This window comes from Pseudomonas sp. Irchel s3h14 (assembly GCF_900187425.1).
Lineage (GTDB): Bacteria > Pseudomonadota > Gammaproteobacteria > Pseudomonadales > Pseudomonadaceae > Aquipseudomonas.
The window spans coordinates 402,849-458,274 of record NZ_FYDJ01000004.1 but is presented as its reverse complement, the minus strand read 5'-3'; the positions used below and the strand labels follow the sequence as shown (position 1 = coordinate 458,274).

At 55.4% G+C, this 55,426-nt stretch carries 59 protein-coding genes and 4 pseudogenes (2 of these 63 only partly in view); 45 read left to right on the top strand and 18 right to left on the bottom strand.

Going from position 1 to position 55,426, the window contains the following annotated elements; translation table 11 throughout:
* From CKW16_RS11355 to CKW16_RS11340, 5 genes are all read left to right on the top strand, one after another.
* Positions 1-705 carry the 3' portion of an ATP-binding protein gene (locus CKW16_RS11355; protein ID WP_095128492.1) on the top strand. Its footprint begins 252 nt before the window's first position, so only the last 705 of its 957 coding nucleotides appear in the window; its start codon lies off the left edge, out of view; the stop codon is at positions 703-705.
* A 422-nt stretch (positions 706-1,127) separates the two neighbouring features.
* Complete coding sequence (locus tag CKW16_RS31790; RefSeq protein WP_141232728.1) at positions 1,128-2,045, top strand: hypothetical protein; 918 nt, start codon at positions 1,128-1,130, stop codon at positions 2,043-2,045.
* A gap of 177 nt (positions 2,046-2,222) precedes the next feature.
* Positions 2,223-3,092 (top strand): DNA-binding protein, encoded by an 870-nt coding sequence (locus tag CKW16_RS11350; protein WP_095128491.1) that lies wholly within the window; start codon positions 2,223-2,225, stop codon positions 3,090-3,092.
* A 280-nt stretch (positions 3,093-3,372) separates the two neighbouring features.
* Positions 3,373-4,005: a hypothetical protein gene (locus tag CKW16_RS32545; protein ID WP_256580474.1), complete on the top strand. Its 633-nt coding sequence runs from the start codon at positions 3,373-3,375 to the stop codon at positions 4,003-4,005.
* A gap of 193 nt (positions 4,006-4,198) precedes the next feature.
* Positions 4,199-4,600 (top strand): GFA family protein, encoded by a 402-nt coding sequence (locus CKW16_RS11340; protein ID WP_095128490.1) that lies wholly within the window; start codon positions 4,199-4,201, stop codon positions 4,598-4,600.
* Between the two features lie 335 nt (positions 4,601-4,935).
* Here CKW16_RS11340 and CKW16_RS11335 read toward each other — a convergent pair whose 3' ends face one another.
* Positions 4,936-5,166: a hypothetical protein gene (locus CKW16_RS11335; RefSeq protein WP_095128489.1), complete on the bottom strand. Its 231-nt coding sequence runs from the start codon at positions 5,164-5,166 to the stop codon at positions 4,936-4,938.
* A 174-nt stretch (positions 5,167-5,340) separates the two neighbouring features.
* On the opposite strand from CKW16_RS11335, the gene CKW16_RS11330 reads away from it, so the two are divergent.
* The gene (locus CKW16_RS11330) at positions 5,341-7,002 is read left to right on the top strand and encodes a SulP family inorganic anion transporter (RefSeq protein WP_095128488.1); all 1,662 of its coding nucleotides are present in this window, start codon (positions 5,341-5,343) and stop codon (positions 7,000-7,002) included.
* A gap of 21 nt (positions 7,003-7,023) precedes the next feature.
* On the opposite strand, the gene CKW16_RS11325 is transcribed toward CKW16_RS11330, so the two are convergent.
* A complete protein-coding gene (locus CKW16_RS11325) occupies positions 7,024-7,212 on the bottom strand; it encodes a ribbon-helix-helix protein, CopG family (protein WP_095077032.1) in 189 nt (62 codons plus the stop codon).
* A 647-nt stretch (positions 7,213-7,859) separates the two neighbouring features.
* On the opposite strand from CKW16_RS11325, the gene CKW16_RS11320 reads away from it, so the two are divergent.
* The 5 genes from CKW16_RS11320 (at position 7,860) to CKW16_RS11300 (ending at position 13,216) form a co-directional block, all read left to right on the top strand.
* A complete protein-coding gene (locus CKW16_RS11320) occupies positions 7,860-9,152 on the top strand; it encodes an LssY C-terminal domain-containing protein (protein ID WP_095128487.1) in 1,293 nt (430 codons plus the stop codon).
* Positions 9,153-9,391: 239 nt separating this feature from the next.
* Entirely contained in the window at positions 9,392-10,429 is a 1,038-nt protein-coding gene (locus tag CKW16_RS11315; RefSeq protein ID WP_218244061.1) for an LssY C-terminal domain-containing protein, read from the top strand.
* Positions 10,416-11,567, top strand: a complete 1,152-nt coding sequence (locus tag CKW16_RS11310; RefSeq protein WP_218244060.1) for a hypothetical protein — start codon at positions 10,416-10,418, stop codon at positions 11,565-11,567. The genes CKW16_RS11315 and CKW16_RS11310 overlap by 14 nt, the downstream gene beginning before the upstream one ends.
* A gap of 189 nt (positions 11,568-11,756) precedes the next feature.
* Positions 11,757-12,107 (top strand): helix-turn-helix transcriptional regulator, encoded by a 351-nt coding sequence (locus CKW16_RS11305; RefSeq protein WP_095128485.1) that lies wholly within the window; start codon positions 11,757-11,759, stop codon positions 12,105-12,107.
* 38 nt (positions 12,108-12,145) lie between these two features.
* Positions 12,146-13,216 carry an NAD(P)/FAD-dependent oxidoreductase gene (locus tag CKW16_RS11300; RefSeq protein WP_095128484.1) on the top strand — a complete coding sequence of 357 codons (1,071 nt, stop codon included), beginning with the start codon at positions 12,146-12,148 and terminating at the stop codon, positions 13,214-13,216.
* A 53-nt stretch (positions 13,217-13,269) separates the two neighbouring features.
* Here CKW16_RS11300 and CKW16_RS11295 read toward each other — a convergent pair whose 3' ends face one another.
* Positions 13,270-14,415, bottom strand: coding sequence for an MFS transporter (locus CKW16_RS11295; RefSeq protein WP_095128511.1), 1,146 nt, complete (start codon positions 14,413-14,415; stop codon positions 13,270-13,272).
* Positions 14,416-14,609: 194 nt separating this feature from the next.
* On the opposite strand from CKW16_RS11295, the gene CKW16_RS11290 reads away from it, so the two are divergent.
* The 11 genes from CKW16_RS11290 (at position 14,610) to arsJ (ending at position 23,251) form a co-directional block, all read left to right on the top strand.
* On the top strand, positions 14,610-15,107 hold the full coding sequence (locus tag CKW16_RS11290; RefSeq protein ID WP_095128483.1) for a MarR family winged helix-turn-helix transcriptional regulator: 498 nt from the start codon (positions 14,610-14,612) through the stop codon (positions 15,105-15,107).
* Between the two features lie 65 nt (positions 15,108-15,172).
* Positions 15,173-15,676 (top strand): arsinothricin resistance N-acetyltransferase ArsN1 family A, encoded by a 504-nt coding sequence (locus CKW16_RS11285; RefSeq protein WP_095128482.1) that lies wholly within the window; start codon positions 15,173-15,175, stop codon positions 15,674-15,676.
* A gap of 14 nt (positions 15,677-15,690) precedes the next feature.
* Positions 15,691-17,046, top strand: a complete 1,356-nt coding sequence (locus CKW16_RS11280; protein WP_095128481.1) for an NAD(P)-binding domain-containing protein — start codon at positions 15,691-15,693, stop codon at positions 17,044-17,046.
* Positions 17,047-17,375: 329 nt separating this feature from the next.
* A complete protein-coding gene (locus CKW16_RS32540; RefSeq protein ID WP_256580473.1) occupies positions 17,376-17,789 on the top strand; it encodes an arsenate reductase ArsC in 414 nt (137 codons plus the stop codon).
* Positions 17,790-17,798: 9 nt separating this feature from the next.
* Positions 17,799-18,170: a metalloregulator ArsR/SmtB family transcription factor gene (locus CKW16_RS32535; RefSeq protein ID WP_010455862.1), complete on the top strand. Its 372-nt coding sequence runs from the start codon at positions 17,799-17,801 to the stop codon at positions 18,168-18,170.
* Positions 18,171-18,197: 27 nt separating this feature from the next.
* On the top strand, positions 18,198-18,668 hold the full coding sequence (locus CKW16_RS11270) for an arsenate reductase ArsC (RefSeq protein ID WP_095128480.1): 471 nt from the start codon (positions 18,198-18,200) through the stop codon (positions 18,666-18,668).
* Positions 18,669-18,685: 17 nt separating this feature from the next.
* Positions 18,686-19,759 carry an ACR3 family arsenite efflux transporter gene (gene arsB, locus CKW16_RS11265; protein ID WP_095128479.1) on the top strand — a complete coding sequence of 358 codons (1,074 nt, stop codon included), beginning with the start codon at positions 18,686-18,688 and terminating at the stop codon, positions 19,757-19,759.
* A complete protein-coding gene (gene arsH / locus CKW16_RS11260) occupies positions 19,752-20,468 on the top strand; it encodes an arsenical resistance protein ArsH (protein ID WP_095128478.1) in 717 nt (238 codons plus the stop codon). The genes arsB and arsH overlap by 8 nt, the downstream gene beginning before the upstream one ends.
* Positions 20,469-20,480: 12 nt before the next feature.
* Positions 20,481-20,993 (top strand): cyclin-dependent kinase inhibitor 3 family protein, encoded by a 513-nt coding sequence (locus CKW16_RS11255; RefSeq protein WP_095128477.1) that lies wholly within the window; start codon positions 20,481-20,483, stop codon positions 20,991-20,993.
* 23 nt (positions 20,994-21,016) lie between these two features.
* A complete protein-coding gene (locus CKW16_RS11250; RefSeq protein ID WP_095128476.1) occupies positions 21,017-22,021 on the top strand; it encodes an ArsJ-associated glyceraldehyde-3-phosphate dehydrogenase in 1,005 nt (334 codons plus the stop codon).
* Between the two features lie 9 nt (positions 22,022-22,030).
* Positions 22,031-23,251 carry an organoarsenical effux MFS transporter ArsJ gene (arsJ, locus tag CKW16_RS11245; protein WP_095128475.1) on the top strand — a complete coding sequence of 407 codons (1,221 nt, stop codon included), beginning with the start codon at positions 22,031-22,033 and terminating at the stop codon, positions 23,249-23,251.
* Positions 23,252-23,456: 205 nt separating this feature from the next.
* Here the strand turns inward: arsJ and CKW16_RS11240 are convergent, their stop codons facing one another.
* Entirely contained in the window at positions 23,457-24,488 is a 1,032-nt protein-coding gene (locus CKW16_RS11240) for an IS110 family transposase (RefSeq protein ID WP_095128474.1), read from the bottom strand.
* Positions 24,489-24,687: 199 nt separating this feature from the next.
* Here CKW16_RS11240 and CKW16_RS11235 point away from each other — a divergent pair, with 199 nt between their 5' ends.
* The 3 genes from CKW16_RS11235 to CKW16_RS11225 all read left to right on the top strand — a co-directional run bounded on the left by CKW16_RS11235 (position 24,688) and on the right by CKW16_RS11225 (position 27,553).
* Positions 24,688-25,929, top strand: a complete 1,242-nt coding sequence (locus tag CKW16_RS11235) for a hypothetical protein (RefSeq protein WP_141232727.1) — start codon at positions 24,688-24,690, stop codon at positions 25,927-25,929.
* 304 nt (positions 25,930-26,233) lie between these two features.
* Positions 26,234-26,788: a YdeI/OmpD-associated family protein gene (locus tag CKW16_RS11230; protein ID WP_095128472.1), complete on the top strand. Its 555-nt coding sequence runs from the start codon at positions 26,234-26,236 to the stop codon at positions 26,786-26,788.
* 132 nt (positions 26,789-26,920) lie between these two features.
* A complete protein-coding gene (locus CKW16_RS11225) occupies positions 26,921-27,553 on the top strand; it encodes a hypothetical protein (protein WP_218244059.1) in 633 nt (210 codons plus the stop codon).
* 298 nt (positions 27,554-27,851) lie between these two features.
* On the opposite strand, the pseudogene CKW16_RS32530 reads toward CKW16_RS11225, so the two are convergent.
* Positions 27,852-28,136 (bottom strand): annotated as a pseudogene (locus CKW16_RS32530) (hypothetical protein); the annotation flags it as partial.
* A gap of 330 nt (positions 28,137-28,466) precedes the next feature.
* Between CKW16_RS32530 and CKW16_RS11215 the strand changes: the two are divergent.
* From CKW16_RS11215 to CKW16_RS11180, 8 genes are all read left to right on the top strand, one after another.
* Positions 28,467-28,862 carry a hypothetical protein gene (locus tag CKW16_RS11215; RefSeq protein ID WP_095128470.1) on the top strand — a complete coding sequence of 132 codons (396 nt, stop codon included), beginning with the start codon at positions 28,467-28,469 and terminating at the stop codon, positions 28,860-28,862.
* Between the two features lie 105 nt (positions 28,863-28,967).
* A complete protein-coding gene (locus CKW16_RS11210; protein WP_095128469.1) occupies positions 28,968-29,375 on the top strand; it encodes a hypothetical protein in 408 nt (135 codons plus the stop codon).
* 165 nt (positions 29,376-29,540) lie between these two features.
* On the top strand, positions 29,541-29,777 hold the full coding sequence (locus tag CKW16_RS11205; RefSeq protein WP_095128468.1) for a DUF2933 domain-containing protein: 237 nt from the start codon (positions 29,541-29,543) through the stop codon (positions 29,775-29,777).
* A complete protein-coding gene (locus tag CKW16_RS11200) occupies positions 29,774-30,460 on the top strand; it encodes an isoprenylcysteine carboxylmethyltransferase family protein (RefSeq protein ID WP_095128467.1) in 687 nt (228 codons plus the stop codon). The genes CKW16_RS11205 and CKW16_RS11200 overlap by 4 nt, the downstream gene beginning before the upstream one ends.
* Positions 30,457-30,726 carry a DUF5676 family membrane protein gene (locus tag CKW16_RS11195; protein ID WP_095128466.1) on the top strand — a complete coding sequence of 90 codons (270 nt, stop codon included), beginning with the start codon at positions 30,457-30,459 and terminating at the stop codon, positions 30,724-30,726. The genes CKW16_RS11200 and CKW16_RS11195 overlap by 4 nt, the downstream gene beginning before the upstream one ends.
* A 25-nt stretch (positions 30,727-30,751) precedes the next feature.
* Positions 30,752-32,935, top strand: a complete 2,184-nt coding sequence (locus tag CKW16_RS11190) for a heavy metal translocating P-type ATPase (protein WP_095128465.1) — start codon at positions 30,752-30,754, stop codon at positions 32,933-32,935.
* A complete protein-coding gene (locus CKW16_RS11185; protein WP_038610891.1) occupies positions 32,932-33,150 on the top strand; it encodes a hypothetical protein in 219 nt (72 codons plus the stop codon). Before CKW16_RS11190 ends, CKW16_RS11185 begins: the two co-directional genes overlap by 4 nt.
* 153 nt (positions 33,151-33,303) lie before the next feature.
* Complete coding sequence (locus CKW16_RS11180; RefSeq protein WP_371918018.1) at positions 33,304-33,633, top strand: DUF2933 domain-containing protein; 330 nt, start codon at positions 33,304-33,306, stop codon at positions 33,631-33,633.
* A 126-nt stretch (positions 33,634-33,759) separates the two neighbouring features.
* Here the strand turns inward: CKW16_RS11180 and CKW16_RS11175 are convergent.
* The 7 genes and pseudogenes from CKW16_RS11175 to CKW16_RS11145 form a co-directional block, all read right to left on the bottom strand.
* Positions 33,760-34,350: pseudogene (locus CKW16_RS11175) on the bottom strand (IS66 family transposase); the annotation flags it as partial.
* Positions 34,351-34,466: 116 nt separating this feature from the next.
* On the bottom strand, positions 34,467-35,465 hold the full coding sequence (locus CKW16_RS11170) for a tyrosine-type recombinase/integrase (protein WP_095128463.1): 999 nt from the start codon (positions 35,463-35,465) through the stop codon (positions 34,467-34,469).
* On the bottom strand, positions 35,458-36,402 hold the full coding sequence (locus CKW16_RS11165; RefSeq protein ID WP_095128462.1) for a tyrosine-type recombinase/integrase: 945 nt from the start codon (positions 36,400-36,402) through the stop codon (positions 35,458-35,460). The genes CKW16_RS11170 and CKW16_RS11165 overlap by 8 nt, the downstream gene beginning before the upstream one ends.
* Positions 36,399-37,625 (bottom strand): tyrosine-type recombinase/integrase, encoded by a 1,227-nt coding sequence (locus CKW16_RS11160; RefSeq protein WP_095128461.1) that lies wholly within the window; start codon positions 37,623-37,625, stop codon positions 36,399-36,401. Before CKW16_RS11160 ends, CKW16_RS11165 begins: the two co-directional genes overlap by 4 nt.
* Before the next feature lie 113 nt (positions 37,626-37,738).
* Positions 37,739-38,734: pseudogene (locus CKW16_RS11155) on the bottom strand (IS66 family transposase); the annotation flags it as partial.
* Positions 38,735-38,795: 61 nt separating this feature from the next.
* Positions 38,796-39,131 (bottom strand): IS66 family insertion sequence element accessory protein TnpB, encoded by a 336-nt coding sequence (gene tnpB, locus CKW16_RS32525; RefSeq protein WP_095128460.1) that lies wholly within the window; start codon positions 39,129-39,131, stop codon positions 38,796-38,798.
* Entirely contained in the window at positions 39,128-39,460 is a 333-nt protein-coding gene (locus tag CKW16_RS11145; RefSeq protein WP_256580472.1) for a transposase, read from the bottom strand. Before CKW16_RS11145 ends, tnpB begins: the two co-directional genes overlap by 4 nt.
* A gap of 402 nt (positions 39,461-39,862) precedes the next feature.
* Here CKW16_RS11145 and CKW16_RS11135 point away from each other — a divergent pair, with 402 nt between their 5' ends.
* Positions 39,863-40,081, top strand: coding sequence for a hypothetical protein (locus CKW16_RS11135; protein ID WP_095128458.1), 219 nt, complete (start codon positions 39,863-39,865; stop codon positions 40,079-40,081).
* A gap of 116 nt (positions 40,082-40,197) precedes the next feature.
* Here the strand turns inward: CKW16_RS11135 and CKW16_RS11130 are convergent, their stop codons facing one another.
* Both CKW16_RS11130 and CKW16_RS11125 read right to left on the bottom strand, forming a co-directional pair.
* Positions 40,198-40,818 (bottom strand): tyrosine-type recombinase/integrase, encoded by a 621-nt coding sequence (locus CKW16_RS11130; protein WP_095128457.1) that lies wholly within the window; start codon positions 40,816-40,818, stop codon positions 40,198-40,200.
* Positions 40,819-41,096: 278 nt separating this feature from the next.
* The gene (locus CKW16_RS11125) at positions 41,097-41,639 is read right to left on the bottom strand and encodes a cytochrome b (RefSeq protein WP_095128456.1); all 543 of its coding nucleotides are present in this window, start codon (positions 41,637-41,639) and stop codon (positions 41,097-41,099) included.
* Between the two features lie 198 nt (positions 41,640-41,837).
* On the opposite strand from CKW16_RS11125, the gene CKW16_RS11120 reads away from it, so the two are divergent.
* From CKW16_RS11120 to CKW16_RS11085, 8 genes are all read left to right on the top strand, one after another.
* The gene (locus CKW16_RS11120) at positions 41,838-42,515 is read left to right on the top strand and encodes a thermostable hemolysin (protein WP_095128455.1); all 678 of its coding nucleotides are present in this window, start codon (positions 41,838-41,840) and stop codon (positions 42,513-42,515) included.
* Positions 42,505-43,986, top strand: coding sequence for an AMP-binding protein (locus CKW16_RS11115; RefSeq protein WP_095128454.1), 1,482 nt, complete (start codon positions 42,505-42,507; stop codon positions 43,984-43,986). Before CKW16_RS11120 ends, CKW16_RS11115 begins: the two co-directional genes overlap by 11 nt.
* Positions 43,983-44,657: a TenA family transcriptional regulator gene (locus tag CKW16_RS11110; protein WP_095128453.1), complete on the top strand. Its 675-nt coding sequence runs from the start codon at positions 43,983-43,985 to the stop codon at positions 44,655-44,657. Before CKW16_RS11115 ends, CKW16_RS11110 begins: the two co-directional genes overlap by 4 nt.
* A complete protein-coding gene (locus tag CKW16_RS11105; protein WP_095128452.1) occupies positions 44,644-45,453 on the top strand; it encodes an SDR family oxidoreductase in 810 nt (269 codons plus the stop codon). The genes CKW16_RS11110 and CKW16_RS11105 overlap by 14 nt, the downstream gene beginning before the upstream one ends.
* Positions 45,450-46,094 carry a tetratricopeptide repeat protein gene (locus CKW16_RS11100; RefSeq protein ID WP_095128451.1) on the top strand — a complete coding sequence of 215 codons (645 nt, stop codon included), beginning with the start codon at positions 45,450-45,452 and terminating at the stop codon, positions 46,092-46,094. The genes CKW16_RS11105 and CKW16_RS11100 overlap by 4 nt, the downstream gene beginning before the upstream one ends.
* An 11-nt stretch (positions 46,095-46,105) precedes the next feature.
* Complete coding sequence (locus tag CKW16_RS11095) at positions 46,106-46,768, top strand: response regulator (protein ID WP_095128450.1); 663 nt, start codon at positions 46,106-46,108, stop codon at positions 46,766-46,768.
* Positions 46,765-48,132: an ATP-binding protein gene (locus tag CKW16_RS11090; protein ID WP_095128449.1), complete on the top strand. Its 1,368-nt coding sequence runs from the start codon at positions 46,765-46,767 to the stop codon at positions 48,130-48,132. Before CKW16_RS11095 ends, CKW16_RS11090 begins: the two co-directional genes overlap by 4 nt.
* A 158-nt stretch (positions 48,133-48,290) precedes the next feature.
* Positions 48,291-48,872 (top strand): hypothetical protein, encoded by a 582-nt coding sequence (locus CKW16_RS11085; protein WP_095128448.1) that lies wholly within the window; start codon positions 48,291-48,293, stop codon positions 48,870-48,872.
* Between the two features lie 711 nt (positions 48,873-49,583).
* Here CKW16_RS11085 and CKW16_RS11080 read toward each other — a convergent pair.
* Both CKW16_RS11080 and CKW16_RS11075 read right to left on the bottom strand, forming a co-directional pair.
* Positions 49,584-49,781: a hypothetical protein gene (locus CKW16_RS11080; protein WP_095128447.1), complete on the bottom strand. Its 198-nt coding sequence runs from the start codon at positions 49,779-49,781 to the stop codon at positions 49,584-49,586.
* 122 nt (positions 49,782-49,903) lie between these two features.
* Positions 49,904-50,146, bottom strand: coding sequence for a hypothetical protein (locus CKW16_RS11075; RefSeq protein WP_046031580.1), 243 nt, complete (start codon positions 50,144-50,146; stop codon positions 49,904-49,906).
* Between the two features lie 451 nt (positions 50,147-50,597).
* Between CKW16_RS11075 and CKW16_RS11070 the strand changes: the two genes are divergently transcribed.
* A complete protein-coding gene (locus CKW16_RS11070) occupies positions 50,598-51,098 on the top strand; it encodes a TIR domain-containing protein (RefSeq protein ID WP_046031579.1) in 501 nt (166 codons plus the stop codon).
* Between the two features lie 498 nt (positions 51,099-51,596).
* Here CKW16_RS11070 and CKW16_RS11060 read toward each other — a convergent pair.
* Positions 51,597-51,854 (bottom strand): annotated as a pseudogene (locus CKW16_RS11060) (Mut7-C RNAse domain-containing protein); the annotation flags it as partial.
* Positions 51,855-51,962: 108 nt separating this feature from the next.
* Between CKW16_RS11060 and CKW16_RS11055 the strand changes: the two are divergent.
* Together CKW16_RS11055 and CKW16_RS11050 are read left to right on the top strand one after the other, a co-directional pair.
* Entirely contained in the window at positions 51,963-52,805 is an 843-nt protein-coding gene (locus CKW16_RS11055; RefSeq protein WP_095128445.1) for a MinD/ParA family protein, read from the top strand.
* A gap of 346 nt (positions 52,806-53,151) precedes the next feature.
* On the top strand, positions 53,152-54,582 hold the full coding sequence (locus CKW16_RS11050; RefSeq protein ID WP_095128444.1) for an IS1182 family transposase: 1,431 nt from the start codon (positions 53,152-53,154) through the stop codon (positions 54,580-54,582).
* Between the two features lie 571 nt (positions 54,583-55,153).
* Here the strand turns inward: CKW16_RS11050 and CKW16_RS11045 are convergent.
* Positions 55,154-55,426 carry the 3' portion of a hemerythrin domain-containing protein gene (locus CKW16_RS11045; protein ID WP_095128443.1) on the bottom strand. 186 nt of this gene lie beyond the right edge of the window, so the window shows 273 of its 459 coding nt (coding positions 187-459); the start codon falls outside the window, past its right edge; its stop codon occupies positions 55,154-55,156.

Genomic DNA, 55,426 nt, shown 5'->3' with positions numbered 1-55,426 from the left:
ATAATACATCAACTGATCGAGCAGGAAAGGATACCAGTCAAACCGCGAGATAGTAGTATTGTAAGATTTAATTTATTGGTTGATCGTATAAAAAACAAGATGGAAGAGATGGGCAAAACCCACTTTGTACTAATTATCGATGAGCTGCAGCGTTTTGCAAGCGCAGATTTCTATCAGCTGGCTGATTTGATGAATGTTCTCGATAGCATAGAAATAAAAATGACCGTGGTATCCTTTGCCATGCCGGAGATCGTTGATCTGGTAAATGACCTAAAAAGTGTCGAGCAATTACAAATCATCGCGCGATTCATGAGTGATGTGCGAGATATGTCTGGGGTGAACAGCGAACAAAACCTATTTCAGATCCTGAAGCTCTACGACAGTGATATGGTTTATCCAGCGGGTAGCGGAATTACGTACACTCAAAGCTTTTTTCCTGAGGCTTTCGCGCGTGGCTGGAGGATCAGTTCGATTGCTCCTCAATTTTGGGCGGAAATGAATAAAAAAGCGTCAGGTTGTTACGTTGGCAACCTACCAATGGAACATGTAACCAGAGTCGTGCAATATTTTTTCCTAATGAGATGTATGGTTGATGGACGTGAAAATTCTTATCTTCCTATAACCAACGATGATATTCGGGAGGCTGTGAATGTTAGTGGATTAGAAACTTTCTGTCGGACTGCTTCGATGGGTGCTAAGCAATGAATATATACGTACCAAAACAGATATACCCCTACGAATCCTACATCTCTATTTTTTACAAAATCATGCGGTACAGCTACTTAAGGGGCGACGAACTCCTTAAGGATAGTGGAACCACGTATGGGCAGCATCGAATGCCATTCGTAGTTCCGAACTGGTTGGCTTCGTCAGCAATAGGGGAGAGCGAATCACATATTCCTACGCAGTTCGCACCACCTACGCAAATTTTAAATCCAACAGCAAGCATACGTTTTTGTCCACTATGCATGGATGTAGGATTTCACTCGGTATTCTCGTGTATTAAATTTTATCGCTATTGTTCGGTTCACGACGTTGAGCTTGTAGAAATGTGCCCTGAATGCGTCGATCGTTTCATCGGTAATACTCCCATTGGATCCTACTTTTACGAGCAGGAAATACGTGGAGTGACACAGCACTTTTGTAAAAATTGTAACCTTAGTTGGCCTGATTTAGGTCATCGCTCCAAGTTTAAGGTGGACTGCGCACTTATAGCTAGAGCGCTGGAAATTGGTAACCTAGAAGCGAAATGGTTTCGAGCGTTGATGCGCGGCGTATGCAGTGGCTCGTACCATTGTGCAGATTACTATAGCAATGATGTGACGAGGGAGGCTTTGGTGGTACCTCTTGAGCGGCTCTTGGGTATTCCGTGTCCGGACCGATTGGTTGGTCAGATATTTAGTCATCAACCAGTGCATTGGATAATTCCTGATTCGCCGAATAATGAGCAATATGACTATCTTGAGCTTCATGATTATCAACAAATCCGGATGACGCTTTATGCTTGCTGCGAGGCGCTAGAGGAAAAATATCTTCGTGGTCACCAGGATTGTTTGGCACGTATCAACTCGCTGACGGAGTATGGTGCAACGACTGGGGTTATTTGTAGCTTTTGCTCATGTGCTTTGGCGTACGTGCTAATGCGCTTGAAATTGGCTTGCATTAAGTGGCCTACCATTACAAGTGTTTCAGGTAGAAAATCTGGATTCGATTGCTTTATCCAGCGTGCACCATGCCCATATAGCAGTGCAGACATATCAAAAATCATTACCGCGTGCTATCTAAACTTTCTAGGAGAAATACAGTATTGGATTGAAAAGGGAATTAGCTTTACTATAGAGTTGAATGCTGAGTTTCCTTGGTATAGAGCGGGAAAGCATCAGAGCTTTTTTATAAGGCGAAGCAGCTATCGCTTCCGTAACGCCTGTACGCAGGACTTGGATTATCAGCAGTTGTTTAAATTGACTCGGAGCTCCCGGACGAGCGGATTATCCATACTCTACGATGACAACGAAATCTCCGTTCGCCATGTTTTAACTTTATAGGAGGTCTTAAAATCCGCATGGCGCTTGTCGGAGCGCGTATTGAGCTAGGAGTTTTTCTCGTTTCCGTCTAAACAATCTGGTTTTTTGTATCCGTCTCTTTGATTGAGCCAGGACTAACACGTGGCTCAGAATTGGATAACATTCCATTATCAGACCTAATATAACCGGAGATGAGCCATGGCAGTCGGGGTGCCGGAAAACGAGGTGTTTGCCGCTGCGGATACGGTATTGGCGCGGGGCGAACGGCCGACCGTGGAGCGCGTGCGTCTGGAACTCGGGCGCGGCAGTCCGGCGCGGGTCGGTGGCCTGCTCGATCAGTGGTGGGCGCGCCTGGCCGAGCGTCTGAGCGGCGAGACCCGCCTGCCGGCACTGCCGGCCGAGGTGGCGCAGGCGTTTGTTGCGGTGTGGCAACAGGCGATCCACCTGGCACAGGGCGTCGCCGAACAGGCGCTGGCCGAACAACGACAGATGATAGGCGCGGAGCGCGATCGAGTCGCGGCCGCAGAGGAGCAGGCGCGTCAGGATGCGGCTAAGTTTCGTCAGCACGCGGCGGAGGCCATGGCCGGGCGCGAGGCGACCGAGACGCGGCTGGCCGACCTCGAGTTGCTGCTATCCCAGCGCCAGACGCAGATCGAGGATCTGCAGCAGCAGCGTGAAAGTTGGCTGCACGAGCGCCGCGAAGTTCAGCATCACAACCAGACATTGCAGCAGGATCTGCAGGCGCTGCGGCTCAAGGCCGAACAGGAGCGCGTCGCGCAGGAGAGCTACGTCCGTGGCGTCGAAGATCGCGCGCACCGTGAGGTCGACCGCGCGCGCGAGGAGGGCAAGGCAATGTCGACTCAGCTCAAAGTGTCTGGTCGGCACGTCGAGCAGTTGCAACGGCGGCTGGAGTCGACTCAAAACGAGCTCAGTCAAACTCGGCAATCGGTAGCAGCGCAGCACGCCTGTGCCGAAACTCTGGAGCATCAATTGACGCAGGTACGCAAGGCTCCCGGCGCCAAACGTAAGCCGAGCACCCGAAAACCCAAGCCGAAGAGCGCCCCCTGACAGATTATGGTGCCACTGCGATTAATATCGTGTGATGAGAACCACCCTATATAGAGCAGAGGCCTTCCAGCGATTCCCTCGTCCAAGACACCAAGGTGTCCACGGTCGCACATTTGCAGAGCGCTCCTAGTCAAAGGCAGCATAGATTACTGGCGGTCGCGAAGGGCTCTAATCGACCCATTGCAGCCACTAACCAACGACTTTGCACACTTAAGTTCAGGTATGAATGACTTCACTATGAACAAATGAGCGTCTACGTAAACAAAAGGAAAGACGGGAGATGGAAGATTTTCTGAATAGATCTGATGAACTTCACATAGAGATCCTTCACCTTTTGAAGGGAGTTACTCCATTTCCCGGCACACGGCATGAGGTCGCAATGGTGGCTTGCGGCATGGCGCTGGAACACGCTCTAAGCCTGCGCCTGCTGGTAAGAACTCAATGCTACACGTCAGCTCTAGCGATGATGCGTTTGCAGTATGAAGCCCTTACAAGAGCCGTTTGGCTTCTGTATGCGGCTAAGGATCAGCAGGTCGAAACCCTCGCGGCATCACTCACACTGGAAGTCGAACACAGTGCAAATAAACTCCCGATGTTCTCGCAGATGCTCCATGAGATCGTCGAAAGGGCTCCTCTGCAGGCATCGAGCATGCTAATGAATTTCAAGGATGTGAATTATCACGCCATGAACTCGTTCGTACACAGCGGCATTCACCCTCTGCGCCGACACTCCGAAGGCTATCCACCTGAGCTGATTCAGAGTGGCATCCAGAATAGCAATGGGCTTAACGTCATGACACTCCAGCTTGGAGTGATTCTTACGGGTGACCCGAGCCTATCAGGCACTGTGAGAGCCGTGCAGGAAAAGCACCATCAGGTTTTGCCGGGTCTGATTCCCCACGTCATTGACTGAGACCTATGGCCACTGACGGCACGCGACCCAAACCAGGCAGCCGCACGTGTCGAGGAAATCAGAAGCGATACAGACTGCTTCTGGCCGATTTCTGCCCTTGGCGAGGGGCAGAAAACAGCCAGATGCTGCCGGTCGACCCCGAAGCTGTTCGCGGTTTAAATGGCCGTCTCTTCGTTCTCAGGTGTGCTCCAAAATGACTGACGTCTTCCAGGGCAGCTGCCTTTGCCGCGCCGTCAAATACGAAATCCGGTCACGATCAAAAGCGCTTTCTCACTGCCATCGCGGCCAATGCCGCAAAAGCCATGGAGCTGCATTCGCCAGCTATGGCAGTGTACTGCGTGGCGATCTGCACCTCATCCGAGGCGCCGATGGCATCAAGTCGTACAGATCCTCTGAATCAGTATTGCGCCAGTTCTGCGCCCCGTGCGGCTCTTCGCTGTTCTGGTCAAGAAACCAAGGTGAATACTCCAATTGGATCTCGATAGCGCTGGGCACCCTGGACACTACATTCACCTCGGACAAGCAGAAACACATCGAGGTGGCATCCAAGGCTCCATGGTATGAAATTCAGGACCATTGGCCGCAATTCCAGTGAGCGCTGAGAGTCGATTTCTGCCCGTCACGAAGGACTGTAGTCGACTGCGGATTCAACCGACCGAGGCAGTGTAAAAACTTTTTTCAGCGCGACAGGTACTCAAAACCGGGCTGGAAATCGCGCGTCTTCGCAAAATCCAAATCTGCTGATGTGCCGATAAATTTCAGATTTAACGTAGACGCGCACACTGCAATTTTGGCGAAGCGTTTTTACACACTCTGGACCCAAAGCTGCCTGTCATATCAGGAAGCATACAGACCAAAGAGCTTCGTTTTGATTGGATAGATACTCGATTTTCACTGACATGATCATGTCTCCAAGGCGTAATCCAATGGTTAGAAATGGATTTCAGCGGTCTTGAGGCCCAAGTCTCGAAGCTCGGCGATCAAGTCATCCAGATGTCCGAAAGACTCGACCTCTTCGTTGTCATCAACCAAAAAATAACTCCTCCCCGCGTCCTTCTTGAAGAACACGATCCACTCCTTGGGATTGGTCGGGTTTGCGATCAAGTGGGTGTCAAAGGTTACGCCTTCGGCATGTTTGCTTTTCACCGTTTTGCGATTCATGTCAGTCACCACGCTACACGCGCTCTCGGAAATTTCTATTTGCAGTGCACGCCTGTTCAGCCCATCTGAGTCTTCGCTATCAGCATTCCCTGCGGCACGAGGCAGTGGATAAAGGGTATTTAAATTATCATGGCATGTTAATAGTATGCGCATACATCTATTTTGGAGCTAGCCATGATTGCGGTTGGTGAGGCCTGGAAGGCGGGATTGATGGGGCGTAAACACTGGCTCCGCAATCTGGTGTCTGGCGTGATAGTCGGGGTCGTGGCGCTCCCCCTGGCAATGGCTTTTGCCATTGCATCTGGCGTCAAGCCTGAGCAAGGCATCTACACCGCAATCATCGGCGGCCTGCTGGTTTCGCTCTTTGGGGGGAGCCGCTTACAGATTGCCGGGCCAACAGGTGCGTTCATCGTGATTCTGGCGGGAGTTACGGCCAAGCATGGCGTAGACGGTCTGCAAATCGCCACGATGATGGCGGGCGCCATGTTGTTATTGCTCGGGATTGCCCGGCTTGGTGCAATCATCAAGTTTATCCCCGATCCGGTGATCGTCGGATTCACCGCCGGCATCGGCGTGATCATCTGGGTCGGACAGTGGAAAGACTTTTTCGGTTTACCGGCGATCAGTGGAGAGCACTTCCACGAAAAGCTCTGGCATTTGCTACAGGCGCTCCCGGATCTTCATGTGGCCACCACCCTGCTGGCTGCACTCAGTCTTTTGTTGGTAATCACCGCTTCCAAAATTCCCGGTCTCAAACGGGTGCCTGGCCCGTTGGTCGCAATGGCGGTAGCTATGGCAATACAGTCAACCTTTCATTTCGAGGGGGTAGCCACGATTGGCAGCGCATTTGGTGGCATACCTCAAGGTCTTCCAGCGTTTAGCCTGCCTGAAATCACGCTGTCTCGCGTCATCGATTTGATTGGTCCGGCTTTCACGATCGCCATGCTTGGAGCAATCGAATCGCTTTTGTCCGCAATGGTGGCTGATGGCATGGCGGGCACTAAGCATGATTCCAATCAGGAGCTGATCGGTCAGGGGGTGGCTAATCTGGTCACGCCATTGTTTGGCGGCTTCGCGGCTACCGGAGCCATTGCCCGTACTGCAACCAATATCCGTAATGGCGGCACAAGCCCGCTGGCTGGCATTACGCACGCGGTCACCTTGGTGCTTATTATTCTGTTTCTGGCACCTCTAGCCTCAAACATCCCACTGTGCGCCCTGGCTGCCATTCTTTTCGTGGTCGCGTACAACATGAGCGAGTTGAAACACTTCAAGCGCATGGTCCAGCGAGCCCCGCGCGCAGACGTGTCTATTCTGCTCATCACCTTCAGCCTCACAGTGTTCAGTGACTTGGTGATCGCCGTGAATATCGGCGTCATTCTCGCGATGTTGCACTTCATGCGCCGCATGGCCTCATCCGTGGAGGTGCAGCAGATAGTCGAGCACGAACTTGAAGGAGAGTTGAGGGCGAATGGCCATTCTCACTTGCCGCCAGGGATACTGATTTACACGATTGAAGGGCCACTGTTCTTTGGTGCGGCTGAGACCTTCGAGCGTGTGTTAGCACAGACCCATACCGACCCACGTCTGTTGATTATCCGTCTGAAGCGCGTGCCGTTTATGGATATCACGGGCTTGCAAGTGTTGGAGGAGGTTATTCAGCAGCTGCACAAGCGCAATATCGTGGTGAAACTCTGCGAAGCGAACACGAAGGTGTTCAGCAAGCTCGATAGGGTGGGTATCCTGCAAGAAATTGGCCCGGAGCATTACCACGCCGACTTCAACACCGCGCTGGCTAAAGCTGTCAGGCACGTAGAGGGTACGTCGACCCTCTAGAGACTAACTGCCAGTGTTGGGTTATGACTTGGTACTGGCGGCATGCTTGCTCTTGGTCGAATAGCTGGCGCCGTGAGTGTCCAGATAGTCACGAATCAGTTGGCGGACAACCTGCGAAGACGTCAGGTCTTGTGCTGCACAGAGTTCCTCGAAAGCTTTTTTCTTGACGGGATCAATGAGCACAGTGAGGCGCGCAGTCTTGCTTTCCATGGGGTATTCAATCGCTCAAGTCGCTGGATGTTAATCAAATTGTAATTACCTTGTTCTGTGCTGTCACTGTACAGGCAGCGTGTTGCTCGGTACCTCGACTTTACTCACAAGAAAAGATTGGGTTCTCCCGGTGGAGGATGAGCCGGATCCTGCTTCGACGCAGCACGGATAATCCCCACCCGCGAGGAAAGGCGCAGGTTCGTTCTAAGCTGGCCGCCTGCTTGCAACGGGTCGACTGTGATCAGTCACGAGCGACCGGAAATGGCCGACTGCTGCCTGTCGCGAAGGGCTGCAACCGACCCAGGCTGTGTGAAAACGCCCTAAATACTGTCGGGAGTTTCTTGCATGGCACTGGGAGGTCTCAGCGGTACCCGGCAGCAGCGTGCCGAGAGGGGCGGGGCGGGAAAGGGCAACCATCGACGGCGCTGGAGCCATCGGTGACGTATCACCTGCAGAGGCCGAAGCGGCCTGCAATCGATAGTTCGACTATTCTTCCATGGCGGCGAAACTCACCCCAAAAAGCCTGCGCAATTCCCGGGGCGGTTCCTGATGAAAAGCTGCGACGTAGAAACCAATGTCCGTAGTAGCTACGGATTACGTAGGCGCGCCAGCGAAGATTGGTAAAGCTCAGTTGATGAGGTTACGCGATGCATCGCATGGTGAGACACGTTCTCTCAGCAACGGCCATCGCAGCTGCGCTCGCCGGCTGCGCCTCCCAGCCGCCGCCAACGACGAGCCTTGACTACAAGAGCCGCGCCGTGACGCGCAGCGATGGCGGCTTGCTCGTATCGACCGCCGTACTGTCGGCCGCAGAAAGCGAGGCGGTCTACGGCGTGCCTCTGGCGAATACATCGATACAGCCAGTCTGGATCGAAGTCAAAAATCGGGAAGACCGCCCCTACTATCTGCTTTCACCGGGCCTCGATCCAAATTTCTTCCCTGCATCCGAGGCGGCCGAAGCATTTTTCTCGGGCGTCCCGCAGGACGAGCGGACGGCGCTCGACCGGCACTTTCGTCGGCTGGCCTTCCGCAACCCTGTCGCACCTGGCGCGACAACCTCGGGCTTCGTGTTGACCAATCTCGACGAGGGGTTCAAGTTCGTAAACCTCGATCTGGTGGCAGACGGGCGGGCGAGGCATTTCTCTGTTCTGGCCATCGTGCCGGGCCTGCGCGCCGATTACCACATCAGCGAAGTGTTCAGGCAGGGCATCTATCCACCCGAGGACATTGTGAACTACACGGATGACGCCAGTTTCCAGGCGGCGTTGGAGGCGCTGCCGTGCTGCGTCACCAACGAGGAGGGTTCCAGGAACGGCGATCCGCTGAACCTGGTGATCGTCGGCGGCCTCGATGATGCCTTCCCCGCATTCGCGCGTCGCGGCTGGCGTGGAACCGAGGAAAAGTGGTCGGGGGCGATCATGAAAATGGTTAATTCGGCGCTTGCCGGCGAGCGCTATCCCTATGCGCCGGTGAGCGATCTCTATCTGTTCGGGCGAGCTCAGGACCTTGCCTTGCAAAAGGCGCGTGACAACGTCCACCAGCGCAATCACCTGAGGCTGTGGCTGAGTCCGATGGAATATCACGGCAAGAAGGTGTGGGTCGGACAGATCAGCCGTGATATCGGCAGCCGGTTGACCGTGCATTCTGCGACGCTGACGACGCACAAGATCGACCCTGACGTCGACGAAGCGCGCAGTGCGCTGACACAGGATATGGCGTATTCGGTGACGCTGGCCAAGTTCGGATTTGTGAAGGGTGTGGGGGCTGCGCCCAAGAGCGCGCCGCGCGAGAACCTGACGACCGATCCTTACTACACGGATGGGCTGCGCTGTGTCCTGGTATTCGATCACACGCACACCTCCCTGGCGGAAATCGAATTCTTTCTATCGAAGGGAATCTACGAGAGTGGCGGACAATCACCGGGGCGGGTCAAGCCATGAGTCGCTTGCCGTCGGCGCCACGCGCCAGGGGTACTCTGCGATGTGCAATGCGCTGCTTGTGCACCATGAGTTGTGTAGCGATTCTTGCGCTAGCCGTTGCTTGTTCGACCTGGCAGGCGCCTGCCGATTTCAGTACCTCCGGATTGCGTGAACGTGCGCAGACGGCCACCAGGCACGAGATACGCGTCAGCGCCGCCGTGCTCAGTGCCGAAGACAGGCGGCGCATGCTGGGAGTAGAGTTGGACAAGACGCGCGTGCAGCCTGTGTGGGTCGAAGTCCAGAACCGGACTGCCGATCCGCTCTTGTTGCTGCGGCCGGGAACCGATCCCGATTATTTCTCGCCACTCGAAGTCGCCTGGTCCATGCACGGGACATTCACCCCGGCAGCGAACGTGCGCATCAATGATCACTTAGACCAACTGGGGTTCAAGAATCCCGTCCTGCCAGGCGAAACGAAAGCGGGCGTGCTGTTCATCAACCCGGAGCGCGTTACGCGGCTGCTGAATATCGATCTGCTGCAGAGAAAGACGCTGATCCCGTTCTCCCTCTTCTTGCGGGTGCCGGACGATGCTGGGGAAAAATGGTTTGCCGAAGGCTTGTTCCAGCATCACGGTTCCGAGATCAAGGACTATGACGATCTGGCCGCGTTGCGTTCCGCGTTGGAGCGCCTTCCCTGCTGCGCCGCTGACGCGAACGGCAGGGCGAACGGCGATCCGTTCAATGCGATTCTCGTCGGTGAGTTCGCCGATATTGCCGCCGCATTTGTGCGTCGCGGCTACCGGCGTGCCGCGCACCCCGCAGATGCGGCCGAACGTGTGTTCGGCCGCATGCCCGATGCCGTGGTTCGCAAGCAATCGCAAGCCGGAGCGCCGGCGACTTGGGTGCGTGTGTGGAACACGCCAATGCGCTTCGAGGGTCACTCCGTCTATCTCGCGCAGGTCGCAAGACCGACCGGCGGACGCTTTGCACCGCGCGAGTCGGAAAACCTCGTCTTGCATGAGGATGTCGATGAGGCGAGAAATCTCCTGATCCAGGACATGATGTATTCGGCCGGTCTGGACAAGCTCGGGTTCGTCACCGGCGTCGGTCCCGCGTCCCAGGCACAATCGCGAACGACGTTCAGCGGCGCCCATTACTTCAGCGACGGTCTGCGTGCGGTCATGTTCTTTGCGACGCGGCCGCTCAGCCTGTCGCAGGTGCAGATGCTCGATTGGGAACCGTATCTGGACTGGCGCGAATCGCCTGCACGCAAGGAGGTCGACGATGCCCGCAAGTGACCTGTTCGGCAGGCCGGATGACTCGGCCGGCCGTTTGTGCGGTGCCCACCCATTGTTGTGCAGCGCTGGCATGGCATGGCTGATGATCGCTGGCTGCCTTGCGCTCACCGCCTGCGCACCCGCGCCGCTGATTGCCTACTCGACGGACACTCCGCCGCTTGTGCTGGTCCCTGCGTCGCAGGCCGGCGTGCAGGACCAGCGGGCGCGCTTTCGCGAGATTTTCTGCTCGATCCTCGACACGCGAGGAAGCGACCTGCCCGATAGCCGCCCTTGCGAGGAGGCACTGACGCGCGTCGGTAGCGAACCGGGTGGCACTGGCAAACCCGTCGATCTCGGTCAATCGAAACGCCGTCTGATCGGCGCTGTGGTGGCCGGCGTCGGCTACGAATGCTTCGAGCAATGGCTGCAAGCGCCCGGCAGCGTAGCGATTCATCTCCGCCAGTTCGGATATGACCTGGTGCAGATCAAGGTCGACGCCTTATCGAGCTCCGCAAACAACGCTCGGCAAATACGCGACGCGATCATGGCGATGCCAGCCGAAGCCGGACCGCCGCGCCTCGTCCTGATCGGTTATTCGAAGGGCGCGCCCGACATTCTCGAAGCGATGGTCGCGTACCCGCAAATCCGCGGCCGCGTGGCGGCAGTAATCAGCGCAGCCGGCTCAGTCGGCGGCTCGGCGCTGGCCAACGATGCCGAGCAGTACCAGGCGGACCTGTTGCGGCACTTTCCCGGTGCGACCTGCGATTCGGGCGACGGTGGCGCGATCAACAGCCTGCGACCCGCAACGCGCAAGAGCTGGCTGGCGCAGAACCGGCTGCCGTCCGAACTGAACTACTATTCGCTCGTTACCTTCCCGCAGCCGGATCACATCTCGGCCGTGCTGAAATCGAGTTACAACAAGCTGGCGCGCATCGATGCCCGCAACGACAGCCAAGTGATCTTCTACGATCAGATTGTGCCTGGCAGCAGCCTGATGGGCTTTATCAACGCCGATCATTGGGCACTGGCAGTGCCGATCGCCCGAACGCATTCGACCATCGCTTCACTATTGGTGACACAGAATGCCTATCCGCGCGAGGCGCTGGCGGAGGCGATGCTGCGCTTCGTCGAAGAGGATCTGGCGGCATCTTCGCGCTGATCCGTTCTCTCCCAAACGACCGCTTTTGGCCGATTTCTGCCAGTCGCAACCGGCAGAAATCAACCCAATATAGACGGTCGAATTCATCATTCTGGAGCTTGCAGGCATTGATCAGGCGCTATTGATATCTGTTGGGACGCTCATTTGGACAATTGACGCGTGCATGGATATGCACATATAGTCATCCGCATGACAAACCGAACCTCTACACGTTGCCGTGCAATTGATGCTGCAATCGACTCTCTCGATGGAGCCTTCTTCAAAGCTCTGTGCGAGCCGTCGCGGGTAGCTGTGCTCAAGCGAGTAATGCAACTGGGGCGAGCAGATATCGGTGAGATTGCCAAAGAGCTACCTCAAGAGCGTTCAGTGGTGTCCCGTCATCTGCAAGTGCTATTAGAGGCTGGCATTGTCCGCTCTACCAAAGTCAGCAGGCAGATGTTCTACGAGGTGGATGGACCGGCTGTGGTGACACGGCTCGAAGCCATTCTCCAACACATGAAGAGTCTGGCTCCGTTTTGCTGCCCTGGTATGCCAGAGTAGTTTTTTTGTTGTCTCTATATATGCATGAGTGCGCATACATGAACGTAATTAATGAGCCCACGGATGTCATCGTTATTGGTGCGGGCCAAGCTGGGCTTGCGTGTGGTTGGCATCTGCGGCAGCAGAATCTCAGATTTCTCATCCTTGATGCCGAGAGCCAGCCTGGTGGAAACTGGCGCAATTACTACGAAAGCCTGAGACTTTTTTCACCTGCTGCTTACTCAGCGCTACCTGGGATGCCTTTTCCAGCTGAAGCTAAGCACTATCCGCTACGTGATGAAGTCATACGTTATTTGGAGCAGTACGCGGACGCTTTCCAGCTACCCATTCGGCAGAACATACGAATCCAGAGAGTGAGTAGGGAGGATGGACTCTTTTTGCTTCAGGCATCTGATGGTCAGCGTTTCTGCTCAAAAGCATTGATCGTTTGCACTGGCGGATTCAATCAGCCGTTCATCCCTGACATTCAGGGACTGGGGAGTTTTCGCGGGCAACGTTTACACAGTGCTGATTACCGAAATGTCGACGGCTTCAGTGATCAACGAGTAGTGGTCATAGGTGCTGCCAACTCAGCTGTACAAATTGCCCATGAATTGGCTCAAGTCAGCAGCGTCGTATTGGCGACAAGGGAATCGATTCGGTTTTTTCCGCAAAAGATCCTCGGTGTGGATTTTCATGCTTGGCTCAAGTGGACAGGGATGGAGAAGACTCGTTGGCTGAATGACCAAAGTACCCCCGTGCTGGATGATGGCACCTATCGTCGAGCCATCAAGCAGGGACTTTTTGAGCGCAAGCCGATGTTCACGGAGGTAACGTCCACGGGCGTGATCTGGGCTGATGGGCAGCACACTGACGTGGACAGTTTGGTTTTCGCGACCGGGTTTCGTCCGAACCTTGGTTTTTTGGCAGGTCTGCATGAGGCGGGCAATGAAAGCCTGACCCAACGCAACGGGAAGGCGGAGCACGTGCCGGGTTTGTATTTTGTGGGATTACCGAAGCAGCGCAACTTTGCTTCGGCAACCCTTAGAGGTGTTGGACCGGATGCTTCTCACATCATCCCTAGTTTGATGCGCTTCATTCACAATGCATCGTATCCAGTGTTTGCTTGATGCTGGGTATCGACTTTTTTCTGCTCAACACTGCGTCTACCGGAATATCACAATTATCTGCCTTTTTGCGTAATTGGCAGACGCCAAGAGGCGATGAAGCACAGCAACAGAAACCCGCACATCACGCTAAGCAGTACCGATGCTCCGAAGCTGTCCAGAACGTAAGCGGCGGCGATGGGACCGCAGGCTTGGGCGACCAGGACGGGTCTTGCGAGCAGTCCCATTCGTGCGCCATATCCTTGAGGCCCGAACAGCGCCAAGGGGAGGGTGCCGCGAGCGATGGTGAGGATGCCGTTACCGGCGCCGTAAAGTGCTATCGCCACAAAGGCGAGCCAGGGCAGGCCTGAAATCAGCAGTCCAAGCCCGATCAAACAAAGCAACACACCGGCTCGTGCGGACCAGGTTGGATGGAGGTTCCTGCCAATGGAAAACTCCGCCACCCGTGCCAGGACTTGCGAAGGACCAATCATCATGCCGATGGCCAAGGCAACGGCAGTTGCGATTCCCAATTGCTTGAGGACATTGAGCAGGTGTACTGAGATACCTGATACGACCAACGCCAGAACCGTCAGCATGGCGGCAATCAACAAGAACAATTGGTTGGTGGCCCTAGGGTGAAGCTCGGATGCATTGGGTGATACTACTGTTACGGGATGGGGCGGTTGCTTTGTGCTTCCAGGAATCAACAGCGCATGAATGGGCAATCCGATTAGCAGATGAGCTGCGGCGATGGTAAAGCAGGCGTTTCTCCAGCCGATCCAACTCTCCAGTCCCGCTATCACCGGCCAACCTATGGTGCTGGCGAAGCCACCCAACAAGGTCAGCCCAGTGATTGACGTTCGAGCCTCCTCCCCGAAAAGTCGTCCCAGGGTTGAGAAGGCAGCGTCGTATAAGCCTGCCGCCATGGCAACGCCGATCAGGGTCCAGGCGACATAGTAGGTGGCAACGTTTTCCGCGAGTCCCATCAATAGCATGCCGAGAGCCAGCAGCAGTGAACTGGCGGCTAGGACAGAGCGTCCACCATGGCGATCAATCTGACGACCAACGGTCGGCGAGGAAACTCCCGCTACCAGCAGCCCCCAGGACAGGCCGCCCACCACACTGGTAATGGACCATCCCGTCTCTTTGGCTATCGTAGACGCAAGTACTGCGGGCAAGTAGTAGGTCGAACCCCAGGCAAGAATTTGGGTGAAACCCATGGCCCATACGAGCCTGGAGCGATTGATCGGAGGATGAATCTGCTCTGGAAGTGTCACAACCGATGCGTCCATTTTTTGTTGTCAGTGACAACAAGCTAGCGCTTTCCTTTGGCTATCGTCAATCGAGAGATCGGTGTTGACGATTTCGGGAAATCAGGATTATTGTTGCATCTAACAACTAATTTGTGACGGTTATGACGAAGCGAAAAAACGATCAGCTCACTCAGGATTCCGAGGACTTGTATGAAGCGTTGAACCAGCTCGTTCGAGTCCATCAGTTCCGTGATCGTGACCGGATTTGCTGTTACGACGTATCGGTTACCCAATGCTATGCCGTCGAGACGCTGGTCAAAAGGGGTGCTCTGCGTCTTCAGGTCTTGGCAGAAGAAATGTTCTTGGACAAAAGCACGGCGAGTCGAGTGATCGATACCTTGGAACGCAAAGGGTATGTGTCCCGCGTTGAGGATGATGAAGATCGGCGTGCAGTACGGATCCAGGCAACGGATGCTGGACGTGAGCTATACGAGAAAATCAGGGCTGACCTGATTGCTGAGGAGCGAGCGATGATCGAGAACATCTCGGCTGAAGCCAGGCAGGGAGCGCTGAGTTTGCTCAGGCAGATCACGCGGGCCACGGAGATTCGCTGCGGGCTCGTGAGTGAGTGCTGTCCAGTCGTGAAGAGCAAGGATTGAAAGGGAAGAATTTCCCTTTTTTTTGCCAGTAATGTTGTTACTACCAACGTAATGGGGCTCCAACAATGCGAGTTCGTTTAGCTGAACCCAGCGACACTGTTTCAATAGCCGCCATCTACAACCAGGGGATCGAGGAGCGTAGCTCTACGTTTGAAACGACTCCTCGAAGCCCGGCAGACATGCTTGATCGCATCAACTCAATGGAGCGCTATCCAGTGTTGGTTATGGTCGATGAGGCGGATCGGGTTGTTGGCTGGGCAGGACTCAGTAGCTATCGCAGTCGTGCCTGTTACGACGGCATTGCGGATTTTTCCATTTACCTGGATCGCAGTGTTCGCGGCCAGGGGCTCGGCAAGCAGTTACTTCAGTCACTGCTGGAAGAAGCCGAAGCTCGGGGGTTCTGGAAAGTCCTTTCACGCATTTTTACCTTCAATCACGCCAGCCTCGCCCTGTGCGTAGCCTGCGGTTTCCGCCAAGTGGGGGTGTATGAAAAACACGCCTGCCTGGAAGGTAGCTGGCTCGACTGCGCGATTGTCGAGCGCCTGTTTCCAATCAATCAGCCAGCCTGAAGAAGGAGTCGATCATGGAGAGCAATCACCTTCCCGTCGCCGTAATTGGTGCGGGTCCAGTGGGCCTCGCCGCAGCCGCTCACCTGCTGGCCAGAGGTATCACACCGCTGATTCTGGAAGCTGGCTCGAAAGCTGGGTCCAGCATTGAAGAATGGGCACATGTGAGGATGTTCTCTCCATGGCAGTTCAACGTGGACAAGGAGGCGGCCCAACTTTTGCTGGCTGATGGTTGGATTCCACCGCCGGAGAACGAGTATCCAACGGGTCGTGAACTGCTGGATCGGTTTGTTCGACCTCTCGCGGACCTCGAACAGATCAAGCGTCACTTGCAGCTCAATACCCGTGTTCTGGCCGTCACGCGCGTCGGTCAGGATGCAATGAAGACTCAGGGCAGATCGGCATCTCCTTTTTTACTGCGTGTCATAGGACCATCGGGTGAACGAGATGTACTGGCCAGCGCTGTCATTGAGGCCTCGGGCACCTACCTGACACCGAACTGGATGGGTGCCCATGGCATCCCTGCCTTGGGCGAAATCGAGCATGCAGCGAACATTGCATACGGCATTCCGGAGGTACTGGGCCGCGCCCGGAGTCGCTATGCCAACAAAAGAGTGCTGGTGGTGGGTGGTGGTCACTCCGCTTTTAACGCCCTCCAGGATCTGGTGCGCCTGATTCAGGAGGCGCCGCAAACCACAGTGCTATGGGCGATCCGGGGTAATTCTCTTGATCGAATTTTGGGTGGTGGGGCGAATGACCAATTGGAAGAGCGCGGAAAGCTCGGCCTGAAGATTCGCCAGTTGCTGAACGACGGCGTGATCGAGTTGTTCAAAAACGTCGCCATCGATCAGGTCACAAGCAGTGGCCAAGGGCTGGTCGTGAAGGCGGGAGAGAAGCTTCTTCCACCTGTGGACGAACTCATTGTGGCGACTGGATTCCGCCCAGACCTGAGTTTGCTCGCCGAGCTGCGTATCGCACTTGATCCCGCGACCCAAAGCGCAGTGTTACTCGCTCCTATGATTGATCCCAACGAACACAGCTGCGGTACGGTTAGACCCCATGGCGCGGTAGAGCTGGCCCATCCTGAGGAAGGTTTGTTCATTGTGGGGATGAAGAGCTATGGCCGGGCACCTACGTTCTTGTTGATGACGGGGTATGAGCAGGTACGGTCTGTTGTCGCGGCATTGGCGGGCGATTGGAATGCGGCCAAAAGGGTTGAGCTGGTCCTCCCGGAGACTGGCATTTGCAACTCGGATTTCGATGAAGTCGATGATCGTTTGAAGGCTTCGGCAAGTCAGACGTCTTGTTGCGGTACCAGAGAGACAACCCCTGAGGTCGCACCTCGTACCTCGCCGGGTTGTTGCAAAGCCTAGTGCACAGCCATCGTGCCCGCCCTCGATGAGCGGGGCGGGTTAGGGGCGGCCTTCTTATTTCTTCTGCATGTTCAGGTAGTCCTTGAGCCAGGGGAGCGACCTATTTCTGCGTGAGTGACAGATTTATTACGGAAAACGTATATGTACCGCCGCAGATATTTGAAAAGACCCGGAAAGCGATTTACGTGGCTGGCGCCGTAATACAGGGCTTTCATTGAAGGTGGTCGGGGCAGTCCAATCGCTTTGATGGATTAATGTGTGGTTGGCTCTTTACCTTGTATACGGGAAAACATATATTCTTTAAGCCGTATATGAGCTGAGGCTTCACTATGACCAGCAAAGCCCGTGTCCTGTTCGTCTGTACCGCCAACTCCGCACGCTCCCAGTTGGCCCAAGTGTTGCTGAGGCATACCGACTCAGAGCATTTCGAGGCGTTCAGCGCCGGCACAACTCCGACTCAGGTAGATCCGCGCGCCTTTGAGGCGCTTTCACACAGCGGTGTGAGTACTGAAGGGTTACGTAGCAAGTCGATAGACGAGTTCCGTGGTGAGCGTTTCGATTACGTCATCACCTTGTGTGATAAAGCCGCAGCGGAATGCCTGTCTTTACCTGGAGCAGGTGAGGCATTGGCCTGGAGTTTTGAGGACCCGGTCACCAGCACCAAACCCGATGCCTTCCGTCACACCCTTCACGAAATTCATGAGCGCATCAAGATGTTCGTCTTGGTCAAAAACAAACACTGAGAAAACGATATGGCTGACCATCTGACACCGACCACTGTTTTCAAATGCCTGGCAGACGACACTCGGGTCCGCACGATGATGCTCATCACCCGTGAAGGAGAGCTTTGTGTTTGCGAGCTGACCTGCGCGTTGAACGAGAGTCAGCCAAAAATCTCTAGGCATCTGGCGCAACTGCGTACTTGCGGCCTGTTGTCGGACCGTCGGCAAGGCCAATGGGTGTATTACCGACTACACCCGAATCTCCCTGATTGGGTTCATCAAGTACTGACCACCGTGCTGGAAAGCAACAAGCACTGGTTGAGCCCTGATGCCAAACGCCTTGATGAAATGGGTGACCGTCCTGAACGTGCAGCCGTGTGCTGTGAAAGCAAAATCGCCTGATTCCGCCTTCGACTACGAGATCGCTCGATGAAAATCCTGTTCCTCTGCACTGCCAATAGCTGTCGCAGCATCCTCTGTGAAGCGGTCTTCAATCACTTGGCACCGGAAGGCATGAAAGCCTACAGCGCGGGCAGTCAGCCCAAAGGTGAAGTGCATCCGCTGAGTCTCAAGACGTTGGAAAACGCTGGTATATCGACGCTCGGGCTGTTCAGTAAGTCCAGCGATGTCCATGTGAACTTGGCTCCTGATTTCGTCATCACGGTGTGCGACAAGGCAGCCGGTGAAGCCTGCCCGGTATTTTTCGGACCGGCCACCAAAGCCCACTGGGGGCTGGCTGACCCTTCGGAATACCACGGGACTCAAGAAGAGATCGAGGCGGCTTTTGAAGCCACTTTGGAGCAGATCAAAACCCGAATTGAAGCTTTCTTGGCTTTACCGCTTGCCCAACTGAGGGCCGAACAGCTCAAGGCAGAGCTGGCCCTGATTGGCACGTTGTAACCACAGGAGCAATGACCATGAGTAAAAGCCGCCTTTCCTTCCTGGACCGATACCTGACCCTGTGGATTTTTCTCGCCATGGCCTTGGGCATCGGTTTGGGGAGCCTGTTCGAAGGCTGGCCGCAGTGGCTCAACAGTCTTTCTGTGGGCACAACCAACGTCCCCATCGCTATCGGCTTAATCGTGATGATGTATCCGCCTCTGGCCAAGGTTCGTTATGAGGAACTGCCGGAAGTCTTCAAGGACAAGCGCATCCTCGTTTTGTCTTTGGTCCAGAACTGGGTCATCGGCCCGGTGCTGATGTTCGCACTGGCGATCATTTTCTTGCGGGACCAGCCGGAATACATGACGGGCCTGATCCTTATCGGCTTGGCTCGCTGCATCGCGATGGTGCTGGTCTGGAATCAGATCGCAGGTGGCAACAATCAGTACGTCGCCGGATTGGTGGCGTTCAACAGCATCTTCCAGATCCTGTTTTTCAGTGTGTATGCCTGGGTCTTCCTGGGGCTGTTGCCGCCGCTGTTCGGGCTGGAAGGCAGTGTGATTGAGACCAGCTTTGTCAGCATTGCCGAGTCGGTTCTGATCTACCTGGGGGTGCCGTTCCTGGCAGGCTTCCTGACCCGCAAGATTCTCATCGCCCGTAAAGGCGAAGCTTGGTTCCAGGAGCGCTTCATTCCAAAGATCAGCCCGCTGACACTGGTGGCACTGCTGTTGACCATCGTGGCCATGTTCAGCCTCAAGGGTGACGTGGTGCTGCTATTGCCATTCGACGTATTGCGCATCGCGATCCCTCTGACGATCTACTTCGTGGTGATGTTTTTCATCAGCTTCTGGATGGGCAAGCTGCTCAAGGCTGACTACCCGCGCACCACCGCATTGGCTTTCACCGCCGCAAGCAACAACTTCGAATTGGCGATTGCCGTGGCCATTGCCACCTTCGGTCTGGCTTCCCCGGTCGCCTTTGCCACGGTGATTGGTCCGCTGGTGGAAGTACCGGTACTGATTTCCCTGGTCGGTGTGGCCCTTTGGCTGAAACGCCGCTGGTTCGACGAATCCAAGAGCGCCGTTGCGCAGGACAAAGACTATGTTTGATAACCCTATCCCTCAACTCGATACCGAACTGGTTGAGCTTCCATCGACAGACAAACTGGGTATCGAAAAGACCTCCATCCATAAGCCACGCATTTTGCTGCTGTACGGATCGACCCGTGAGCGCTCCTTCAGTCGCCTGCTAGTCGAGGAAGCCGCTCGGCTGCTGGAGCACTTCGGTGCCGAGGCGCGGATTTTCAATCCATCCGGTTTGCCGCTGCCAGATGATGCCCCCGACGATCATCCGCGAGTGAAGGAGCTGCGCGACCTGATGCTGTGGTCCGAGGGGCAGGTCTGGTGCTCTCCAGAACGTCACGGTTCCATGAGCGCAGTGTTCAAAGCGCAGATCGACTGGGTGCCACTGACCATGGGCGCAGTACGCCCGACCCAGGGTAAAACCCTTGCGGTCATGCAGGTGTGCGGTGGTTCGCAGTCGTTCAACGTGGTCAATCAGCTGCGAGTGCTGGGACGTTGGATGCGCATGTTCACCATCCCCAACCAATCCTCCGTGCCGAAGGCCTATATGGAATTCGACGACAACGGCCGGATGAAGCCTTCTCCATTCTACGACCGCGTCGTTGATGTGATGGAAGAGCTGGTGAAATTCACGCTGCTGCTTCGCGACCGTCAGGACTATCTGGTGGATCGTTATTCCGAGCGCAAAGAGTCAGCGGAAGAACTCATGAAACGTGTCAATCAGCGCTCCATCTGAGGATTTTTCACCGTGCCACAACACCCTTATTCCGTACAGCCTCTGGCACAGTTCAATGGCCAATTGATCTTTACCCCGTGCCCAGGCACGAAGGGCACCCGACCATTCGAGGCGTTGCAAACTCTTAAGGATGCAGGGGCATCGGCGTTGCTGACGCTGATGCCGACCGAGGAGTTGCTTCAGAACGAGATCGACCTGCTGCCCGAAGAGTGCCAAATGCTCGGCATCGAGTGGTTTCACCTGCCAGTAGAAGATGATCAAGCTCCTGGCGAAGCATTCAAAGCCGCATGGGCGCAACACCATCCGCGCCTAAAGCAATTGCTGAACGAAGGGAAAACCATCGCCATTCATTGCAAGGGCGGCTCGGGTCGTACGGGCTTGGTCGCCGCTCAATTGCTGATCGAGAGCGGTGTGCCATTCAGCGATGCCATTCGCGATGTTCAGTCGTTGCGTCCACGCGCCATTCAACATCCTGCCCATATCGAATACATCGGCCAGTTCGACATCCAGTCGAACTCCTACTGACAACAGATACAGAGCACAACAACATGACTATCAAAGTTGGCATCAATGGTTTCGGTCGGATCGGCCGCCTCGCTCTGCGAGCGGCCTGGAGTTGGCCGGAGTTTGAGTTCGTGCAGATCAATGATCCGGCAGGCGATGCAGTAACCCATGCGCACCTGATCAATTTCGACTCTGTGCATGGTCGTTGGCACAACGAAGCCAGCGCAGAAGGCGATCAGGTGGTGATTGGCGGCAAGCGCATCAAGGTGACCGCGAACAAAGCGATTGCCGACACCGACTGGTCGGGCTGCGATCTGGTGATTGAAGCCAGCGGCAAGATGAAAACCGTGGCGGTGTTGCAGGCCTACCTGGATCAGGGCGTTAAGCGTGTGGTGGTCTGCGCTCCGGTGAAAGAAAAAGGCGCGCTGAACGTCGTCATGGGCGTCAACCATCAGCTGTTCAATGCGGCGGAACATCGCATCGTCACCGCTGCTTCGTGCACCACCAACTGTCTGGCGCCAGTGGTGAAAGTCATCCACGAAAAGCTGGGCATTCGCCACGGCTCGATCACCACCATCCACGACCTGACCAACACCCAAAGCATCCTCGATCAGCCACACAAGGATCTGCGCCGGGCGCGTGCCTCCGGCATGAGCCTGATCCCAACCAGTACCGGTTCGGCCACCGCCATTGCCGAAATCTTTCCGGAGCTGCGTGGGCGCCTGAATGGTCACGCGGTACGCGTGCCGCTGGCCAACGCTTCACTGACCGACTGTGTCTTCGAGGTCGAGCGGGCCACCACTGTCGAGGAGGTGAATCAGTTCCTCAAGGACGCCTCCGAGAACGAGCTGAAAGACATCCTCGGTTTCGAGGAGCGCCCACTGGTGTCCATCGACTACCGTACCGACCCTCGCTCATCGATTATCGATGCGCTGTCGACCATGGTCATCAACGGCACCCAGGTCAAACTCTATGCTTGGTACGACAACGAGTGGGGCTATGCCAACCGCACCGTCGAACTGGCCAAAATGGTCGGCCTGGCAGTTTAAGGAGCGGTCATGAAAGCGTTGTCAGCCCTCGCGCCGGAAGTGCGGCAGTACCTGCTCGTTACGGGCAACTACTGGGCCTTCACCCTCACCGATGGTGCTTTGCGCATGTTGGTGGTGCTGCACTTTCACGCATTGGGCTACAGCCCACTTCAAATCGCGGCGTTGTTTCTGTTCTACGAACTCTTTGGCGTGATCACCAACCTGGTGGGCGGTTATCTCGGCGCTCGACTGGGTCTGAACCGAACCATGAACATCGGGCTGGGCATTCAGGTTGCGGCGCTGCTGATGCTGACCGTCCCGGTAACCTGGCTAACCATTCCTTGGGTGATGGCGGCCCAGGCGATGTCGGGAATTGCCAAAGACCTGAACAAGATGAGTGCCAAAAGCACCATCAAGCTTCTGGTTCCTGATGGGCAGCAGGGCAAGCTGTACAAGTGGGTGGCGATCCTCACCGGCTCGAAGAACGCACTCAAGGGTGTCGGCTTCTTTCTTGGTGGAGCCTTGCTGGCACTCATCGGCTTCAAAGGCGCCGTGCTGGCCATGGCAGGTGTCCTGGCGCTGATCTGGATCAGCAGCTTGATCCTGTTGAAGAAGGACCTGGGCAAAGCCAAAGCCAAGCCCAAATTTAGGGACATCCTGTCCAAGAGCCGGGCGATCAATATCCTCTCAGCGGCACGAATGTTCCTGTTCGGCGCCCGCGATGTTTGGTTTGTGGTGGCCTTGCCGGTGTACCTGAGCAGCGTGTTCGGCTGGGATTTCTGGAAGGTTGGCGGCTTCCTTGCTGCCTGGGTGATTGGCTACGGCGTCGTGCAGTCCTTCGCGCCCAACATCACCGGAAAGAAACGGGGGCACGTACCGGATGGTCGTGCAGCGTTTCTGTGGGCGCTGGCACTGGCCGGCCTGCCCGCGGCAATCGCTCTGGGGCTGAACACCGGGTTGTCGCAACAGGGGGTGCTGTTGGGCGGATTGATGATTTTTGGTGCGTTGTTCGCAGTGAACTCCTCGCTGCACAGCTACCTGATCGTGTCCTACGCCAAGGAAGACGGCGTGTCGCTGGATGTGGGGTTTTATTACATGTCGAACGCCATGGGACGGTTGATCGGCACGGTGCTCTCCGGCTGGGTCTATCAGGTGTATGGCTTAGGCGCGTGCTTATGGATATCGAGCGCATTCGTGCTGTTCGCAGCTTTGATTTCGATTGCATTGCCTAGTCACGCATGTAGTGAATGACTGCTTTTGGCTGTGGATTCAACCGGTCGATGCAGGGCCATGATGGGCTATTCGCGCGCCGGCTCCCGATCGCTTTTTCGTGCTTTTCGCACTTGGACATTCGAGGGTTTTGCCGACGCCGGTTCGACCGGTTTGCCATCGTTCAGGTTGCTTCGCAATCGTGGTTAAGAGTTGTTTCTCTCGTAGAACACGTCGGGTAAATAGATCAGGCCGCTGCCTGATTCGGTTGGTAATCAGTGCCGTGACGCAGCATCGCCCAAGCCATGCGTGCAGTTTTGTTGGCCAGCGCAATAGCGGCCACATTGGGATGCGATCGCTCGGCTAAACGAACGGCCCACTGGCTGAGCCGATCCTCTTTGGATTTGGCTGTGCGTAGCGCCGAGCGTGCGCCATGCACCATCAATGTTCGCAGATACGTATCACCGCGCTTGCTGATACCGAGTAGTCGATCCTTACCACCAGAACTGTGTTGCCTCGGTGTCAGTCCCAGCGAGGCGGCAAACTGTCGGCCATTGGCAAACTGACGGGCATCACCGAGAGCGACGACGAGCGCTGTGGCGATCATTGGGCCGACACCGCGCAGCTGTTGAAGGCGAACGGCGGACGGCTCGTTTGTCGCGATCGCAGTGATCTCACCGTCGAGCTGGCAAACACGCCCATCCAGCGCACGAAGATCGTCCCACAAACCATCCAGCAGACGACGAAAGCGTGCCGTCAAACCGTTATCCGCATCCCCTAGCCAGCATGGTATTGCACGACGCAGCATCAGCAATTCCTTCGGTGCAACGAGACCGTACTCGGCGACCAGCCCACGGATCTGATTGGCTTTGGCCGTCCGCTGTTCGATTAAGCCGGCCCGGATGCGATGCGTCGCCTGGATATCCTGTTGTTCGATCGTCTTGATGGCGACGAAGCGCATGCTGGGACGGCTCATCGCTTCGCAGATCGCCTCGGCATCGTTCGCGTCGTTCTTGTTGCTCTTGACGTACGGTTTGACGAACTGCGGCGCGACCAGCTTTACCCGAAATCCGTTGGCTTGTAGCTGCCGCGCCCAGTGATGGGCCCCACCGCAACTCTCCATCCCGATCTCACAGCCAGGTTCGATCTTTTCCAACACCGTTTGCAGCCAGCGATCACGCGGTAGGCGCTGCCGCCAGACGGGTAGCTCATGACAATCCACGCCGTGGATCTGAAACACGTTCTTGGCCAGGTCGACCCCAATTCGCATAAGCTTCATGTGTGGACTCCTTCTCACCGTTGACTGTGGTTCGCCCTTTCAGTCTGGCACTCAAGATGCCGAAGTGAGGAGGAGTCCATCCCATTGCTTTGGGTTGAAACTTGCCCATCAGACGAGTCGTGGACCTGCTCTCAACTTGGCAGGCAGGCGGTGAAGCGGCTGAGGAGAGAGTCGCGTGTCGTAGGACATGGGCATCTTAATGGCCATTAGTATCGGGTTGATCATTGCTCACTTCGCGCTGCACAAAGCTCGGAATGCAGTTGTTCAAAATTTTTCTTGGGAAAAGGGGGGCAGCACCATGACAGCATTCCAATGGCTGGTGAAGGATTCCCCAATTGAGTCGCCATGGCTGCGCGGCACTAAGACTTTTGGGGTCAATAAGCCCGTCATGTTGATCGATCAGTTCGGCGGTAAACAACCGTACCTGATAAACCGACAGTATTGGGAAGAGGGCGAGTTGAGTTATCCAGCCTGCGCCAAGGCCGTGGTCGACTCCAATTTGTTGGACGGCATCGCCGCATTGATGTCCGGTGCGGAGATAGATGATGGCATGCGAGGTTTTATTGAGTTCGTCTCACGTGAAGGCTGGGATATCAACGCCGGCTTCTTTTTGACCGAGCAGTATGCAAAATCAACGCGCGCGAATTTCTTGCTTCATGCCACACGGCGCTTACGGTTGCTTTATCGGTTCCTAGCCATGGACACCGGTTATTTTCTGGCGACGGGCAACGTCCGCCTGCTCCCGGCCGCCGTCGCGCATTATCTTGCGAAGGAAGGCGTAGATTCCCTTGATGAGATTGCCGAGCAGCACGTGCATTCATTTATCGCAAACCATACCCAGCGTGAGGCTCTGGAGACAGTTGAAGTCACCGAGATCGCATTGCTGAAGATGGTTCTGTTACGCGAATTTGAAATGCGAGGTGCGCCGGCTGCGGACCAGTACATTGCTTATCAGCGCTTCATCAGCGCTACGGTGAATGTTTCGCTTGCCCGGGAAAGCCAGTTGGCGTTGCACTATTTCAGCGGGCAAGCAGGCTCTCTGCTCGGAATCAAGGAGAACACCTCACGTAAAAAGGCGCTCAGAAACATTTCCGCTACAGCGTGGGACTTGCTGCTGCTGAGAACGCCGGAAATGCTATTGAAGCCGCCAGTGAGTGGCGGTCATGTCGAAATTGCCTTTGTGGCGACGCATGAACAGAAGCTGGCCGAGCTGGCACAACTCATGGCAATACATACATTGTTTCCTGGCACGACCCCCATCGTTCAATACGATATGACGAAGGTACCGGATGACATCATCGACACCATTCGCAATGAGTTTGATGGGCAGATGGTGAGCCCGATTTTAAGGCAGGGGCCACCGGACATCCCGACGGGATTGCGTGATGCGCTAAGTCATTCCCTTATGCAGCGGTTGCCGCCTACGGGGAAGTTTGAATAAGAAATTTGTTAGATGGCCATTTTGCAGCTAAAAAAATGTCCATCCCACATACCGTGCCGCGGATGTTGCAATGCCTTGCCGATAGTCAGTGTTCTCATGCTATTGATTGCTTCTGAACCGCAGCTGAGCTCGGCGTCATCCATGTCGCGTTTCTTCTTGGACTATGTCGCGTTTGCTGCAATTCCTCCAGGCTAGACAAGGGCTTGCAGGACGAAAAGGAACGTTATACGACATTACTGTCGCGTTTAAACGCGACAGTGATGTCGCCAAATAGTAGTTAGGCGTATAAGTTGGAGGAGTTGCAATGACAACAATCGATGTGAAATCCCGATTCGAAGCAAAGCTTCTTCGTCCGGCAAAGCCTGGTAATGATACATCGTGGGCGTTCGTAGTACTGCCAAGAGACGCGAGTGAACAGCTTCCGAGGCGAGGAAGGACGACAGTTGAAGGCACAATCAATGGGCACCATTTCCAGGCAACCCTTGAGCCGGATGGTCAGCTGAGCCATTGGCTGCAGGTAAGTAGAGAATTACGCGAAGCCGCAGGCGCGGCCGTTGGGGATATCGTTACGCTAGAGCTAACCCCTGTGAAGAAGGAACCCGAGCCTGACATCCCACCAGATTTTCAGGAGGCACTGGCAGCCACTCCTGAGGCTCGTAAAGTTTGGAACAATACGACGACCATCGCACGAGTAGACTGGATACACTGGATTACTTCAGCCAAGCAACTTAAGACGCGCGCAAAACGAATTGGTGATGCCTGCGATATGCTTGCATCCGGCAAGAAGCAGGTTTGCTGTTTCGATCAGTCTGGCTACTACAGTAAGGCCTTCCGTGCGCCCGAGGCCAAAAATTTTTAAATGGAACATTCCGTTGAATACGCCTAACAAGGCGCTCAACACCGCTCGCTTCGCTCACTGGACTCGCAAAAGCTACGCTTTTGCTCGCCTGTTGGCTTAATCGTTAGGATGCACTCAATGGTCACGCGATCCATGGAAGAAGTACGTGCCGATTATATTTTCGCGATGGGACAAGAACTCGGTGCTAATTTCTACGAACTCTATAGAGAGCTCGTAGAGCTTCATGTTCTTTGGCAGCAGTATCGGCAGCTTTTCGGAGATACAACGGATACGGTTCAGCTGCTCAATAGAACGGCTGGTTTATTCTTTAAAATCGTGCAAGACGAGCTTTGGGATAGCGTACTCCTTGGCGTCTCACGAATGACGGACCCACCGGCCACAGGAAAAAACAAGAACCTAACCGTGCAGTCGCTTCCACCACTCATCACTGATTCCGCGCTAAGGACGGAGGCTCAGGATCTCTGCACTAAGGCAGTAGCGGCAGCAGAGTTTGCCCGCGAGCATCGCAACAAGCGTATAGCACATCAAGATCACAACTACCTCAGCAACCGAAACTCCAATCCTCTTAGCGGCATCAGCAGAGCCGCAGTCGAGAATATGCTCGCAGTACTAAGAGACGTCCTGAATCTCCTCGACAATCACTTCCGAGACAACACTGTCCTGTATGAGGACTTCGTCGATGATAGTGGGGCTAGGCTGCTAGTTCACAAGCTAAGTAGCCTAGAGCGGCTTCAGGGTACCAGCGCCACAGAAAGTGCCCCCTGACAATGCGTTCAAATCGTTCGCTTCGTTCACCCGGACCGGCTAAAGCCGGCCCTTTAGCTTAATCGTTATGAATGTCTGCAAAGGGTCGGTTTTTGCCTGTCGCCACCCTCAGATATGTGGCTTGGGGTTGGCGACCAGTTAAATATTGAGAGTTGGATGGAGTGATGGTGTTAAATCCAGTCCGGGATACGACTAACGCCCCTAATATTTGAGGCTTCAATCGACACGAACCTGTTGGGTGACCCACGGTAAGTGAATGCGGCTTAATGCCCTGCGGGCGAAAAGTGAGTGTACCCACTTACATCGACTTAACCGAGACTACTTCCACAAACCTGAATTTTTTTCTGGCCGTCCTAGTAGCTTCTTGTTCTGCAACTAGGGAGCTCAGCGTATCGGCCTCATGCACCATCTCGTGCATCTCGCCTTCAAATTCGTTTCCCACACGGAGCGTAACTCTCAACCTAGGTGTGAAGCCTTTTGAGACTGCCTTTTTCTTCGCTGCCTTCACCGGTTGCACGATCACAACATCCGGGACTGTGTCCTGCACGTCTGAGTTAATTGCCGGCGCAGAAGGGTAAGCGTCTGGTCAATACATCTGGGCATTGCTCTCATCCCCGTGCTGGCGCAGCTGGGGAGCCTCCACAAGTGACCAGATTTCCTGGTCTTGACACCATCGTCAGCCTTAAGCTTATGTCAAGGTAAAGCACATCATTTCACACTAGACGACCTGCACTTGGCGCAGTTGTAGGGTATCGATGCCAATGCCGAACCCAGCCCATAACCAGGGACGACTCAAGGCGAGCCTTGACCTCGATCATCGAGTCATCCATTAGTTTGATTTTGATCAATCTCTCCATTGCTTTGCTAGCTAGACTGAAAATCAACACGACGTAATAAGTCGAGGTTGTACTTCATGTACTGGTTCCGCCGTAACCGCCGAAGCCTATTGCACCTTACCCTCGTGGTATGGGTGTTAGCTGTGGCCGTGATGGCAATCCAGGGGTGTTTGGTGCAACCGGATCACAATATAGCCGCGCCACACGATGCCGAGCAGTATGTGGTGGATGGTCATGCTCTCCACGCCAGTGGTTGCCTTCAGAACTGTGAGGACACCGCCACGGCGATAAAACCTGCATTGCAGACTCCTGCATTAGACCCCATCCATTGGGCCGCCCTTTTGCTGCTAACTGCGGCAGTAATAATATTGCTTAACCCCGAGGAGAAATCCTCCTTCGCCGCTCTTGCACTGAAACGCCCCGCACCGCCGGAAGGCCCAGTCCGCCTGATTTTCGTTCGTTCCAACGATTAACCCCTACTTCAGAGTGTCCGGGCACCGGTCGCTCTGTCTTATTGCGCGCGGCTTTTTCGCGACTCAACTATTTCTGCTTATCCCTCACATTCCCTGGAGTTCATCATGCAAACGCCTTTCAAATTCGTTCTAGCTGCCATCCTGGCTAGCAGTGCGTTCATAGCCTCTGCCGAGGATGCACACCACCCGGCCGACGCTCCAGGCGACTCAACCGAGAGCACAGCACCAGCGTCGGCGGCCATGACTAAAGCCATGACCGATCAAATTCAGAAAATGCAGTCTGCGCATGACAAAGCAGCGGCGGCTAAAACTCCCGCCGAGCGCCAGGCGGCCATGCAAGAAGGCATGAAAACGATGAAGGACAGCATGGCCATGATGAGCAAGGAGCAGAGCGCAATGGGTTGTATGGGCATGTCTGGAGCTAAGGAGGGCGGAGGCAAAGGGATGATGGACATGATGATGCAAATGATGGAACAGCAGTCGTCCATGATGGAAATGCCAATGAAAAAGTAAATGTGCAGTAGAGCTGATGCAAATTACAAAGCACTGGTGTTGGCTGGGTTAACGCAGACAGCGCCCTCTGATGTTTGTTGTTAAAGGCTCAACCCATGAGTATCCGGCATGGCGAGGTCGCTGACTGAGCCGGCGCTGATGACTCCTTGGCAGTAGGAGGTTGATATGGATCACGAACCACAAGCGGACAACAGTCAGAGTCGCGGAATGTTCTGGGCCATGGGCACTATTTACAGTTCCTTACAGCCAACTGAGCACACAACACACGTGGAGAGCGCCTTACCCTACCTGCAATTAGCAACCTGCCCACTTGTGCACCTGTTTATGCCCCACGACCACGGCGACCATCAGCAAAGGCACGAACAGCAAACACACCCGGCAAGTGAGGAGCACCAACCATGAACCATACTGAATCGGCCTACGGTCTCTGGTCGCTGGTCATCATCAACTCATTAGTGTTTATCTTGTTCGCCTTCAGCTTCACACGGCCTAAGACGAGCCGCGATTGGCGCTCCTTTGGCATGTTCTCGGCGTTTCTGGTGGCTCTGTTTACCGAAATGTACGGTTTCCCGCTGACCATCTACCTGTTGATGCCCTGGCTCACTCGTAACTTCCCTGGCATCGACTTCCTCTCGCACGACGCAGGGCATTTGCTCGAAACAGCTCTGGGCTGGAAGGTCAATCCGCACTGGGGACCATTCCACATTATCAGCAACCTGCTGATCGCTGGCGGCTTTTGGTTATTGGCGGCCGCGTGGCGCGTGCTCTACAAGGCCCAAGGTAGTGGGCAACTAGCGCTCGACGGGCCCTATGCTCGGATCCGTCACCCGCAGTACGTTGGCTTCGTGCTGATCATGTTTGGCTTTCTGTTGCAGTGGCCGACATTGATCACCCTGGTGATGTTTCCAATCCTCCTGTTCGTCTACGCCAAGCTGGCGAAGCGGGAAGAACGGGAGATGCTTGCGCACTTCGGCGATGCCTACCGCACTTACTGTGAACAGACTCCGGCATTCCTGCCCTGGTCGACCCCCCGCAGTCCCGACATCCCTACTGACGCGCCTCCCAGCTCAGGAAAACAATCATGAACGCTCCCTGGAAAACCGGAGTTTCTCTGGCCCTGACCATAGCCATTTCCTACACGGTCTGTGCGCTGCTCTATGCGCTATGGCCGGCGCAAGGTATCGCTTTTCTCAACGCCTTGTTCCATGGACTCGACTTCGGTCGTCTCCAAGCGCCGCAAGACTACGGTGTGACGACTTTCGTCGGGCCACTGCTGGTCTTGACCGTATGGGGCGCGATAGTCGGCACCTTGTTTGCCTGGCTGTCCGGCAAGCTCCGTGGCAAGTCTTGATAGCCGCTTAAGGCAGGAGACAGTGATGAACGAATCACACATGCAGCACAGCCAGCACCAGCCGGCGTTTGCATCAGGGAAAATGGCGAAAGATCCGATCTGCGGAATGATGGTCGATAAGAGCACAGCGTTGTCACGGGAACGTGGCGGGCGCAGCTATTACTTTTGCAGCGATACCTGTCTGCGCACCTTCGAGTCGCCAGAAAGAGAATTGAAGGCGATGAAAACCCGCGTGACTATCGCCCTCACAGGTGTACTGGCCTTGGCGCTTCTGCGTGCGGGCGCCTTCATCGCGCTGGCCGCCGGTGCCACGCTACTGACTTGGGTGCCGATCCCTGCGCTCCCTTGGTTCACCTGGGGTATATGGCTTTTCCTGTTGGTCACTCCGGTGCAGTTCATCGGTGGCTGGAGTTTCTACAAGGGGGCGTGGAACGCCATTCGCACCCGTAACATCAACATGGATTTCCTGATCGCCCTCGGCACGTCGGTTGCCTATTTCTACAGTGTCGCGGTGCTGTTCTTTCCGGACGTCCTGCCGGTGAAGGTGGCCGAACGCGACGTCTATTTCGAAGTGTCTGCGGTGATCATCGCCTTCGTACTGCTGGGTAGGTACATGGAGGAGATCATCAAGAAAAAGTCTTCGGCTGCGGTACGGCGCTTACTTGATCTCAAACCGGCGATCGCGCATGTGATTCGTGATGGGCAAGAGGTCGACTTGCCCGCTGAAAACGTCATGGCCGGCGAGTTCCTGGTAGTCAAGCCTGGCGAAAAAATCCCCACCGATGGCGATGTCAGTGAAGGTCAGTCAACGGTAGATGAGTCCATGCTGACGGGTGAGTCGATGCCGGTCGACAAACACCCGGGCAGTCCGGTGATCGGAGGTACGCTCAATGGCAGTGGGGTGATCACTTTCAAGGCGAGCAGGATTGGTGCCGATACCGCACTGGCGCAGATCATCAAGATGGTCGAGGAGGCACAGAGCAGCACCGCGCAGATCCAGCGGTTGGCCGATCAGGTCACTGGTTACTTTGTGCCAGCAGTGGTAACGGTCGCACTGCTGGCCCTGCTGGGCTGGTCTCTCGCGGGGAGCTTTCCGCAGGGGCTATTGGCCTTTATCGCGGTTTTGATCATTTCCTGCCCCTGCGCCCTGGGCGTGGCGACACCCGCCGCGTTAATGGTCGGTGTTGGCAAGGGTGCCGATAACGGCATCCTTATCCGCGGCGGCGAAGTTTTGGAGCGGGCAGAAAAACTGAGTACGGTGGTGTTCGACAAAACCGGCACGATTACCCGAGGAGAACCCAACGTAACCGATGTGATCCCGCTTGGTACAGCGTTGGAAAACGAGGTCTTGATGCTCGCCGCCGCCGTGGAGTCCGGTTCAGAACATCCGCTCGGCGCAGCTATAGTGCGCGCCGCCCGGCATCGCGGCATCAGCCTGCCGAAAGCGATCGGCATCAATGGAATCGCCGGTCACGGCATCGAAGGCAGTATCGTCAGTCGCAAAATCTGGCTGGGCAACCGGCGTTTATTCGCCCGCCAAGGCATTTCGACCGAGGCTGCCGAGGAGCACCTCATCGGTCTGGAAGCCGATGGCAAGACCGCTATGCTGGTCGGGGTCGACGACCGCTTGCTCGGGGTAATTGCTGTGGCCGATACCATAAAACCTGAAGCGGCTGAAGCCGTTGCGGCATTGCAGGCAAGCGGCATCAAGGTCGTGCTACTGAGCGGCGACAACCACCGTACTGCCGAAGCGGTCGCGCGGCAGGTCGGCATCGAGCGAGTGATTGCCGAGGTCTTGCCGGACGACAAGGCCGCAGTGATCCGTCAATTGCAAAGCGAAGGGCAGGTCGTGGCTATGGTTGGCGATGGTGTCAACGATGCGCCTGCCCTGGCCACCGCTGACATCGGCATCGCCATTGGCTCGGGTTCCGATGTAGCCAAGGAAACCGGCGGCATTATCCTGCTCAAGAACGACGTACGCGACGTGGTCACCGCGATCAAGCTGTCGCGCGCAACGATGGTCAAGATCAAACAAAACCTGTTCTGGGCATTCATCTACAACAGTATCGGCATTCCAATCGCGGCGTTCGGACTGCTTAATCCCATCATCGCTGCCGCCGCGATGGCACTCAGCTCCCTGTCGGTAATCGCCAATTCCGCGATGCTGAAACGTGCCCGTATCGGCTTGAGTCAGGAGCCTAAATCATGAACCGCGAAGTTTTAATTATCTGCCTCCTGGTGAGTGTTGTGGGCATCGCCACCGTGCTTTACCTGTTGGGGCTGACCGGAAAATCGTTTGTCATAGCAGCGATTTTCCTGCTGTGCCCGGTCTTGGTCGGGGTGCAACTTTTTCGCGGCGTCCGCCAATTTGATAAGGACATGGCCGAGGCTAATCGGCAACTGAAAAGGAAGAATCTGCCTTGATACTTTATGCGACTCACCACCCTAAATTTCCGACGCATTGGACACGTAAACCGATGCTCTGGCTCGCTATGCTCACACCTACGATAGCGCTTCAGTAAAATTGGAAGTGGCCTTGCGTCATGACCCTCCCTCCCGTTCCCTCCAAGGAGTGCCATCATGAATCAACATAACTTGCCCCAGCACCGCGCAAGGGGCACCAACTGGTACTTTTTAGGCTTCCTAGCCATCGCCGGTTATTTCCTGTTCACCGAGCACAGGGCTCACGTCCTTCCATATCTGCCATTCCTGCTACTACTGGCCTGTCCACTAATGCACTTTTTCATGCACCGTGGGCATGGGCATGGGCATGGCGGACATGAACACGGTGAAAGTGGTGAACATGACAATTGCTGTGGCCATCAGCACACCAGCGCTCGCAATAGCCAAGAGGAGCACGATGGTCTACCCGATAATCAGACGAAATATCCCGATCGCCCTGCATGACGGATTCGTCGTATATGCGTAATGCCATGAAGCTAATCGATCTTCGGTTGGCTTATGGCCTGATTTTTTTGAAACGGCGCATGAGTAGAATCAGGGTAAGCGTCTGCCGAAGTCTCCCTGCTTAAGTTATGCAGTTACCCACTGATGCGGCAGCAATTGGCCTATCTCACTCGCCCGCTGTGTCGGCAGCCGAGTCAGTACATCCTTCAGATACGCATACGGATCATGCCCATTCATGCGCGCCGATTGGATCAAACTCATGATCGCCGCCGCGCGTTTTCCGCTGCGCAGTGATCCTGCGAAGAGCCAGTTCTTACGCCCTAACGCCCATGGTCGGATCTGGTTCTCGGCCCAATTGTTGTCAATGGGGACGGCCCCGTCATCTAGGTAGCGCGACAGCGCTGACCAGCGTTTCAGGCTGTAATCGAGTGCTTTGCTGATAGCCGAACCCTCGGGCACGAGGTCGCGCTGGGCGACCATCCAGGCATGCAGCATATTCATCACTGGTACGGCTTTTTCTTGCCGTATTCGGCGCCGTAAATCCGGCTCCAGGTCGCGGACTTCACTCTCGATTTCGTACAGCAATTGAATGTAGCGCAGGGCTTGCTCGGCGAGCTGGCTTTTGTTGGTGACGTGCAGTTCGAAGAACTTGCGCCGCGCATGGGCCATGCAGCCGACCTCGGTCACGCCGAGTTCAAAGCTGGCCTTGTAACCAGCATTATGTTTTGCAACTCATAATGGTGGTTATGTTGCGGCCTGAGTTATGTTGCGGGGGTAAGGGGCGCCGCCTCCCAATCGGGAGTCCGGCGCAAAAAGTGGCACATAAATTCATGCTACAACCCCCGCATGAACGCCATGAGAGATGCTGAATTCGGTCGCAGGCGCACAGCCTTAGGCACATTTGTCACGTCCAAACATGCAAGCGCCTTGGCCTTCATTTCGAGATCGACTTCCGCGTAGATGTGGGTTGTGTCCAAGGAGACATGCCCGAGCCAGGCCCGAATTGTATTGATATCGACCCCGGCTCTTAACAGGTGAACGGCGGTCGTGTGTCGAATAGTGTGCGGGCTGATGCGCCTATCTTGCATGGAATCAACCCGCTTGCCGGCTGCTCGTCCATACACCGACACAACGCGATACATGCCGAATCGAGTCATGGGATTCCCGGTACGACCTATGAATACGCGATCCTCTGTTCTGCGTTCGACGATGAGTGGCCGCAGCGCTGTAGCTGTTACTGCCCACAGGGGGCATACGCGCCATTTGTTTCCCTTACCCAGAATGCGCACGGAGGGTGAAGTCCCAAGTTGCAAATTACCAACGCTGAGGCAGGCAGCTTCGTCAGCGCGGGCGCCAGTGTTGTATAGAAAAAGCAAAATCGCATAGTCCCGTGCACCCTGGCTCGTAGCTCGATTAGGTGCCCGGAGCAGAGCCTCCACTTCTGGCTTGTCGAGATAGTGGATGACTGCCTGGGTAGTTTTTTTGAACGGGATAGAACGGATCTCTGAGCACCACGCCAAATGCTCTGGCGATCGCATAGCGATGAAACGCCCTAATGAATGAATCGCGCAGAGCCGCTGGTTGCGCGTGACAATGCCACAACCGCGCTCGTGTTCGACGTGTTCAAGGAATGCGCGCACGATGGCGGGCGATATGTCGAGCACCGACAAATGGTCGATTGCCACCGAGGCTTTTCGACTGACAAATGGAAGCAGGAGGGTCAGCGTGTCGCGGTAACTGATCTGAGTGTTGTGGGAAAGGTTGCGCTCGGCGACCAGATACTCCAACAAGAAGCGACGTACCCATGCCCCGAGGCGATTGCGGTCAATCATGATCAATCTCCTGGCCTGAATAAATGGCAAATCGGCGACTAGCTTCGTGCAACAGTTCGGGAGTCATGTGCAAATAGCGCTGAGTCGACCTTATGTCGACGTGCCCCAGATACGTTGCCAATTGCGGCAATAGCCGCTGTACATCCTTGCCGGTGCGATACCATCCCAGTACACGATGTACGGCGGCTGTATGCCGCAGATCATGGAGGCGCGGAGGCCGTAGCTCGCCTGTTGGGCGAGCAATGCCTGCCGCCAAACGAACGCGTTGGAACAGAGTTATGACGTATTGGTAGTTCAGGCGATGGCCAGTACGAGTGCACAGCAGGGCAGAGTCTTGGCCTAGTGGAAGTGCTAGCGCGCAACGTTGTCGTAGATAGACTCGCAGTTTCGATGCCAGCCTGGGCCCAATCGGCACCAGCCTTGTCTTATAAAACTTTGTGTCACGAACGGTGATGATTCGCTGCTCGAGGTCGACGTCACAGAGGTTTAGTCTGATCGCCTCGCCGACGCGCAACCCAGCACCGTAAAGGATCAGCAGGAGGGTTCTGTATGTCGCAGCTTGAAGGCGACTGAGCGAGGTACTCAGTATGACGGTGGCATCTAACAGGTGCTGTATTTCTGCGGTGGCATAGACATAGGGCGTCTGTGCCGGTGGAAGCTGTGGTGGTCGTTCCGGCAGGGGCGAGATCGTTGCGTGGCCACGTGCGATTGCGAAGCGATAAAAGCTAACAAGTAATCCTCGCTTCGTCTTCCACGTAGCGCTTAGCTCACCGTGCCCGTGCAGAAATGCGGCTACTGCCTCTGGAGTAACTTCGGGGAGCGGTAGGTTTCCAGTCTCACGTGCAAACTGACGCAGCACTCTGGCACTGCTATTCAGGCCCACGCCTTGGGCACGACGGACAGCCACGTAGGCATTGACTACGTCCAAGGTTCTCATAGCAGGTCTCCCAGGTCGAAGTCACCGACTTCACGTAACGAGACCAGATCCACCTTGGTGTACGTCATTGTCGCCGATGTGCTGCGGTGGCCAAGGTGGTCGCCAATCTCCTTGAGACTCAGCCCATTGGCGAGCAGCCTGGCCGCGCATGCATGTCGAAGCGCGTGCGGCCCCAAATGTGCAGCTTGTATGTTGAGCAGGCGCAATCTGCCGCTGACGATGTTGTATAGCCCAGCAGCGGAGATGGGGATTCGCGGCGCCCGAGTTCGGATGAATATCTCAGGGTGCAGTACCTTCGGACGCACTGTGTCGACGTATTGCGCTAATGCCTCAGCCACTGTGGAGACCAATGGGTAAACCTGCGGCTGACGGCGCTTCAATCGCCAAATACGCAATTGGCCAGCAGCCCAGTCGATCTGATCCAACCGGAGTGCGGCAACTTCTCCTCGGCGCAAACCGTAGATGGCGAGAAGCATCAGGATGGCTCGGTCGCGCACATCGAGTTCAGAACTTGAATTTGTAGTTGCGAGTACTCGCTGAACATCCTCCCAGCTCAGCGCATAGGGAAGTGACTCCAGGGCGTAATGTCGCGGGGAGCGGATCGAGTCGGCCAATGTACTGCTGCATGTTCCCTGCGTTGCCGCGTAGCGCAGGAATACCCGCAACATTGTTGCGACGTGCCCTGCCGAAATTCGCGACCACCGTTGCGCACCGTAGGTGATGAAGTAGGCATCAATATCCTCGGGGCTAAGCGTCGAAAATCGGCGGCCTGTGTTGAAGCTCCAGCGCAAAAAGGTTGCCGCTCGACTGCGCCATTGACTGATGGTACATGGTGTCAAACCGCGTTCATCCCGCATCCACGAGACGAAAAGCTCAAGATTCTCCTCGAATGGAATTGGCTCCGCCGTTGGCTCTTGCCACCAGCCTAGGAACTTAAACCAAGGTCTTGCGGTGTTTATCAACGTCGTAGCAGTTGCAGGAGAATTGGCCGGCAATGGCCCTTCGTGAATGATCTGGCGCAGCCGTGACGAATTGATTGCATTGAGGTCGCTTGGCTGCACCCGCTCGGCGATCCAAAGCAAGCAGCACGCCTTCAAGTAAAGGGAGGCATGCGTACAGCCCTGCTCAGCACAGTGCTGTAGATATCGCTCGCGTTCAGCGGCCAGCGATCCCGCACGATGGCGTTTACAGGCAGCGTTTGAAGAATAGATATTCTCGAACATGGCAGACACTCCAGGGGATGAAGGTCTACCAAGGCGCTGCAATTTATGTTGCGTCAATCGCCTATCGACAACAGAGAAACTGCCTATTCGCTCGGTCGGGATCACATAACTCAGGCCGCAACATAACCACCAAAATCATCACAGACCAGCTTGCCCTTCCAGTCTTGCAGGAAGTTGCGAGCATGCTCACCTGCTCGGCTAGAGCTGAAGTCATAAACGACAGCCGCTGTTTCGCAGAACTGGCTGGTGGCGTAGGCCCAAACATAGGAACGGTGTGTTTTCTTCGAGCCCGGAGCGAGCATCTGCACGGGTGTTTCATCGGCGTGGATGACCTGGCGCCCTAGCACTACGTCACGCAGCGCATCGACCAGAGGCTGTAACTGCACACCTGTCACACCAACCCATTGAGCCAACGTCGAACGTGGAATCGCCAAGCCCGCTCGACCGAAAATCGTTTCCTGACGGTAAAGAGGCAGATGGTCAGCAAACTTCGCGATCATGACGTGGGCAAGTAGTCCGGCGGTCGGGATGCCCTTGTCGATGACCTGTGCCGGAACGGGTGCCTGTATCAGCGTTTCGCAGTCATCGCATACCCACTTGCCACGGACATGGCGCTCGACGGTAAATACGCCGGGCGTGTAGTCCAGCTTCTCGCTGACGTCCTCACCGATGCGCTTGAGTGCACAGCCGCATTGGCAGTGGGTGTTGTCCGGTTCGTGATGGATCAACGTGCGTGGAAACTCTGGCGGCAACGCCGTGCGCTTGGGCTTTTGCTTTTTCTCGGCCTGCGCTGGTGCTGCTTGCAAGGCTTGAAGCTCAGCTTCAATTGCCGCGATATCGGTATCGATCAGGTAATCGAGCAAGCTGGCCTGCTGCGGATTCAACTGCTCGCTGCGCTTGGCAAACTTCAAGCGCTTGAGCTGCGCAATCTCGTGAGTCAGCTTCTCGATAACCGTTTGGTCGCGGTGGATCTTCTTGCCCATGGTCTCGACCGTCTTGCCCATCGTCTCGACTTGCTGGTCGAGTGTCTCGACACGCTGTATTAACTGCGCCGCTAAAGTGCGCAGTTGTTCAGGGGTAAGGTGATCGAGATTGGGGAGCGAAGTCATGGTGCCGATTTTGCCAAACCAGGTAATTCGCGGCGATAGACCGATAGGCTAATGGCAGCAGTTAAAGCAGTGTGATCATACCGCCGGAGCCCGCGCGCTGCCATGGCAGGCCCAACACCAAGGCCTGGAGTTGCTCGGTATCCAACTCTATTTCAGCGCCATGGTGAATGCTTGGCCAGTGGAACTTACCTTGGTTCAACCGGCGAGCAGCCAGCCAGATACCGAAGCCGTCATGCACCAGAACTTTCATACGAGTGGCGCGGCGGTTGGCGAACAGATAAGCACAGTGCGGCTTCGCCGCACCGAACACCGAGATCACTCTGGCCAACGCAGTCTCGGTGCCAGCTCGCATGTCCATCGGCTCGGTGGCGAGCCAGATGGAGTCGATGCGGATCATCGCAGCAGGTCTCGAAGAAAGGTCGCGCAGGCAGCAGCACTCTCGGTTGGCCAGTTCATTTTGACGGTGCCGCGCGGGTGCTGGATTTCAACGCAGATGTTCGATGATGCTGCGTGCGAATTTGCTACGGCCAGCTGCATGGGTAACGGAATGAATGCAGGTTGCAGCGCCGGGCTTCTCTGCGCTTGCACCCGAATCCATTTGTGCACGAGGTTTGCGTTGAGGCTATGGCTGAGCGCGATGCTGGCAATCGAAGCGCCGGGCTGGGCACGCTCTTGAATGACCTGGGCTTTGAAGGACTTAGAGTAGGAACGGCGTTGTGGCTGCATGAAATACCCGCTTAAAAGGCTAGAACTGGTGCCCACTTAAATTTAAGTGCACACCATGTCTTGGCTTTGCGGGGGTGAGTAGATGACTTGGCCGGACGGATACGCAGAAGGCTCAGAATCACCGAATAGCGCCCGGCGCATCTCATCTTCCATCAATTCAGTATTCATACCATTTCTCAGAAGGGTGTTATCTATAACCTGATCGATTCTATCAGGATGGCCGGACTCTGTAGTAAAGCGTCGTTGGGTCTGACCTGAAGTGACAAAGGGCCAGCAGAGCAGATACCGGCGAGCGTCAGCATTTGTCCATCTGCCGCCTATCATGGCGGGCAGCTGTCGGCCAGTCTCAGCCAAAGACGAGATGAGCTAGGCTTCCGGCATCATTCCTCAAGGACGACCGCCATGCCAGATTACTCAGACTGCAAGATCGCCACGGCGGACGCTCTGACATTGCTCCTCCACAACCAGCACGCCTTAAGTGCAGCTATAGAAGAAATAACCAAGTGGCTCTCAGAAAATGGGGTAGGAAGTGTTGCCGCTAATGCGATGTCGGCCATGGAAACGCTGGACACTAATGCTCAAGCCATCACAGATTCCATTTTGAGGATACGCCAGTCATAAATTACTCAGCGCAAGACTGCCCTCTGATTTGAATGCCCCCCGATTTTGTAGACACAATTGATTGGCGGCTATGGGACGGATAGCGACGGTCTAGCATCGACCGTCGCAGTGAATGGTCAGACTTCCGTCTGCTCCGCCATTTCCAAGGCATCATAGACCTCGATGCCCATGTATCTAACAGTGCTTTCAAGCTTCGTATGACCAAGCAGGAGTTGTACGGCTCTCAGGTTCTTCGTCCTGCGATAGATCAACGAGGCCTTAGTTCTCCGTAGCGTGTGGGTACCATACATGGTTGGGTCAAGGCCGATGGCTGTCACCCACGCTTTAACTATTCGAGCGTATTGCCTGGTGGAAAGATGGTCTGAGGCGTGCAACCGGCTCGGGAACAAGAAGTCCTCGCTGTGAAGACGCGCCTGATGCATCCAAGCCTCCAGAACCGTTCGGGTTTGCTCAGTGATTTCAAATTGCACTGGATGCTGAGTTTTCTGCTGCATCACGATAGCCCGTGACGACACATGCTCCCCATGGGCAATGTCTCGGACTCGCAACTTGGTTAAGTCACAGGCACTCAGCTTGCTATCGATGGCCAAGTTGAAGAGCGCCAAATCACGGGTCTTCTCAGCAAGCTGAAGTCTTACGCGGATGGCCCAGATATCTCTGACTCGGAGCGGGGCTTTCTGCCCGACAAGCTTTCCCTTGTTCCAAGGCTGAGGGCTGTATGTAGCAATAGTGTTCATGGCTTGTCCTCCACGTTGAGGGAGGACAAGGGTGGATCAGTCACAATGGGTGGTGGTCGCTAACCGACCCATAGCGGTCATCCGCCTCTGTGCGATAACGCCTTATTTTGAGTGGAAGTAGGCTTCCCCTGGTCTGGGTCAAGAGTGTCTAGAGGACCACTGAGAGAGCAGCTCTTTTTTCTGAAGCTTTGACGACGTACCGTTTATTCTTAAGTGACTACCAATTCCCACTGAAAAACCCTCGGACACACGCAGCCAGTATCTCAACGCAAGGGCTATCAACGCCTTGGCAGCATACGGGTTAAGGTGTTGTCGCCCACGTAGTAATGATGGAACAACCCCGCCGCCGCATGTACACCGATCAGCCAATAACCGGCGCTGCCGAGCAGTTCGTGCCAATACTTGAATTGCTTGGCCAAGTCAGGATCGACCGCCACCGGCGCTGGCAGGAAAAAACCGAAATAAGGCATCGGTTTACCTCCTGCTGCCAGCATCAGCCAGGCCAGTAATGGCGTGGCGATCATCAGTACATACAGCGCCAGATGCATCAAGTGAGAGGTGCCGGTCTGCCAGGCGGGCAACGTTGGCGTGATGTGCGGGCGTGGTGTCAGTCGTCCAAGCAGACGGACCCAGACCAGGGCAAAGATGCTAAGACCGAACAGCCCGTGTAAACCGAGAAACAAGCCTCTCAAAGTATCGCCGCGTGGCAACAGTCCCTTGATTTCGATGCAAAGGTATACGCCGACGAACAGCGCCAGCATTAGCCAGTGCAAAGTGATCGACAGCTTTCCGTAGCACTGAATTGTTTTATCGCGAGTCATTGTGGGCCTCATGCAGGTAATAGGCTGCCGACTTATTCGAACAGCCTGGGCCCAGTCATCGAGCCGACGGCCGTTACACTGCCCGCCAAGCCTTAAGGCAATCTGAAGACCACTTCGCCAAAACTTTTCTCACCTTCAGACTTCGTTAAGAAATGCGTTTGATACTTCTCCCCAATTGCTCCGGGGAGGTGTTTTTCAATGTCCGATTTCAACTGGAATGTTCAGTTGCCGCTGCATTTCGGCCAAGCCGAAACACCGCAGATGCATCTCGTCAGAGCACTGCCGGACGACCCGCAACGGTGCGCCTTCGAAACCTTTATCCAGCAACGTTTTCGCAAGGCCCACGGTGCCGACATTCGCCATTTCATGCCGGAGTTGTTTGGCATGAGCGATGCGCTCGGCGTGCTGTATGCGGTGGTGGGTGTACGTCTGGCAAGCGCCGGACCGCTGTTTCTTGAGGGTTATCTGGACGAAGCGATTGATCCGCTGATCAGTGCCGCCGCGGACTTGGCCATAGACCGTTCGGTTATCGTCGAGGTGGGTAATCTGGCGGCAAGCAGCACAGGAAGTGCACGACTGAGCATTATCGCGATGACTTACCTGCTGGCCATGGGCGGTCTAGAGTGGGTGGCCTTTACCGGAAACCTGGGGTTGGTAAACAGTTTTCATCGCTTGGGTTTGAAACCTGTGACGCTGTGTGCCGCCGACCCTGCGCGGCTGGGCGAGGACCGCCACGCCTGGGGCAGTTACTACGAAAGCAAGCCTTGGGTCCACGTTGGCAACATACGCGCCGGGTTCATTCATCTAAGCAACATTGGCCTGTTTAGCCGTTTGGGCTTGCCAACGTCCATGGAGGGGGCCTGCCATGTCGCCTGAAATGGAGCGTTTCAAACAGACCCTGCGCAACCATGCCGAGCGTAAAACCAATACCACTGCGTTATGGGACGATCAGCAAAAGCTGGACTACGCCACGCTGTATGCCGAAGTTGTTTATCGCCAGCAGCGCTTGCGCGATGAACACGTCAAAGTGATCGCATTGGCGCTGGGCAATGGCGTCGAAGCTATGCTCTGGGACATTGCGATATTGTGCGAAGGCCTGACCTGTGTGGCCTTGCCGCCTTTTTTCAGCCCGGCGCAACGTAAACATTGCCTGGAACAAAGCCAAGCCGAACGGGTGATCGCCGAGCCTTCATTGCAAGAGGAACTGCAAGCAGCCGGCTACCAGAAGAGCGGCGAGTTCTGGTGCCGCGCTTTTAGCGACCCGAGCCGCTTGCCTGAACGCACCGCCAAACTGACGTTCACCTCGGGCACTACAGGTACCCCAAAAGGTGTGTGCTTGAATGCCGACAGTATTCTGCGGGTCACCCGCGAACTGGACCTAGCCAGCAAAACCACCGATCCGCAACACCATCTGGCCCTGCTGCCGCTGGCCATTTTGCTGGAAAACATTGGTTGTTATGCGGCGTTGTACGCTGGCGCCACATTGAGTCTGCCAAGCCAGAAAACACTGGGCATTCAAGGCGCCAGTGGTGTGAGTGCGCCGCAACTGCTGGGATGCCTGGCCAGCCGATGCCCCCAAAGTCTGATCCTAGTGCCACAGTTGCTGCTAATGCTGGTCAGCGCTGCCGAGCAGAAAGCCTTTGATCCTCGGCCCCTGCGTTTTGCCGCCGTGGGTGGTGCCCGGGTTTCCGAAGATTTACTGCGGCGTGCTGAGCGTGTGGGCATTCCGATCTACGAAGGTTACGGTTTGTCGGAGTGTGCGTCGGTGGTGTGCCTCAATCGTCCGCAAGCACGGCGCCTCGGCAGTGTTGGACGGCCACTGTCCCATGTGGAGATTTGCCTGGCCGACGACGGCGAAGTGCTGATCAAGGGTTCGACCCTGCTGGGTTATCTGGGGGACGCGCCGAACACCACTGAGTGGTGGCCCAGCGGTGATCTCGGTGAATTCGACGCTGAAGGTTTTCTTTACATCAAGGGCCGCAAGAAGCATCAATTCGTCACCAGTTTCGGGCGCAACGTGAACCCCGAATGGGTCGAGGCCGAACTGACCCAGCGCCGCCATATCGCCCAGGCCTTCGTCTACGGCGAAGCCATGCCACGCAACCATGCGCTGCTCTGGCCCCATCACCCTGACTGCACTCATGAGCAACTGGCTGCCGCCGTGGCCCAGGCCAACGAGGCTTTGCCCGATTACGCCCAAGTCCATCACTGGACTCGTCTTAGCCAACCCTTCACCTCCACCAATGGCTTGCTGACAGCCAATGGTCGACCACGCCGAGATGCCATCGTCGAGCGCTACCGGGCGCAACTGACCGAATCGGCATTTTCCGAGGAATCCGCACCATGAGTTTTTTCGAAACGCTGCAAGAAGCCACTCAACAAGAACGCATGACGTTGTTCAACCTGCCGATTATCCGGGATGCGTTGGAGGGCAACGTCAGTCTGGAAAGCTACCGGGCATTTCTGACGCAGGCCTATTACCACGTGCGCCATACCGTGCCGTTGATGATGGCCTGCGGTGCGCGCCTGCCATTGCGCCTGGAATGGCTGCGTGAAGCGGTGTGCGAATACATCGAGGATGAATACGGTCATGAAAAATGGGTACTCAATGACATCGAGGCTTGCGGTGGCAATAGGGACGCCGTGTGCGACGGGCGCCCGTCCTTGCCTGTCGAATTGATGGTCAGTTTCCTTTACGACCTGATTGCCCGAGACAACCCGGTGGGACTGTTCGGCATGGTCAATGTGCTCGAAGGCACCAGCATCGCCCTGGCCACCCACGCCGCCAGCAGCATTCGCGAACGCCTGGACCTGCCGGAAAGCGCCTTCAGCTACCTCAGTTCCCACGGCTCTTTGGATATTGAGCACATGCAGACCTACCGGCGATTGATGAACACGCTGGACGATCCGGATGACCAAGCCGCCGTCATTCATGCTTCAAAAGTGGTTTACGCGCTGTACGCCGACATGTTCCGAGGCTTGCCGCGCGACGGGGAGAACCTGCATGCGCCTGTCTGAAGCTCGTGTCGTGTTGACCGGTGCCAGCGGTGGCATCGGTCTGGCCATCGCCACGGCCCTGTGCGCCAGTGGTGCACATGTGTTGGCAGTGGCTCGACATAGGGAACCGTTGGAGCCTTTGCTCAAGCGCTACCCAAAAAACGTGTGCTGGGTGGGCGCCGATCTGACCGTCCTCGCCGAGCGCCGGGAGGTGCTGGCAGAGGCCGAAAGCATGGGGCGCATTAACCTGCTAATCAATGCCGCCGGCGTTAATCATTTCGCCATGCTCGAACAACTGGATGACAACGAGATCAACGCGATGCTGGCGGTGAACATCAGCGCGCCGATCTGCCTGACCAAAATCCTGCTGCCGCTGCTCAAGCAGGCCGACAGCGCCATGGTGGTAAACGTCGGTTCGACGTATGGCTCCATTGGCTACGCCGGATACGCCAGTTATTGCGCCACCAAATTTGCCCTGCGCGGATTTTCCGAAGCCCTGCGCCGGGAGCTGGCAGACACGCGAGTCAGCGTGCTCTACGTCGCCCCGCGAGCCACCCACACCAGCATGAATAGCCCGGCAGCCCAGGCGCTGAACGATGCGCTCAAGGCCAACGTCGACGATCCGCAAACCGTGGCGACCGCTGTTATTCACGCCATTGCCGGTGGTCGTCGCGACTTGTACCTAGGATGGCCGGAACGTTTTTTCGTACGCCTCAATAGCCTGCTGCCACATCTGGTGGACCGAGGCCTGCGCAAGCAATTGCCGCTGATCCGCCGCCTGAGCCAGAAAACAGACCAGGAGAATCTCAAACCATGAAAAATATCATCGCTTGCCTGCTATTTGGAGCCTTGAGCCAGAGTGTCTGGGCGCTGGACACTGCCGATCAGCAGCGCCTGAACGGTATCCAGCAAAGCTGGGCGCATATTCAGTACGAATTGCCGGAGGGGCAGCGAACCGCCGCATTTGAAAAGCTGGCTGCACAAGCTTCAAGCTTCACCCAAGAGCGTCAAACGGTTGCTGAAGCGTGGATTTGGTCCGGCATCGTCACCAGCAGTTGGGCCGGTGCCCAGGGAGGACTGGGGGCGCTGAGCAAGGTCAAGGAGGCCAAGGCCGATCTGGAAAAAGCTCTGGCTATTGACCCCAAGGCGCTGCAAGGCTCGGCCTACACTAGCCTCGGCGCGCTGTATGACCGTGTACCGGGTTGGCCCATCGGTTTTGGCGACTCGGACAAGGCCGAGCAGTTACTCGAACTCGCCCTGCGTATGAACCCCAGTGGCATCGATAGCCTGTACTTCTGGGGCGATCACCTCTACCGTCAAAAGCGTTACGTTGAAGCCAAGGCTGCGCTACAAAAAGCACTGCTTGCGGCGCCTAGACCCGGACGCGAAACCGCCGATGCCGGTCGTCGTAAGGAGATCGAAGCACTGTTGGTGGACGTGAACAAGAAACTCAGTTGACAGGAGTCCGTGTGCGCTTATTACTGATAGAGGATGACGTGGCCCTCGGCGAAGGCATACATCAGGCCCTGGGTCGCGAAGGTTACACCGTCGACTGGTTGCAGGACGGCAGCAGCGCTTTGCATTCACTGCTCAGTGAAACCTTTGATCTGGCGGTGCTCGACCTTGGCCTGCCACGCATGGACGGTCTCGAAGTACTGCGGCGTTTGCGTGACAGTGGCTCCAATCTTCCGGTGCTGATCCTTACAGCGCGGGATGCCACCGAAGACCGCATTGCCGGGCTGGATGCCGGGGCCGATGATTACCTGATCAAACCTTTTGACCTGGCGGAATTGAAAGCCCGCATACGTGCGCTCCTGCGTAGAAGTGCCGGGCGCGCACAATCGTTGATCGAGCACGCGGGTATCAGCTTGAATCCCGGCACTCAGCAAGTCAGCTATAAGGGCCAGCCAGTGGCCCTGACGCCCAAGGAATACCAACTGCTCCACGAACTGCTTTCGCCACCCGGGCGGGTGATGACCCGCGATCATTTGATGCAACTGCTGTACGGCTGGAGCGAGGAAGCCGAAAGCAACACTCTGGAAGTACACATCCATCATTTGCGCAAGAAATTCTCCACTGACCTGATCCGCACCATCCGTGGTGTCGGTTATCTGGTGGAGGAGCGTGGATGACCTCGATCAGGCGGCGCACCCTGACGCTTATCATCGGCCTGATGCTGGCCGGTCTGGCCGTGATCAGCCTACTCAATCTGCACGACAGCAACCACGAAATCGCCGAAGTCTATGACGCACAACTGGCCCAGAACGCCCGCCTGCTACAAGGCGTCATGCGCATGCCCATGTCCGGCAAAGAACATGCTGATCTGTATCGGGCCTTCAATCAGGCCCTGAGCGAAGCGGAGCCAAGGGTCGACGGCCATCCCTACGAGACAAAGATTGCCTTTCAAGTCTGGAACCCCAAGAACGAAGTGCTGGTATACACGGCTAGCGCGCCGTCCTTCAATACACCGCCAAGAACGCCAGGCTTCAGTGATGTCGTCGACCTGAGCAATCGCCACTGGCGTGCCTTTCTGCTAGAAGACAAGCAAAACGGTTTGCGCATCTGGGTGGGGGAACGAGAAGACGTCCGTTCGGACCTGGTGGACCGGATTGTGCGCCATACATTGTGGCCCAATATTCTGGGAAGTTTGATGCTGGCCGCAATGATCTGGTTGGCTATCGGCTGGGGGTTGAAGCCTCTGGTCAATATGGCTGCGACATTACGGGCGAGGCATCCTGGCTCACTCGATCCCTTGCAGTTGACACCGCTACCCACTGAGCTTGAGCCCATGCAGGCAGCCCTCAACCGAATGCTCGCACAGATTCAGGAGGTGATGGGGCGTGAGCGACGATTTATCGCTGACGCCGCCCACGAGATGCGCACACCACTCGCCGTGCTCAGGGTGCACGCCCAAAATCTTATGGACGCGGGGAGTGAAGATGATCGTCGCGCCTCACTTGAACACCTCATCGCCGGCGTGGACCGTACCAGTCGGCTGGTTAACCAATTGCTCACGATGGCCCGCATCGAACCTCAAGCAGGAACTCAAACGCCTGCACCGATTGATCTGGCAGCCACCGTTCGCGACAGCCTGGGTCAGTTAACTCCCTGGTTGTTGAGCAAGGATCTCGAACTGGTCTTCGATGTCACCGCCGACATCAGCCCTGTGAGAGTAGACCCCGCTGCCATTGATATTGCCTTGAACAACCTGGTAACCAATGCGGCGAATTTCTCCCCGCTGCATGGAGTGATCACTGTAAGGTTGAGCAAAAAAGACAATCGCTACGAACTATCCGTCGAAGACGAGGGGCCGGGAATCAACGAGGAGGATCGCGAGCGGCTTTTCGAGCGTTTTTACAGTCGCGGAAACGACCAGGGCGCAGGATTGGGGCTGACCATCGTTCAGGCCATTGCGGATCGTTTGGGTGGTCAAGTCAGGTTAGAGAATCGGATCCCTGTAGGGTTGTGCGCAACGTTAGAGATTTGTCGTTTATGACCCGGCCATTCATGTTTTGATCGACCGCTTTTGGCCGTTTTCTGCCTCTCACCACGGGCAGAAAACGGCCAATAGCTGACCTTGCGGGTCCGCTGACAGAGGGCCACTTTTCCAATGCTATGCTGATAACACCTGTTTTTGCACTTGAGACGAGTAACATGGCAACACAAGGGAAGCATTCCCCGTTCACGTTCAAGGTTATGACCTACTCGGCTGGAATTTTCCTTGTCGCTTGGGCTGCCATGAAGCTGCTCGACACTTACTTCGACCTGACGTTGTCGGCAGATACCACGGGCTGGCTACTAGGTTTTTGGGATTGGCTTTGGCTTGAAACGCCAATGCCGAATTGGTCGCTGCTGATGATTATCGCGATTTTAATCAGCACTCTGTCTGTTGCGATTTACTACGCCCGCATCACTGATGGAGCTTACGGTGAGTTACACGATTTAGAGCGAAAAATTTACAAAAAGAACAACCCTCAATTTCCACAGTTGACAGATGATCAAACGCTACTAATGGAAGCTTTAGCCTATCATGCGAGCTTCAGAAAAATTGCAAACTTAAACTCAGTTTGCAAACTTGTCTCACTCAGCACGTCAGAAGTTGAAGCCGGTCTAAAGCAACTCCAAGTTAAACGTCTTGTGAAGCAAAATGTGACACGGGGTACGTTCGGCAGCACCACATTTGAACTTACCTTGGCAGGTAAGGATTATGCGTTAGAGCGACTTGATCTGACGTAGTATAGACACACGGGCGTAGCTTCCCGATTGGCTAAATCTACCGTCGATTGGCCCTTTCACAATAGGCATCAATCGGCCAGGCGCACAGTATCGGAAAACACTTGATCAACCAGATCAGGGCTCGGGATCTGGAGCGACATTGACGATGCGGGAGGCTTGCTAACGTCTGCTATGAGGGGAGTCAATGGGTCGCGACAGGCAGCAATCCACAACCCAAAGCTGACGGTCAGATCCCGTGGATGCGGACCAATAGCCCAGGTGATCACATCAACAAAAAAATCCTCCAGAATAGAAAAACTTCGGAAAAAGCACTTATCCCCCTCCCGCCGACGGGCCTTGTATCCGTTTTTTGTGCAACGGGTCGCGGTGGCGCAACCAGTGATCGAGCCCAGGCCTGCTGGGGGCTCTGTGGGGGGGATTGGCAATTGCACTGTGTGCAAGGTTTTGCAAAAAAATGAAAAACTCTAGCACGACGGTCAAGGGGCGAGGGGGCGGTGGGCGAATTCTGGAGATCCCGGTTTACAAGGGTGATGCCTTGGAAAATCGGCTGTTAGGCGAGTTTTCGAATTCTGAGAGACTCTAGCCAGGCGCATATTTGGCTGGTAATTCAATTTATACGAAAGCTGCTTAAGGCTTGCGTGCTCGGCTTTACAGGCCACTGGTGTCATTGCACTTCCTGTCATGGGAAGGTGCCAGCTCAGCAACCAGCACTCAGCTGGGTACATGCGTCTGAAAGACGCCCTCGTCTTGTTCAGGGGCTTGCTTCAGCTTCCTCTTGCCCAGCACATAGATCGCGCCATTGCCTCCCGGGATAACAGCCAATAACTGCCAACCGGCGGTTTGAATCGCGCGATTGGCCTGGTCCACGGCGTACATTTCTTTCAGTTCAAACGCTTCGTGCAGCTGCATGACTTCTCCTTGTAATTGCGCGTGGAGGCTTCAGGTCTTTAGGCAATCCGATTCCTTTCGTGAAATTAAAGCATAGACACTGCCCGCGAAGGCATCCGCAGCACGTCGCAAAATTTTACTGCTCAGCAATAGCCGTCGCGCACGTCTGCGATAAACCGCAGCACGTCAACCTTGCGTTCATCAGAGCAATCAGCTCGCTTCACCAGTGATTCACAGTTGTCATAGTCATCATCAACCAAGGCGCGCAGTACGCTCACGCACAACAGGATCTCATCGTCGTAGTTGTCCTGCAGCGTCTGATACTCCGCTTCCAGTTCGGCAATACGCGCCTGCAGCTGCTGGTAGGTTTGTTCGGTCTGGCTCATGGCGAGGGTCTTTCGTTACCTAAGCTTGAGTGGTCCACTTAGCCTAGTCCAGCGGCCAGCGCGCGGGGACTTTTGTTCGATTCGTTACGGGTATCGGCGCCGATCCGGCTTAGCCTCTGCCCGTATGCGATCCCACTACATGGGGCCGCCTTACTGGCAAATCGCCGGATATGGCGTGGACTTCCGTTACGTCGCCAGCCCCAAGCCACATAACTGAGGGTGACGACAGTCAGAAATCGACCCATAGCAGTCGCTGATAGATAGATTCTCGGCGGCGGCTTTGCAGTGGGATGTAAAGCCAAGGTTTGCAAGCAAGGACGCCGAACAGGGCGTTCGTTCTGGGTGACTCCTCCGACCTGAGATAAGCTTACTGGCAGGTTCCGTCTTCTTCTCTAATCACAACCGCTCTACACGCCCTAAAATTCATTAAAATAAAGCAAGGGGAAGTCCAGTGGCATACAGAAACAAGACCTACATCGCCTTTGACGGCGACAAAGACATGCACTACTACCGTCTTATGACTGCGTGGACAGCGCATGACGGCTTTTCGCTCAATTTCCACAACGCGCATGACCTAAACACGGCGCGGGATTCTAGCCAGGAAGAAAGCATCAAGCGCCAGCTTCGGGAGCGCTTCGCAAACTCCAAGCTTCTTGTGGTGCTAATCGGCGAGAACACTAGATATCTGACAAAGTTCGTAAAGTGGGAGCTTGAAGTGGCGTTGCGGCTTAATCTGCCTCTCATTGGCGTGAACTTGAATGGAAGTCGACAGATGGATGACCGTTGCCCCCCGACAATCCGGGATCAACTCGTGCTCTACACCTCGTTCAATCACAACTTCATCGAACACGCGATGTACCACTGGCCCGATGAGTTCGACCGATTGCGCAGCGCGGGCACGACTGGGGGCCGCTACTACTCCGATGATGTGTATAGGCAGCTCGGACTATGAGGTACTTTTTCGAGTCGATTAGGACGCGGGCTTATTGGCGCTAAGCACTGTTCTCCGGCGAAGCGATTGGGAAGTTTTTCGCTGTCGTGGGCATCTTATACCTCTGCGTTGACCTTGCTGATGCCTTCAACATCTACAAGAAGGATCAGCACAGCTACTACGGCCTGATATTTTTGGTCGTGCTCGCATTGTTGTATGTGCTGTCTACGCGCAGGCCCCTTTCACGCGTTAGTTATAAGATTCCGCAGAAGGACTTTGCTGTCGAGGTCCTGATTGGCGACCTGTTCAAGATCCCTGGCGAATACCAACTTCGGGTTGAAAATGTACCAAGTCGAACGTCTGCTTCTGGCCGACTGCTGCCTGTGGTGAGGGGCTACTATCGACTGTGGATTCAACCGGTCGATGCAACAGATTGGCTAAATCTTTCCACGAGTGTTTCGTAGGTTAGTGTTTTCCGAGGACGGCTATTTAGCTGCCGAGCCACTTCATTGCGCGCGGCTATCTGTTCAGCAGAGGCGCCAGCAATGCACACATACCGCGCCAATGCGAACCCTCCCAGTAAATCCGTTGGCAGGCGTCGCTGCGCAGGAAGTGCGAATAGAGGATGCCAATGCGCGGTGGCACCTGCAGCCGAGCCAGTTCCGTGCTGATCTCGTGCAGCGGCAGGTTGCAATGAAGGCACAGGCTGAATGGCCGCGCGCTACGCGCCAGGTCGAGGCGCTCGTACAATTCGCGCAGCTGCAGGCAGGGCTGCAGGATTAGCGAGTCCAGGGGGCCAGTACCTGCACTTTTCAGCTAACATTACGTATCTGGGAATAGTTAGCGACTAATCGAACGCGTTGCACATGGAAGGGAATCAATAACATGGATGGTGTGCGTTCTGTACAAGTTATCGCCGTAACCGGCGGAAAGGGTGGCGTCGGCAAGACGACTGTGGCTGTGAATCTTTCATTGGCGCTGGCGAAACTTGGAAAGCGAGTCGTGTTGCTTGATGGCGATCTTGGCTTGGCGAATATCGATGTCCTGTTGGGGCTTTCCCGGCAGTACACGCTTGCGGACTTATTCGAAGGTCGCTGTGAGCTATCCGATGTACTCGTGCACGGTCCGGGCGGGGTACGAATCGTCCCCGCGGCTTCAGGCATCCAGAGCATGGTGCATTTGTCTTCGGCTCAGCACGCAGGCCTGATCCAGGCCTTCAGTGAAATCGGTGACAGTCTCGATGTTCTGGTGATTGATACAGCTGCGGGCATCGGCGCGTCGGTGGTCAGTCTCGTCCGGGCGGCCCACGAAGTCTTGCTGGTGGTCTGCGACGAACCGACCTCGATCACCGATGCCTACGCACTGATCAAACTGCTTAATCGTGATTACGCAATGGACCGTTTCCGGGTGCTGGTTAATATGGCGCAGAGTCCGCAGGAAGGTCGCGCCCTGTTCGCTAAATTGACCAAGATCACCGATCACTTCCTCGACGTAACCCTGCAGTATGTGGGAGCGGTTCCGTACGATGAATGTGCGCGTAGGGCGGTGCAGAAGCAGCGAGCAGTCTTCGAGCACTTTCCGCGCTCCAAGTGCGCCCAAGCATTTCAGGATATCGCTTTAAAGGTCGATACTTGGCCTCTGCTGACTACCCCCGGAGGGCATATGGAGTTCTTCGTTGAGCGACTCGTCCATAACCGACAAGATGACATTTCTCTCCAGGTCGTATGAGTGGTGCGATTGGGGCGTCTGCTTATGGCCGAGACTGTGTAAAAACGCATCCATCGTGCTTAGATCTGCAACGTTAAATCTGCCATCTTGAATCAGTCACAGGGGCGGTAGTGGCTGGGTTTATCCCAATTATCTTGTGAGGAAAGTAATGGAGGCTCTTCAACGTGCTCCCATTCCAGATACCACTCGTATGTTTCGTTGTCAGCCTTGAATTCATGTTTAACAGTCCAGCCAAGTTCCACGAGCTTTTGAGCCCGGTGAGGGGCGTGTGTCTTAGTCATTCTCGGGGCTTTCATAATTGTCATCGCGCGTATGATTGCTGGGGATTTTAACGCAGGAGTTGCCGATGAAGCGCTTCATTCAAGGCGAATGTCGCGGTCAAAGCACCTTGCTCCCCGAGAGCCTCGACGATTACGTCAGCGATACCAATCCGGTGCGTGTAGTCGACGTTTTCGTCGACGAACTCGACCTGGTCAATCGGGGTTTCGAGAGAGCCACTCCTGCTGATACTGGCAGGCCCGGTTACCACCCCGCAATCCTGCTAAAGATCTATATCTACGGCTATCTCAACCGCATTCAATCGAGCCGGCGCCTGGAGCGAGAAGCTCAGCGCAATGTCGAGTTGATGTGGCTGACCGGGCGTTTGATGCCGGATTTCAAGACCATCGCCAACTTCCGAAAAGACAACAGCAAGGCCATCCGAGGCGTCTGTCGCCAGTTCGTTGTGCTGTGTCAGCAGTTGGGATTATTCGGAGAACATCTGGTCGCCATCGATGGCAGTAAATTCAAAGCAGTCAACAACCGCGACCGCAATTTCACCAGCGCCAAACTGAAACGGCGCATGGAAGAAATTGAATCGAGTATCAATCGTTACCTGGCGGCACTCGATGCTGCCGATCGGCAAGAACCCACATCCTTCGAGCCCAAAGCCGTGCGGCTGGAAGAGAAAATCGCCAAGCTCAAAACTCGAATGAAGGAGCTTCAAGCGATCGAAATTCAGCTCAATGAGTCGCCGGATAAACAGGTCTCACTGACCGATCCAGGCGCCCGTTCCATGATGACGCGCGGTACCGGAATTGTCGGCTACAACGTGCAAACAGCGGTCGATGCCCAGCACTATTTGATCGTTGCGCATGAGGTGACCAACGTCGGTTCCGACCGCGATCAACTCAGCTCGATGGCCAAGCAGGCCCGCGAGGCGATGGCGTCAGAAACGCTGTCGGTAGTGGCTGACCGAGGTTACTTCAAAAGCGAGGAAATCTTGGCTTGTCACGACACTCATATAACTGCCTACGTGCCGAAGCCGATGACTTCAGCAGCCAAAGCCGATGGGCGTTTCAACAATGATGCCTTCATCTACGATGCTTCAAAAAATGAATACATTTGTCCAGCTGGAGAGGCATTGATTTGGCGTTTTTCCAGCGTTGAAAAAGGTCTGACGTTGCACCGCTACTGGAGTTCGAAATGCCGGAATTGCGCACTGAAATCGCAATGTACACCGAGCACGGAACGGCGAGTCCGGCGCTGGGAACATGAAGGCGTGCTGGAGGAGATGCAGAACCGGCTGAACAACGCGCCGGAGATGATGCGAGTCCGAAAACGAACGGTTGAGCATCCCTTCGGGACGCTCAAACAATGGATGGGCGCAACGCACTTCCTGACGCGAAAGCTGGCTGGGGTAAGCGCGGAGATGAGCCTGAACGTGCTCGCCTACAACCTGAAACGGGTCATGAAAATTATCGGCGCTGACAGTTTGATAAAGGCACTGTCGGCGTAACAAAGGCCGGCTTTGGCTCATTCAAAGGACGCTAAAACAGCACTTACGTGCTCCAGGACGCTACCGATGCAATCCATGCATCGACCGTGCGATAGCTCCGTCAACGAACGTCGATGCTTGAGGAATCCCAGGCCCATGAGCGTTTTTACACACTCTGGGCCGATTTCTGCCGCTGGAGAAGGGTACCTGGCGACCCAGGGTTGCCGGTGGACCGCTGCTACCTGTTGAGCCGTGTGCGCGCCCTCAGATCAGCCAACGAAACCAGGGGCGGCTCACCTGCTTAAAGCATGGCCACTAGAGATTTGCATCATCACTCGCAGTTCCCCCAATAACCCCGTGGCCAGATTCGCCGTAGGCGACTAGATATCTGTAATCGAAATAATGCGATTAGCCCCAACGCTTATTCCATGCATGGCGAATGTGTGGGTGTAAGGCTCACAATTCATCTCGTTTGTAATTCTATATAAGTAATCCTACAAGCCCGCGGTGTAAAATTTGGAATCCGCGCAATAAATATGTCAGATCGAGTATTAAGTAGCAGCATGGTTAAGCAAGACGGTTAAAGCTTCGATTAATGCCACTGACGCTTTATTTCCTGCCACTGGATGTCTGACAACCACTTATCTGCCACCGGAAAGAAAATATTCTCCTCAGCCTCCATATGATCGTAGTATTTCTTGATAAAGTCATCGATAGTGTCAGCGATTACTCTCGCCTCCTGAGTTGAGTCCTCCAGCATCTTGAGCTGTCCAGCAATGCGCCCAAATGCTTGATGATCTCGCTCGATATCCTTGACCCGTTGGTGGATCGGTGCCTCAGTCGCTAGCAAGGCCCGCCGAATAAG

Excerpts from the sequence above, each read along its gene's own strand:
- CKW16_RS11350 (WP_095128491.1), top strand. The coding sequence starts at position 2,223 with ATGGCAGTCGGGGTGCCGGAAAACGAGGTGTTTGCCGCTGCGGATACG.
- CKW16_RS32545 (WP_256580474.1), top strand. The coding sequence starts at position 3,373 with ATGGAAGATTTTCTGAATAGATCTGATGAACTTCACATAGAGATCCTT.
- CKW16_RS11340 (WP_095128490.1), top strand. The coding sequence starts at position 4,199 with ATGACTGACGTCTTCCAGGGCAGCTGCCTTTGCCGCGCCGTCAAATAC.
- CKW16_RS11335 (WP_095128489.1), bottom strand. The coding sequence starts at position 5,166 with ATGAATCGCAAAACGGTGAAAAGCAAACATGCCGAAGGCGTAACCTTT.
- CKW16_RS11330 (WP_095128488.1), top strand. The coding sequence starts at position 5,341 with ATGATTGCGGTTGGTGAGGCCTGGAAGGCGGGATTGATGGGGCGTAAA.
- CKW16_RS11325 (WP_095077032.1), bottom strand. The coding sequence starts at position 7,212 with ATGGAAAGCAAGACTGCGCGCCTCACTGTGCTCATTGATCCCGTCAAG.
- CKW16_RS11320 (WP_095128487.1), top strand. The coding sequence starts at position 7,860 with ATGCATCGCATGGTGAGACACGTTCTCTCAGCAACGGCCATCGCAGCT.
- CKW16_RS11310 (WP_218244060.1), top strand. The coding sequence starts at position 10,416 with ATGCCCGCAAGTGACCTGTTCGGCAGGCCGGATGACTCGGCCGGCCGT.
- CKW16_RS11305 (WP_095128485.1), top strand. The coding sequence starts at position 11,757 with ATGACAAACCGAACCTCTACACGTTGCCGTGCAATTGATGCTGCAATC.
- CKW16_RS11300 (WP_095128484.1), top strand. The coding sequence starts at position 12,146 with ATGAACGTAATTAATGAGCCCACGGATGTCATCGTTATTGGTGCGGGC.
- CKW16_RS11295 (WP_095128511.1), bottom strand. The coding sequence starts at position 14,415 with ATGGGTTTCACCCAAATTCTTGCCTGGGGTTCGACCTACTACTTGCCC.
- CKW16_RS11290 (WP_095128483.1), top strand. The coding sequence starts at position 14,610 with ATGACGAAGCGAAAAAACGATCAGCTCACTCAGGATTCCGAGGACTTG.
- CKW16_RS11285 (WP_095128482.1), top strand. The coding sequence starts at position 15,173 with ATGCGAGTTCGTTTAGCTGAACCCAGCGACACTGTTTCAATAGCCGCC.
- CKW16_RS11280 (WP_095128481.1), top strand. The coding sequence starts at position 15,691 with ATGGAGAGCAATCACCTTCCCGTCGCCGTAATTGGTGCGGGTCCAGTG.
- CKW16_RS32540 (WP_256580473.1), top strand. The coding sequence starts at position 17,376 with ATGACCAGCAAAGCCCGTGTCCTGTTCGTCTGTACCGCCAACTCCGCA.
- CKW16_RS32535 (WP_010455862.1), top strand. The coding sequence starts at position 17,799 with ATGGCTGACCATCTGACACCGACCACTGTTTTCAAATGCCTGGCAGAC.
- CKW16_RS11270 (WP_095128480.1), top strand. The coding sequence starts at position 18,198 with ATGAAAATCCTGTTCCTCTGCACTGCCAATAGCTGTCGCAGCATCCTC.
- arsB (WP_095128479.1), top strand. The coding sequence starts at position 18,686 with ATGAGTAAAAGCCGCCTTTCCTTCCTGGACCGATACCTGACCCTGTGG.
- arsH (WP_095128478.1), top strand. The coding sequence starts at position 19,752 with ATGTTTGATAACCCTATCCCTCAACTCGATACCGAACTGGTTGAGCTT.
- CKW16_RS11250 (WP_095128476.1), top strand. The coding sequence starts at position 21,017 with ATGACTATCAAAGTTGGCATCAATGGTTTCGGTCGGATCGGCCGCCTC.
- arsJ (WP_095128475.1), top strand. The coding sequence starts at position 22,031 with ATGAAAGCGTTGTCAGCCCTCGCGCCGGAAGTGCGGCAGTACCTGCTC.
- CKW16_RS11240 (WP_095128474.1), bottom strand. The coding sequence starts at position 24,488 with ATGAAGCTTATGCGAATTGGGGTCGACCTGGCCAAGAACGTGTTTCAG.
- CKW16_RS11235 (WP_141232727.1), top strand. The coding sequence starts at position 24,688 with ATGGCCATTAGTATCGGGTTGATCATTGCTCACTTCGCGCTGCACAAA.
- CKW16_RS11230 (WP_095128472.1), top strand. The coding sequence starts at position 26,234 with ATGACAACAATCGATGTGAAATCCCGATTCGAAGCAAAGCTTCTTCGT.
- CKW16_RS11225 (WP_218244059.1), top strand. The coding sequence starts at position 26,921 with ATGGAAGAAGTACGTGCCGATTATATTTTCGCGATGGGACAAGAACTC.
- CKW16_RS11215 (WP_095128470.1), top strand. The coding sequence starts at position 28,467 with ATGTACTGGTTCCGCCGTAACCGCCGAAGCCTATTGCACCTTACCCTC.
- CKW16_RS11210 (WP_095128469.1), top strand. The coding sequence starts at position 28,968 with ATGCAAACGCCTTTCAAATTCGTTCTAGCTGCCATCCTGGCTAGCAGT.
- CKW16_RS11205 (WP_095128468.1), top strand. The coding sequence starts at position 29,541 with ATGGATCACGAACCACAAGCGGACAACAGTCAGAGTCGCGGAATGTTC.
- CKW16_RS11200 (WP_095128467.1), top strand. The coding sequence starts at position 29,774 with ATGAACCATACTGAATCGGCCTACGGTCTCTGGTCGCTGGTCATCATC.
- CKW16_RS11195 (WP_095128466.1), top strand. The coding sequence starts at position 30,457 with ATGAACGCTCCCTGGAAAACCGGAGTTTCTCTGGCCCTGACCATAGCC.
- CKW16_RS11190 (WP_095128465.1), top strand. The coding sequence starts at position 30,752 with ATGAACGAATCACACATGCAGCACAGCCAGCACCAGCCGGCGTTTGCA.
- CKW16_RS11185 (WP_038610891.1), top strand. The coding sequence starts at position 32,932 with ATGAACCGCGAAGTTTTAATTATCTGCCTCCTGGTGAGTGTTGTGGGC.
- CKW16_RS11170 (WP_095128463.1), bottom strand. The coding sequence starts at position 35,465 with ATGATTGACCGCAATCGCCTCGGGGCATGGGTACGTCGCTTCTTGTTG.
- CKW16_RS11165 (WP_095128462.1), bottom strand. The coding sequence starts at position 36,402 with ATGAGAACCTTGGACGTAGTCAATGCCTACGTGGCTGTCCGTCGTGCC.
- CKW16_RS11160 (WP_095128461.1), bottom strand. The coding sequence starts at position 37,625 with ATGTTCGAGAATATCTATTCTTCAAACGCTGCCTGTAAACGCCATCGT.
- tnpB (WP_095128460.1), bottom strand. The coding sequence starts at position 39,131 with ATGATCCGCATCGACTCCATCTGGCTCGCCACCGAGCCGATGGACATG.
- CKW16_RS11145 (WP_256580472.1), bottom strand. The coding sequence starts at position 39,460 with ATGCAGCCACAACGCCGTTCCTACTCTAAGTCCTTCAAAGCCCAGGTC.
- CKW16_RS11135 (WP_095128458.1), top strand. The coding sequence starts at position 39,863 with ATGCCAGATTACTCAGACTGCAAGATCGCCACGGCGGACGCTCTGACA.
- CKW16_RS11130 (WP_095128457.1), bottom strand. The coding sequence starts at position 40,818 with ATGAACACTATTGCTACATACAGCCCTCAGCCTTGGAACAAGGGAAAG.
- CKW16_RS11125 (WP_095128456.1), bottom strand. The coding sequence starts at position 41,639 with ATGACTCGCGATAAAACAATTCAGTGCTACGGAAAGCTGTCGATCACT.
- CKW16_RS11120 (WP_095128455.1), top strand. The coding sequence starts at position 41,838 with ATGTCCGATTTCAACTGGAATGTTCAGTTGCCGCTGCATTTCGGCCAA.
- CKW16_RS11115 (WP_095128454.1), top strand. The coding sequence starts at position 42,505 with ATGTCGCCTGAAATGGAGCGTTTCAAACAGACCCTGCGCAACCATGCC.
- CKW16_RS11110 (WP_095128453.1), top strand. The coding sequence starts at position 43,983 with ATGAGTTTTTTCGAAACGCTGCAAGAAGCCACTCAACAAGAACGCATG.
- CKW16_RS11105 (WP_095128452.1), top strand. The coding sequence starts at position 44,644 with ATGCGCCTGTCTGAAGCTCGTGTCGTGTTGACCGGTGCCAGCGGTGGC.
- CKW16_RS11100 (WP_095128451.1), top strand. The coding sequence starts at position 45,450 with ATGAAAAATATCATCGCTTGCCTGCTATTTGGAGCCTTGAGCCAGAGT.
- CKW16_RS11090 (WP_095128449.1), top strand. The coding sequence starts at position 46,765 with ATGACCTCGATCAGGCGGCGCACCCTGACGCTTATCATCGGCCTGATG.
- CKW16_RS11085 (WP_095128448.1), top strand. The coding sequence starts at position 48,291 with ATGGCAACACAAGGGAAGCATTCCCCGTTCACGTTCAAGGTTATGACC.
- CKW16_RS11080 (WP_095128447.1), bottom strand. The coding sequence starts at position 49,781 with ATGCAGCTGCACGAAGCGTTTGAACTGAAAGAAATGTACGCCGTGGAC.
- CKW16_RS11075 (WP_046031580.1), bottom strand. The coding sequence starts at position 50,146 with ATGAGCCAGACCGAACAAACCTACCAGCAGCTGCAGGCGCGTATTGCC.
- CKW16_RS11055 (WP_095128445.1), top strand. The coding sequence starts at position 51,963 with ATGGATGGTGTGCGTTCTGTACAAGTTATCGCCGTAACCGGCGGAAAG.
- CKW16_RS11050 (WP_095128444.1), top strand. The coding sequence starts at position 53,152 with ATGAAGCGCTTCATTCAAGGCGAATGTCGCGGTCAAAGCACCTTGCTC.